General features: G+C 58.6%; 43 protein-coding genes, 1 tRNA gene and 3 pseudogenes. 18 read left to right on the forward strand and 29 right to left on the reverse strand.

Translation table 11 applies throughout. From position 1 onward, the window contains the following. The 3 genes and pseudogenes from GOB85_RS11435 to GOB85_RS19880 all read left to right on the forward strand — a co-directional run. A partial coding sequence (locus GOB85_RS11435) for a transposase (protein WP_173577661.1) occupies window positions 1-210 on the forward strand: 210 nt, incomplete at its 5' end. 49 nt (window positions 211-259) lie between these two features. Next, on the forward strand, window positions 260-550 hold the full coding sequence (locus GOB85_RS19770; RefSeq protein WP_408737068.1) for a galactose-binding domain-containing protein: 291 nt from the start codon (window positions 260-262) through the stop codon (window positions 548-550). 254 nt (window positions 551-804) lie between these two features. Next, window positions 805-1,192, forward strand: a pseudogene (locus GOB85_RS19880) (transposase); the annotation flags it as partial. Window positions 1,193-1,345: 153 nt separating this feature from the next. Here the strand turns inward: GOB85_RS19880 and GOB85_RS11445 are convergent. Genes GOB85_RS11445 through GOB85_RS11455 form a run of 3 tightly spaced genes read right to left on the reverse strand, consistent with a single transcriptional unit; the run spans window position 1,346 to window position 7,338 of the window. Further along, a complete protein-coding gene (locus tag GOB85_RS11445) occupies window positions 1,346-3,019 on the reverse strand; it encodes an efflux transporter outer membrane subunit (protein ID WP_173577659.1) in 1,674 nt (557 codons plus the stop codon). Further along, the gene (locus tag GOB85_RS11450) at window positions 3,012-6,125 is read right to left on the reverse strand and encodes an efflux RND transporter permease subunit (protein WP_173577658.1); all 3,114 of its coding nucleotides are present in this window, start codon (window positions 6,123-6,125) and stop codon (window positions 3,012-3,014) included. The genes GOB85_RS11445 and GOB85_RS11450 overlap by 8 nt, the downstream gene beginning before the upstream one ends. Continuing rightward, window positions 6,118-7,338 (reverse strand): efflux RND transporter periplasmic adaptor subunit, encoded by a 1,221-nt coding sequence (locus GOB85_RS11455; protein ID WP_338421717.1) that lies wholly within the window; start codon window positions 7,336-7,338, stop codon window positions 6,118-6,120. Before GOB85_RS11455 ends, GOB85_RS11450 begins: the two co-directional genes overlap by 8 nt. A gap of 422 nt (window positions 7,339-7,760) precedes the next feature. On the opposite strand from GOB85_RS11455, the gene GOB85_RS11460 reads away from it, so the two are divergent. From GOB85_RS11460 to GOB85_RS11470, 3 genes are all read left to right on the forward strand, one after another. Further along, complete coding sequence (locus GOB85_RS11460; protein WP_173577657.1) at window positions 7,761-8,999, forward strand: multidrug effflux MFS transporter; 1,239 nt, start codon at window positions 7,761-7,763, stop codon at window positions 8,997-8,999. Continuing rightward, entirely contained in the window at window positions 8,999-9,295 is a 297-nt protein-coding gene (locus GOB85_RS11465) for a SelT/SelW/SelH family protein (protein ID WP_173577656.1), read from the forward strand. The genes GOB85_RS11460 and GOB85_RS11465 overlap by 1 nt, the downstream gene beginning before the upstream one ends. 311 nt (window positions 9,296-9,606) lie before the next feature. Continuing rightward, entirely contained in the window at window positions 9,607-11,217 is a 1,611-nt protein-coding gene (locus GOB85_RS11470; RefSeq protein WP_173577655.1) for a GH39 family glycosyl hydrolase, read from the forward strand. A 341-nt stretch (window positions 11,218-11,558) separates the two neighbouring features. Here GOB85_RS11470 and GOB85_RS11475 read toward each other — a convergent pair whose 3' ends face one another. Then, complete coding sequence (locus GOB85_RS11475; RefSeq protein ID WP_338421716.1) at window positions 11,559-11,996, reverse strand: DUF523 domain-containing protein; 438 nt, start codon at window positions 11,994-11,996, stop codon at window positions 11,559-11,561. Window positions 11,997-12,406: 410 nt separating this feature from the next. Here GOB85_RS11475 and GOB85_RS11480 point away from each other — a divergent pair, with 410 nt between their 5' ends. Both GOB85_RS11480 and GOB85_RS19295 read left to right on the forward strand, forming a co-directional pair. Further along, entirely contained in the window at window positions 12,407-12,745 is a 339-nt protein-coding gene (locus GOB85_RS11480; protein ID WP_173577654.1) for a 4a-hydroxytetrahydrobiopterin dehydratase, read from the forward strand. 18 nt (window positions 12,746-12,763) lie between these two features. Then, window positions 12,764-13,288 carry a hypothetical protein gene (locus GOB85_RS19295; RefSeq protein ID WP_242011463.1) on the forward strand — a complete coding sequence of 175 codons (525 nt, stop codon included), beginning with the start codon at window positions 12,764-12,766 and terminating at the stop codon, window positions 13,286-13,288. A 485-nt stretch (window positions 13,289-13,773) separates the two neighbouring features. Here GOB85_RS19295 and GOB85_RS11490 read toward each other — a convergent pair whose 3' ends face one another. From GOB85_RS11490 to panS, 3 genes are all read right to left on the reverse strand, one after another. Then, complete coding sequence (locus GOB85_RS11490) at window positions 13,774-14,349, reverse strand: hypothetical protein (RefSeq protein WP_173577653.1); 576 nt, start codon at window positions 14,347-14,349, stop codon at window positions 13,774-13,776. Window positions 14,350-14,437: 88 nt separating this feature from the next. Beyond that, the gene (locus tag GOB85_RS11495) at window positions 14,438-15,697 is read right to left on the reverse strand and encodes an aminopeptidase (RefSeq protein ID WP_173577652.1); all 1,260 of its coding nucleotides are present in this window, start codon (window positions 15,695-15,697) and stop codon (window positions 14,438-14,440) included. Between the two features lie 464 nt (window positions 15,698-16,161). Continuing rightward, the gene (gene panS, locus GOB85_RS11500; protein WP_173577651.1) at window positions 16,162-17,085 is read right to left on the reverse strand and encodes a ketopantoate/pantoate/pantothenate transporter PanS; all 924 of its coding nucleotides are present in this window, start codon (window positions 17,083-17,085) and stop codon (window positions 16,162-16,164) included. A gap of 213 nt (window positions 17,086-17,298) precedes the next feature. On the opposite strand from panS, the gene GOB85_RS11505 reads away from it, so the two are divergent. After that, entirely contained in the window at window positions 17,299-18,921 is a 1,623-nt protein-coding gene (locus tag GOB85_RS11505) for an ABC-F family ATP-binding cassette domain-containing protein (protein ID WP_173577650.1), read from the forward strand. A gap of 12 nt (window positions 18,922-18,933) precedes the next feature. Here the strand turns inward: GOB85_RS11505 and GOB85_RS11510 are convergent, their stop codons facing one another. Beyond that, window positions 18,934-21,273 (reverse strand): hypothetical protein, encoded by a 2,340-nt coding sequence (locus GOB85_RS11510; protein ID WP_173577649.1) that lies wholly within the window; start codon window positions 21,271-21,273, stop codon window positions 18,934-18,936. Window positions 21,274-21,570: 297 nt separating this feature from the next. Here GOB85_RS11510 and GOB85_RS11515 point away from each other — a divergent pair, with 297 nt between their 5' ends. The 3 genes from GOB85_RS11515 to hemW all read left to right on the forward strand — a co-directional run bounded on the left by GOB85_RS11515 (window position 21,571) and on the right by hemW (window position 25,874). After that, window positions 21,571-22,245 carry a YggS family pyridoxal phosphate-dependent enzyme gene (locus GOB85_RS11515; protein WP_242011468.1) on the forward strand — a complete coding sequence of 225 codons (675 nt, stop codon included), beginning with the start codon at window positions 21,571-21,573 and terminating at the stop codon, window positions 22,243-22,245. A gap of 213 nt (window positions 22,246-22,458) precedes the next feature. Then, the gene (locus GOB85_RS11520; protein ID WP_173577647.1) at window positions 22,459-24,519 is read left to right on the forward strand and encodes a potassium transporter Kup; all 2,061 of its coding nucleotides are present in this window, start codon (window positions 22,459-22,461) and stop codon (window positions 24,517-24,519) included. 173 nt (window positions 24,520-24,692) lie between these two features. After that, window positions 24,693-25,874, forward strand: a complete 1,182-nt coding sequence (gene hemW / locus GOB85_RS11525) for a radical SAM family heme chaperone HemW (RefSeq protein WP_173577646.1) — start codon at window positions 24,693-24,695, stop codon at window positions 25,872-25,874. A gap of 98 nt (window positions 25,875-25,972) precedes the next feature. On the opposite strand, the gene GOB85_RS11530 is transcribed toward hemW, so the two are convergent. From GOB85_RS11530 to GOB85_RS11545, 4 genes are all read right to left on the reverse strand, one after another. Then, window positions 25,973-26,134 carry a hypothetical protein gene (locus GOB85_RS11530; RefSeq protein ID WP_173577645.1) on the reverse strand — a complete coding sequence of 54 codons (162 nt, stop codon included), beginning with the start codon at window positions 26,132-26,134 and terminating at the stop codon, window positions 25,973-25,975. A 110-nt stretch (window positions 26,135-26,244) separates the two neighbouring features. Beyond that, window positions 26,245-27,027 (reverse strand): TSUP family transporter, encoded by a 783-nt coding sequence (locus GOB85_RS11535; protein ID WP_173577644.1) that lies wholly within the window; start codon window positions 27,025-27,027, stop codon window positions 26,245-26,247. An 82-nt stretch (window positions 27,028-27,109) separates the two neighbouring features. Next, window positions 27,110-28,804, reverse strand: coding sequence for a bifunctional protein tyrosine phosphatase family protein/NAD(P)/FAD-dependent oxidoreductase (locus GOB85_RS11540; RefSeq protein WP_173577643.1), 1,695 nt, complete (start codon window positions 28,802-28,804; stop codon window positions 27,110-27,112). Between the two features lie 57 nt (window positions 28,805-28,861). Further along, window positions 28,862-29,836 carry an MBL fold metallo-hydrolase gene (locus GOB85_RS11545; RefSeq protein ID WP_173577642.1) on the reverse strand — a complete coding sequence of 325 codons (975 nt, stop codon included), beginning with the start codon at window positions 29,834-29,836 and terminating at the stop codon, window positions 28,862-28,864. Between the two features lie 408 nt (window positions 29,837-30,244). Between GOB85_RS11545 and GOB85_RS11550 the strand changes: the two genes are divergently transcribed. Continuing rightward, complete coding sequence (locus tag GOB85_RS11550) at window positions 30,245-30,739, forward strand: Hsp20/alpha crystallin family protein (RefSeq protein ID WP_173577641.1); 495 nt, start codon at window positions 30,245-30,247, stop codon at window positions 30,737-30,739. A gap of 346 nt (window positions 30,740-31,085) precedes the next feature. Further along, window positions 31,086-31,580 (forward strand): annotated as a pseudogene (locus GOB85_RS19300) (transposase); the annotation flags it as partial. A gap of 69 nt (window positions 31,581-31,649) precedes the next feature. Here GOB85_RS19300 and GOB85_RS11560 read toward each other — a convergent pair. From GOB85_RS11560 to GOB85_RS11610, 11 genes are all read right to left on the reverse strand, one after another. Then, window positions 31,650-32,825 (reverse strand): alpha-hydroxy acid oxidase, encoded by a 1,176-nt coding sequence (locus GOB85_RS11560; RefSeq protein WP_173577639.1) that lies wholly within the window; start codon window positions 32,823-32,825, stop codon window positions 31,650-31,652. Between the two features lie 90 nt (window positions 32,826-32,915). After that, complete coding sequence (locus tag GOB85_RS11565) at window positions 32,916-34,082, reverse strand: L-dopachrome tautomerase-related protein (protein WP_198912209.1); 1,167 nt, start codon at window positions 34,080-34,082, stop codon at window positions 32,916-32,918. 150 nt (window positions 34,083-34,232) lie between these two features. Continuing rightward, on the reverse strand, window positions 34,233-35,603 hold the full coding sequence (locus GOB85_RS11570) for an NAD-dependent succinate-semialdehyde dehydrogenase (RefSeq protein WP_173577638.1): 1,371 nt from the start codon (window positions 35,601-35,603) through the stop codon (window positions 34,233-34,235). Between the two features lie 516 nt (window positions 35,604-36,119). Beyond that, entirely contained in the window at window positions 36,120-36,893 is a 774-nt protein-coding gene (locus tag GOB85_RS11575) for a TIGR03915 family putative DNA repair protein (protein WP_242011464.1), read from the reverse strand. Further along, window positions 36,890-38,125, reverse strand: a complete 1,236-nt coding sequence (locus tag GOB85_RS11580; protein ID WP_173577637.1) for a putative DNA modification/repair radical SAM protein — start codon at window positions 38,123-38,125, stop codon at window positions 36,890-36,892. The genes GOB85_RS11575 and GOB85_RS11580 overlap by 4 nt, the downstream gene beginning before the upstream one ends. A gap of 64 nt (window positions 38,126-38,189) precedes the next feature. Beyond that, window positions 38,190-38,417, reverse strand: coding sequence for a hypothetical protein (locus GOB85_RS11585; protein WP_173577636.1), 228 nt, complete (start codon window positions 38,415-38,417; stop codon window positions 38,190-38,192). A gap of 546 nt (window positions 38,418-38,963) precedes the next feature. Next, on the reverse strand, window positions 38,964-39,170 hold the full coding sequence (locus tag GOB85_RS11590) for a cold-shock protein (RefSeq protein ID WP_173577635.1): 207 nt from the start codon (window positions 39,168-39,170) through the stop codon (window positions 38,964-38,966). A gap of 385 nt (window positions 39,171-39,555) precedes the next feature. Continuing rightward, window positions 39,556-39,646, reverse strand: a tRNA-Ser gene (locus tag GOB85_RS11595). Between the two features lie 55 nt (window positions 39,647-39,701). After that, entirely contained in the window at window positions 39,702-40,343 is a 642-nt protein-coding gene (locus GOB85_RS11600; protein WP_173577634.1) for a phosphoribosylanthranilate isomerase, read from the reverse strand. Between the two features lie 5 nt (window positions 40,344-40,348). Beyond that, window positions 40,349-41,056: an orotidine-5'-phosphate decarboxylase gene (gene pyrF / locus GOB85_RS11605; protein WP_173577633.1), complete on the reverse strand. Its 708-nt coding sequence runs from the start codon at window positions 41,054-41,056 to the stop codon at window positions 40,349-40,351. Window positions 41,057-41,066: 10 nt separating this feature from the next. Beyond that, window positions 41,067-41,399 (reverse strand): lipopolysaccharide assembly protein LapA domain-containing protein, encoded by a 333-nt coding sequence (locus tag GOB85_RS11610; protein WP_173577632.1) that lies wholly within the window; start codon window positions 41,397-41,399, stop codon window positions 41,067-41,069. Window positions 41,400-41,561: 162 nt separating this feature from the next. Between GOB85_RS11610 and GOB85_RS11615 the strand changes: the two genes are divergently transcribed. The 3 genes from GOB85_RS11615 to GOB85_RS11625 all read left to right on the forward strand — a co-directional run bounded on the left by GOB85_RS11615 (window position 41,562) and on the right by GOB85_RS11625 (window position 45,710). After that, window positions 41,562-41,705, forward strand: a complete 144-nt coding sequence (locus GOB85_RS11615; RefSeq protein ID WP_173577631.1) for a hypothetical protein — start codon at window positions 41,562-41,564, stop codon at window positions 41,703-41,705. Between the two features lie 264 nt (window positions 41,706-41,969). Further along, a complete protein-coding gene (locus tag GOB85_RS11620; protein WP_173577630.1) occupies window positions 41,970-42,521 on the forward strand; it encodes a protein-export chaperone SecB in 552 nt (183 codons plus the stop codon). Window positions 42,522-42,821: 300 nt separating this feature from the next. Further along, the gene (locus GOB85_RS11625; protein WP_242011465.1) at window positions 42,822-45,710 is read left to right on the forward strand and encodes a glycosyltransferase; all 2,889 of its coding nucleotides are present in this window, start codon (window positions 42,822-42,824) and stop codon (window positions 45,708-45,710) included. A gap of 72 nt (window positions 45,711-45,782) precedes the next feature. Here GOB85_RS11625 and GOB85_RS11630 read toward each other — a convergent pair whose 3' ends face one another. The 5 genes from GOB85_RS11630 to GOB85_RS11650 all read right to left on the reverse strand — a co-directional run bounded on the left by GOB85_RS11630 (window position 45,783) and on the right by GOB85_RS11650 (window position 51,686). Then, the gene (locus GOB85_RS11630) at window positions 45,783-46,469 is read right to left on the reverse strand and encodes a hypothetical protein (RefSeq protein ID WP_242011466.1); all 687 of its coding nucleotides are present in this window, start codon (window positions 46,467-46,469) and stop codon (window positions 45,783-45,785) included. A 255-nt stretch (window positions 46,470-46,724) separates the two neighbouring features. Further along, window positions 46,725-47,456, reverse strand: a complete 732-nt coding sequence (locus tag GOB85_RS11635; RefSeq protein ID WP_173577628.1) for a pirin family protein — start codon at window positions 47,454-47,456, stop codon at window positions 46,725-46,727. After that, a complete protein-coding gene (locus tag GOB85_RS11640; RefSeq protein ID WP_242011470.1) occupies window positions 47,453-48,970 on the reverse strand; it encodes an efflux transporter outer membrane subunit in 1,518 nt (505 codons plus the stop codon). Before GOB85_RS11640 ends, GOB85_RS11635 begins: the two co-directional genes overlap by 4 nt. Window positions 48,971-49,010: 40 nt before the next feature. Then, entirely contained in the window at window positions 49,011-50,087 is a 1,077-nt protein-coding gene (locus tag GOB85_RS11645) for an HlyD family secretion protein (protein ID WP_173577627.1), read from the reverse strand. 21 nt (window positions 50,088-50,108) lie between these two features. Continuing rightward, entirely contained in the window at window positions 50,109-51,686 is a 1,578-nt protein-coding gene (locus GOB85_RS11650) for an MFS transporter (RefSeq protein WP_173577663.1), read from the reverse strand. 224 nt (window positions 51,687-51,910) lie between these two features. Between GOB85_RS11650 and GOB85_RS11655 the strand changes: the two genes are divergently transcribed. After that, window positions 51,911-52,849, forward strand: a complete 939-nt coding sequence (locus GOB85_RS11655) for a LysR family transcriptional regulator (RefSeq protein WP_173577662.1) — start codon at window positions 51,911-51,913, stop codon at window positions 52,847-52,849. 9 nt (window positions 52,850-52,858) lie between these two features. On the opposite strand, the pseudogene GOB85_RS11660 reads toward GOB85_RS11655, so the two are convergent. Further along, window positions 52,859-52,957, reverse strand: a pseudogene (locus tag GOB85_RS11660) (IS5/IS1182 family transposase); the annotation flags it as partial.

A 52,957-nucleotide genomic window follows, 5' to 3' on the forward strand; every position in this document is an offset into this window, starting at 1 on the left:
CGATCCGCGCTCGCCTCCATGGGAAAATGGACGGTCGAAATCATCAGGCGGTTCGATACGGTGAAAGGCTTTCAGATCCTGCCGCGCCGCTGGGTGGTTGAACGGACATTCTCCTGGCTGGGACGGTGCAGGCGGCTCGCCAAAGATTGGGAACAATCCATTGCGTCCTCAACCGCATGGACATTGACAGCAAGGCATTGTCAAGCTTAAAAAACTTTCGAATCGGGCTCTTAATAAGTCTGCTTCACAAATCTCAACATTGCATAATCGATCAACAGACGAGGATGCGCGGGCCCTTCTGTCCGGAAAATTAACAGGAAGGCCTCAAAATCACACAGCACTGGAGTGTACACCCTGGTGGTCTGTCGATCTGGGTGATATTTATCAGGTTCACGAGATAAGACTATTTAATCGCATGGATGGCTGTTTTGAACGAATGTCAAATTTTGCTATATTTTCATTTGAAGATGGAAAAAATGGACACAGCAATATAAAAAAGATGACAATAAATTATTTGGTGGTGTGGATGGAAACCCTTTTATATGGGTGAATGACCAAGGGTTTTTTGCGAGGTTGTTGACAATCTGTGTTCTTTCTGAGGAAAATTATTTTCAGCTTGATCAGATTCAGATCTTTGGTGCGGAATTACAGTCTGTTTGAATTCAGTGTTCTTTTGCCACTAAAAGCCTGTCGTTTCGGGGGCTCCTTGAAATGGCGAGATGAGCCGCTTTATCCATTTTGGTCGTACACAGCCGTATCTTCTGCCGCCTGATCTGAAGTCAAGGCTTACCGCTGACGTAACTGGAGACGGTGTTCGCCGACACCGGTTACGTCAGGAGGAAAGTCGTGCGGGACCTACCGAAAAAAGGCGTTGATCCGCTGGTTGCCATTGGACGTCTCTGCACCCGCAGGCCTTACGATTTCCGTCGGCTTCCCAATCCGAAAGAGCCACTCCGGGTCACGGAGCCGCGGAGTCTTGGTGTCTCGCCATGAAGGGAAGACTGGAAACCATAAAAGCCGAGACCTCATACAGACTACGCAAACAGACCGTCGGGCCGGTCTTCGGGATCATCAAAACGTCATGGGGTTGAGACGTTTCCGCCTACGCAGCCTCACAAAAGTTACGACTGAATGGACCCTCGTCATCATGAATCTAAAATGCCAAACCCGACACGCCTTAGAACCTATTTGACGGGACGTAAAAACCCCGATCACGCCCCCAAAACCCGGGGTAATTCCAAATGGCAATGATCCGGACCATGCTGAAAAAAATTCATTCTGTGAAAAATCATGGGAGAAAAGTTCGTCTATGCACGACAAAGCAGAGCGGTAGGTTGCTGCTCATTCAGCCTTTTGTCACGAGGACGCGGGGCGATGTGGGAGAGACGGGTTGCTGGCCGGAGCCGCCAGCGGCTCTTGTATTGGCCGGGTCGTCGGTCCGGTTCCACCAGCCGCCACCGAGGGACTGAAACAGGCCGACAGTATCGGAAAGGCGTGCGGCGCGGGCTTCGACGAGGTCGAGGCGGGTCTGGAGTGAGGTCGTCTGGATGGTCAGCATGGCGATCTGGCTCAGAGCGCCGAGCCGGGTTTCAGCTTGTGAGATGGTGGCAGACCGGCTGGCCTGGGTGGCGGCTTCACTGGCCTGGGTCAGGGCATCAGCGTCATTATGGATGGCGTTGAGACTGTCGGCGACATCCTGAACAGCACCGGAGATGGTGGCACGATACTGGGCGGCGGCCTGATCGTAGCGCAGGCGGGCACCTTTTTCCTGATGCTGCAACTGGAAGCCATCGAACAGAGGCTGAGTGATCATGGCGCCCAGGGTCCACTGACCGTAACCGGGTACGGCCATCTGCGCGATGGTCGCGGCAGCGAAGCCGGGGGAGAAACCGAGCTGGACGTTGGGCAGACGGTTGGCGATGGCGACGCCGACCTGTGCGCAGGCAGCGTGGAAATATTCTTCCGCTGTGCGGATATCAGGACGCTGGTCAATGAGCTGCGCGGGAAGGCTGACGGGGAGATTTGCCGGCAGACTAAAGCGGGCGAGCTCGAACTCCGGAGTTGGCGTGTCGGGCATATCGTTGGCCAGAGCGGCGATTTCGTCGTGCAGGGTGGCGAGCGTCTGCCGGAGCGGAGGCATGGTGGCTTTTGTCTGGGCGAGCAGGGTGCGCTGCATGGCGACGTCGTTGCCAGAGACATTCCCAAGAGTCTGCTGGGCGAGAGTCGATTTCAGGATGCGTTCCTGGTCGGCGATCATCTCCTGCGTGGTGCGGATCTGCTCGCGGACCATGGCATAGGCGATGGCGGCGTTGACGACGGAACTGGTGAGGGTGAGCCAGGCGGCTTCGAGCTGGTATTTCTGCGCGTCACGCTGGGCTTTTGCGGATTCGACCTGCCGCCTGACGCCGCCCCAGAGATCGGGGGAATAGGAAATATTCAGCTGGGCCGTGTGGATTGTATAGTTCCAGTTATTGGCCATGGGCACGTTTGAATAGGCGCGCGAAGTCTTGAAGCGGGCGGGGTTGTACATGCCGCTGACTGAAGGGTAGAGCGCGCTTTCGCTGGCTTTTTTATCCTGCTGCGAAGCGAAAAGGGCCCTGGTGGCGGCTTCCAGGGTCGGGCTGCGTGCGAGGACGTGGCGGACGAGCTGGTCGAGTTCCGGGTAATGGAACAGGGTCCACCAGTCGGCAGGAATGTTGGCGCCAGACGTGAAGGTCTGGGTGTCGCCCTGGAGCCGTTCAGGAACCGTGCTGGTGGCGGATTTGATGCCGCCCTGAACATACTGGCTTTGCGGGGCAGCAGGACGGTGAAAGTTGGGACCTACAGCGCAGGCCGAAAGCAGGGTTGTGGCGAGAAGAACGGTGACGGTCTTCCTGGTGCTGTCCGGACCCGGCAGGGTCCGTGAGTTCTCTGAGCCTGCGTTGTTGATGACAAACGGGTTTCCTGAGGTCCGCGCCCTCTGACAGGTCTCAGGGGAGAGCCCTGAGGTCTTCACGACTCTCCTGCCCTTATCAGTCATCCCCGCCGTCTCCTGCTGATACTTTGTTCTGTTTACGGGTATCGCGTTTTTCGACCCAGGCTTCGAGTTCAGCGTAGTACGTGGGCAGGATGAACAGGGTGAGAACTGTGGCGATCCCGAGACCGCCGACGACGACTGTTGCGAGACCGCGCTGAACGTCGGTTCCGATTCCGGTGGCGATGGCGGCGGGGAGCATACCGACTGAGGCGACGGTGGCAGTCATGAGGACGGGGCGGAAGCGTTCTCCGGCTCCTTCGAGAACGGCGTCACGCAGGGCCATGCCACCGGAACGGAGACGGTTGATGTTGGAGACCATGATGATGCCGTTCTGAATGGCGACGCCGAACAGGGCGATGAATCCAACGGTGGTGGCGACGTTGAGAGTCTCGCCGCGAACATGCAGGGCGATGAGACCACCGAGCGTTGCGAGGGGCACGACGGCCAGCACAAGCAGGGCCTGACGAAAAAGGCGGAATTCGGCGAAGAGCAGGACAAGCATGACGGCGAACATGATGGCCAGCGCGATGGTGAGACGGGCCTGGGCGCGCTGCTCCTGCTGGAAGGTTCCAGCCCATTCGAGGCGGTATTTCGATGTGTCGAAATGGACGAAACGATCGATGTGGGCCTGGGCGTCCGGCAGATATTGCGACAGGGCGCGACTACCATTGTTCACGCGAATGGTGATCTGACGGTGGTTGTATTCATGCGAGATATTGGACTGTCCGGTTTCCAGCCCGATTTTCGCCAGGGCTTCCAGGGGGATCTGAGCTCCGGAGGTGCCGGTCAGCGGCAGATGGGCGAGCAACTGGAGGTTCTGCGTTTCATTTTTCTGGAAACGGACCGTCATGTTGTAGGTGCGGTCACCGATATAAAGCTGCGAGACGGGAGCATCGCCGATACCGTTCTGGACGACGTTCATGATGTCTGAGACGTTGACGCCGTAACGGGCCATGGCGGAACGCCTGGCGGCGATGGCCAGTTCCGGGATTTCCGGTCCCTGGAAAATGGAGGCATCCGTTGTGCCGGGAACAGTTTTGAGGATGCGGGTGATCTCTTCGCCGATGCGGCGCATTTCGCGGAAGTCATCGCCATAAACGCGCAGGACAAGTGGCGAATGCGCACCGCCGACAAGGTCGTTCATGCCATCTTCGATGGGCTGGCTGATATCAAAGCTGATGCCGGGGATTGTATGCAGACGCTCACGAAGTTTGTGTTCGAACTGCGCCTTGGTCTCGCCTTTGGGCCAGGTGTTGTACGGCTTCAGGCCGACGGGCATTTCGATATGGGACGGGGTCCAGGGATCGGTTCCGGAATCGTTGCGGCCAAGCTGGGTTATGGCATAGGAAATTTCCGGAAAAGAGCGAACGGCCTTGCGGACGTCACTGGCCATCTGACTGGCCTTGTCGAGTGAGATTCCGGAAGGAAGTTCGACCTGGAGCCAGAGGGCGCCTTCGTCGAGTTCAGGCAGGAATTCGCGGCCGACGGTCATGCCCAGGATGAGGACGACAGCGAAGGCAATGCCACCACCGGCATAGGCCAGCAGGGGACGGTCAACGAAATGACCGAGCCAGTGACGGTACTGGTTGTGAAGCCATTCCAGCGGCTTGTTATGGAACAGGCGATGCGGGTTTCGCATGGCGAGCCAGGCAAGCGATGGCGTCAGCGTTGTGGCGCTCAGCAGGGCCCCGAACAGAGCGAAGCTGACGGTATAGGCCATGGGGCGGAAGAGTTTCCCTTCCGAGCCTTCAAAAGCGAAGAGCGGGCTGTAGGCCACGATGATGATGAGCGTGGAAAAGAGGATCGAGCGGCCTATATGGTTGGTGACGCTGAGGACGTCCTTCAGCTCGATCACCTCGGTCGGGCGTTCCTCGCGAATGCGGAGGATGGCTTCGGTGATGACGATGGCGCCGTCAACGACGACGCCGAAATCGATGGCGCCGAGAGAGAACAGGTTCGCCGGCATGCCGAGGGCGTTCATGACGACGAACACGAAAGCCAGGGCCAGCGGAATGGTAACGGCGGCGACGAGAGCGCTGCGGGGGCTGCCAAGGAAAATGAGCAGGACCAGGATGACGAGACCGACCCCCTTGAATACGGTGTCCATCACCTTGTCGGTGGTGGCGTTCACAAGGGTATCGCGATCGATATAGGGAACGATTTTCACGCCCAGAGGGTCGAGCTGTTTTTGCAGGAGGGCGACCTGCTGGTGGACATTTTTCAGCACTAGCGAAGCATTCTGGCCGGTGAGCATGGTGACGATCCCCTCAATGGTATCGGGGTTGCCGTCCTTGCCGAGGATGCCTTCACGGACCTGATGTCCGAGCTGGAGCTGACCGAGGTCACGCAGCTGAACGGGGACGCCGTGGTGCTGCGTGACGGAAATGCTGGCCATGTCGTCAAGATTGCGCACCAGCCCGTTGCCACGGACGATATAAGACTGATCGCCACGTGTGATGCGTCCGCCACCGGCATTGGCGTTGTTGTTCTGAATGGCGGTCAGGACGTCATTGAGGCCGACATTGTAGCGCTGGAGAGCTCCGGGGTTGAGGACGAGCTGGTACTCTTTGGTGAAACCGCCAAAATTGTTGACGGCGGCGATGCCGGGGATCTGCAGCAGGCCGGGCATGACGATCCAGCGCTGGATTTCCGAGAGCTGCATGAGGTTGGCGCGGTCAGATTCCAGCGTATAGCGGTAGATTTCGCCGGACGGTCCGGTGACGGGACCAAGGCCAGGCGTGGCGCCATAAGGCACGGTGACCTGGGCGAGCTGTTCCGTAACGCGCTGACGGGCGAAATAGACATCCGTGCCGTCTTTGAAGATCAGCGTGATGAGGGACAGACCGAAGGTGCTGGACGAGCGGGTATCAACCAGTCCCGGAGTGCTGGCGAGCTGGCGTTCGAGCGGGACAGTGATCTGTTGTTCGATTTCCTCGGCGGCGAGGCCTGGCACCTGGGTCGTCACCTGTACAGTGACGGCGGAGAGGTCCGGATAGGCTTCGATGGCGATGCTGCGCCAGGAGAAGATACCCCAGATGGCCAGAAGGATAGCGCCGAGGAAGACGATGCGGCGCTGACGCAGGCAGCCTGCGATGATTTTATTAATCATCGTTAAGCAGAATGGCGCCTGAGGTCACGATCTGTTCGCCGGGTGTGAGGCCGGAGAGGACGCGGCAGTTATCCCCGTCATCGTAAATGATCTGCACCGCGCGTCTCTCGAAGGTGTGCGGACGGACCTGCACGAAAACTGTGACGGCATCGTTGTTCATCAGCAGGGCGGATTGCGGGACGGAAAGAGTTGCGGGTTCCGGCTCCATAATGGTCATGCTGGCGTACATGTTCGGGTGAAGCTTGCCGTCCAGATTGGGGAGAATGACTCGGACATGCAGGACCTGCGCATCGGGCTGCATGATGGGCGTGATGCCGGACACGGTGGAGTGGAAGATTTTGTCCGGGAAAGCCGGCATGGAAAGGTTGACCGGCTGACCAAGGGCGAGGCCGGCGATATCGCGTTCGGGAACATCGGCTACAGCCCAGACCTCATCAATGCTGGTGACGACGATGAGCGGCTGGGTGATGTCTGTGATGTTCATGCCAGCGGTGGCGTTGACGGCGCTGACATCTCCTTCGATGGGAGATTTGAGGGTCATAACGCCGCTGTCTGTCGTGCTGGCGGAGAGATAATCCAGTTTTGTCTGGGCGCGATCTTCCTCGGCACCGGCCTCCGTGAGCGCTGTTCTGGCTGCTTCAAGATCTCTGGTTGTGCCTCCGCCTGCCGCGAGAACGCCCTGGGTGCGATTGAACGTACGGCGGGCGAGATCGAGATCGGCGCGGGCCTTGATTTCGTCGGCGGTGGCCTGGGCGACATCGGCGGAGAGGATGTGGGCCAGTTCATCGCCAACCTGAACGTGATCGCCGATTTTCACCGTCATATCGATGATGCGGCCTGTAGCGGGCGGGAGGACTGTGACGTTTCGCGAAGGTTCCGCGACGATGGTTCCGGGTGACGTGGTGCCCCGGTTCCACTGACTGACACTGACGGCGCTGACGGTGAGGCGCTTGTCGACGGATGAGCCAGGCTGGACGACCAGCTGGCCGTTGGGCCGATGCTGCACGTCCGGAATGGTTTCGGCTGCATTGCCGGTTTTTTCAGCTGCACGCGCCGGGAACACCGCCGGAAGGATCAGAGCGCCCAGCATCGCCACAGCAAACCGGGTCACAGGCCTGAGCCCGGTGGTGGTCGCGGAGGATGTTTGCAGGCCGTAACGGATTGTGAGCAGGATTTTTCCGACAGGCGCCGGAATTCGGGAACGGTTACCCACGGGCAGGCATACACTCTGTATTATCAGAGAAGTCGTCGGATTCGGGATCAGGCAATATGCACCGTCATCATGAAGAGAATGTGGCAACCCGCCTGTTTCCTTTGGTGGGCGCGGAAAGGTGCGACAGGCCGGACTGGCCTTTCGCCGCGCGTGAAAGCCTCTGCACGTAAAACACCAGGCCACTCTCTGCAACGGGCGCAGGGCGGGTTTTCGGACAATCCAGGCACTCCTTATTTGAAATTTTCATGTCTTTCCTGTCTGCGGCGTCTTCCCGCATCGTTCGCCCTCTTTCTGCTCTGGCGCAGTTGTGACCTGCCATGACAGAGATCGGAACCGGCTGCGCGTCCGCAGACCGTGGACAGAGCGACAAAAACAGGTGAATGACCGCCTTTCCTTTTCCGCCTTTTATGACAGGTCGAGACATGTCGCCCGCGCTTGCGCTTCAGACGATTCAGGCCACGGGTCGTCTGCCGTTTTATCTGATTGTGCTGCTTGGGCTGATCACGGCGATCGGACCGGTTTCGACCGATATGTATCTGCCGGCGTTTCCCCGGCTGGATCATGATCTGGGAGGAGGGCCCGGATCGGCGCAGTTTACGCTGGCCACATGGTTCGCCGGCCTGGCGGTGGGGCAGTTTTCCTGCGGGCCGCTTTCGGACAGGTTTGGGCGTCGCGCACCGCTGCTGGCCGGGATGGCGATTTATACGCTGGCATCCGTGGGCTGTGCGATGACGGCGGATTACCGGGCGTTCTGTCTGTTTCGTTTTCTGGCGGCACTCGGCGGCTCGGCGGGCAGTGTGGTGCCGCGGGCATTTATTCGCGATATTGCAACCGGTCGCGAAGGCGCGAAGATCATGACGCAGCTGACGCTGATCTTTGGCGTGGCGCCGATCCTGGCACCATCGCTGGGCGGACTGGTTCTGGCTGTCGGGTCCTGGCGCTGGATTTTCTGGATTGCGGTGCTTTACGGCATCCTGGCGATTACGACGATCTGGTTTCTGTTGCCGGACACATTGCCGGTGTCCCGGCGTCTGCGACTGCCTCCGGTGGCAATTCTGGCACGCTATGTGACGATCATGCGGGAGCCGCACTTTGTTCTGAACGCGATGATCGCGAGTGCCGGCACGTTCGTGATGTTTGCCTATCTGGGTGGGTCGCCGGTTGTTTTTGAGCATCTGATCGGTTTCACGCCTCAGCAATATGCGCTGTTCTTCGGAGCAAACGCAGCGGTGTTCATTGCCTCGAACCAGGTGAGCGGGCGCCTGGTGCATCGGGTGCGGCTGGAAACCCTGATGCAGTGGGGCATCGTGGGCACGGCGCTGACGGCGGGGCTGTTCGTGCTGCTGACTGCGACGGGTGTGGCGACACCGGCGCATCCGGTGCTGATCGGGGTGCTGATTATGGGCGTGAACGCGGCACTTGGCTTTGTTGGAGCAAATGCGACGGTTCTGGCGTTTCATCATCATGGCGCTCATGCCGGGAGTGCGTCGGCGCTGCTGGGGACAATGCAGTTCAGTATCGGGGCGGTGAGTGGCATTCTGATGGGGTTCATGCCGACGAACTCCGTGGTTCCGATGGCGTGCGTGATGGCGCTGGGGCCGGTGATGATGCTTATGGCGAATACGTTGCGGCGTCGGTGGTGTGCGGAGGTTACGGAGTGATGACCGAAAGCGTGCAGGAGGACAGCGGGCCACGGGTGTCGATCCGGTACTGCACGCAGTGCAACTGGCTGCTGCGATCCGGCTGGATGGCACAGGAACTGCTTTCGACGTTCGGCCAGGCGCTGGGTGAGGTGGCGCTGATTCCCGGTGTGGGCGGGGTTTTTGAGATCCGGGTCGGGGATGTTCTGGTCTGGGAGAGGAAGCGGGATGGTGGATTTCCGGGACCGAAGGAACTGAAGCAGCGGGTCAGGGATGTGATTGAGCCCGGGCGCGATCTGGGGCATGTCGACCGGTAGAAGGTTTCCAGACAGGCGCGCCTTCACAGCGGGAGCGTTTCAGGACACGGCTCTCAGTAATCCCGTTTTCGATATGCCTTCAGATATGTTTTTACAGGCCCCGTCGCGCATTCTGTGACGTTATGGCCGGATTGTTTCGTGATGCCTGATAATCTGTTTTTGCCACATGGGCTTATTTGTGGTTTGAACAGGGCTGTGTCGATTTCAGCGTTTTTATGAACCGGCATTGAAACGACGAGGTCGGGGGTCTGCTTTCCGGTTGCTCCCGACGATCAGTGCCGGCTTCCACTGCAAGGGATCTGCGGATCATCATGACCGGAAAATATCTTTCATGCCTGCTGCTGCTGTCTTCCGCCGTGGCACTGGTGCCTTCGGCACGGGCACAGACGGATGAGATTGTGATCGACTCTCTGCAGGAGGGAAAACCGTTTCCGCATTTCTGGGAAACGATGTTCGGTTCCGGACGGGCCGTTCTGGGGCTGCGGGAGAATTATCTGAAGAATATGTCACTGGTGAAAAGTGCTGCGAATTTTAATTACGTTCGCTTTCATGGAATTTTCGGTGACGAGATGGGAATTGTTTCGCTCGGTGATGACGGGCGTCCTGTCTATAATTTTCGGTATGTCGATCAGGTTTATGATGCGCTTCTGGCGCGTGGTGTACGACCGTTTGTAGAACTGGGTTATATGCCTGGCCTGCTTGGGGCGGATGCATTTCGGCGCCGGGGCGGATTGCAGCCGATGCAGCCGCAGGCTCCGAAACTTCATCGTGTAACGGATTACAGCAGCGGGACATTCTGGTACCGCGCCAATGTGTCACCGCCGGAGAATTATGCGCAGTGGGATGATCTGATCCGGACATTTACGCGGCATGTTGAGGATCGCTATGGGAAAGATGAGGTCCGTCACTGGTATTTCGAGGTCTGGAATGAGCCGAATCAGGCATCATGGACCGGAAATCCGCAGATGGAGACTTACTTCACCCTGTACGACCATACGGCCCGGGCGATTAAGGATGTTGATCCGCAACTGAAGGTTGGTGGCCCTGCCACGGCGACGACAAGCTGGGTGCCGGAGTTTCTGGCCCATATCGCGACGGCGCATAGTCCGATCGATTTTCTGTCCACGCATGTTTACGCCAATGATCCGCCGGAGCGGGTTCCTGTTGCGGATGCGCTGAAGACCCCGGCGCATATGGTGTGTGCGGCTACAGCACACGTGAAGGATATGGAAAAGGATGCGAAGCAGGCGCGTCTTCCTCTGATTATTTCTGAATTCGGGGCAGACTGGAATTCAGCGAATGGTCTTTCGGCCAGCACATATATCGGTCCGTGGCTGGCACAGACTGCGCATGATTGTGACGGTCTGACAGAAATGATGAGTTACTGGACGTTTTCGGATAATTTTGAAGAGCAGGGGATTCCGGGTGCGGAACTTCCCGGCATATTCGGGATTGTCTCCGAGCAGGGAATTCCGAAGCCGGCATTGAATGCGTTTCGCCTGCTGCACAGGCTGGGAAACCGGCGTTTGCCGGAGAGTAATGATGCTGCTCTGGTCACGCGGGATGCGGACGGGCATATCGATGTTGCATTCTGGAATTATCATACGCCCGATCTTTCGGAAGCGCAGCTGGCTTCAGATGGGATGAAGAAGATTTTTCATGTGCGGGTCAGGTCATCTTCCGTGCGGACGCCTGTGAAGGCACGGTTGTGGCGGGTGGATCAGGCGCATGGGAATGTGATGCCTGCCTACCGGCGTCTTGGGATGCCTGTCGTGCCGACCCCGGCGCAGCAGAAGGTTCTGGTGCAGGCAGCAGCGCCGGATACGGGGCAGGAGGTGGTGATTCCGGCTGAGGGGATTGATATTGCAGTGCCAGCTCAGGGACTGGCGTTGCTGGAAGTGGCCCGGGGAAGTGTGGACTGAGAGCCTGCTTCCGAAGTTTCTCCGCTGAGCGGGAGCGCTCCGCGAGGGGCGCGGCCAGCATGTGTTTTTGGGCACGAAAGCAGAGCGGCCATGGGCGTCGGAATCCAGAAGGAAGCGTCACGCGAAGGCGTGCCGCATGTCGGCCCCTTCATCTTGATATATTGATAAATAATACCGACCAGCATTGAGGTTGATATACGGCAAGAGAGCCCTGTGGCTCTGCCCCGTGCCCCGCCAAAGGTCGCAGATCTTTGGAATCCGTATTATTAGTCAACAGATCAGGGTGAAGGGGCATGCGGTCCTTTCCGGGTACGGGCAGAGCCCGGACTTCTTTATGACAGTCAATCTTTATGCTGGCTGATATAATAACGGGCTTTACCCGATGTGTTCGCGTCTTCAGTTATTCTCTCTTGCAGCCGGTCAATTTCATCGTGGCTGAAAACTTCAATACCGTTCTGACGCAGGAGCGCGGCTGTCGCTCCGGTTCCCGGATGGGTTTTTCCTGAAAAACTGCCGTCATAAATCATCGTGCTGCCGCAGGACGGGCTTCCGTCTGTCAGAATGGCGTAGGCGCAGCCATGGTCGCGCGCGAGGTCAAGAGCTGCTCTGGCGCCGATGATAAAGAGAGCGGTCACATCCTCCCGGGCATCGGTGACGATGCGGGCAGAACCATCCAGCACAGCATCGCCAGACCGGCCATCCGCGATTTCAGCCGGGAGACGCGGCACGCTGAAACCGGCGGCAAGTTCCGGACAGATCCGGATCAGTCTGCCTGCCACTGACGGAGTGACGGATGAGACACTGTTTTAGCGGTTCCGTTATAGCGGACAGGCTGACCGGCCAGGCAGGAGCTGATAAGAATTTTCTTTGTCATGACAGTTAATTTTTAATATTAACCCCGATTTTTATGCCTGCAATGGAGGCGATCCGGACGGCTTTCAGAACGGAGGTTATCTGCACGCAGACGGAAGTAGCGTTTGTCGCACAAGGGACAGGCGCAAGCAAGAAATCAGGCCTTGTCATTCCCAAAGCACTTCCGAACGGTACACGCTGTCTGGAAGGGCTGCGTGCGGCTGGATGATTATGTGGTTGTGGCACCGGCCAGGATCGTGGAACCCGGACCGGTTGGTGGTCGTTAGCTGTCAGAGAAGACGTCGATTCTGTTCGCCCGCCCGGAGGAAGATTCCGAATGTCTGAACTTTCAAAGAAAAACTGTGTTCCCTGCAGCGGTGGTGTTTCGTCTTTGAGCCGCGAAGAAGCGGAGGCGCTGCTTGTACAGACGAAAGGCTGGTCGTTGTCCGATGATGCGACGCGGATCGAACGGCATTTTAAATTTCCGGATTTTGCGACATCGCTTGCCTTTGTCGACAAAGTCGGTGCTCTGGCAGAGGCTGAGCAGCATCACCCTGACATGACATTTGGCTGGGGCTATGCCTCTGTTTCGTTCTCTACTCATAAAATCAAAGGGTTGCATGAGAATGACTTCATTATGGCTGCCAGGGTAAACGGGTTGCCGGACGCCACCTGACATTATGGACCACAGGCGATGAATCGCCATGACTTTCCGCTGAATATCCGGCATAACAGGACGATCACCATGCCCGCTCCCCATTTTGTTACGCGTGTTCTGACCTCGGGACTGACAGGGACTGTGATGTCTTCTGCCGCGGTTCTGCTGCTTTCGGCCCGACGGGATGGTCATCCCTGGCGCGGACTCAACTGCACGGCGCACTGGCTGCATGGAGATGAGGCAGCCGACTTCGGGAGATGCGACCTCGCTCACACCGCCACTGGTTTCGCAACCAATCTGGGAGCCACGTTTTTCTGGGCGGTCTTTTATGAAGCCGCCCTTGGTGCGAACCCGTCCTGGCTTCGTTTTGCAGGTGTGACAGCGGCTCTGGGGCCGGTATCAGCCATCGTGGATTACAGGGCGACACCGAAGCGTCTGACGCCCGGATGGGAGTTGATTTTCGGAAAACGCGAGATGACCACGATCTATGGTGCGCTGGTGCTGGGCATGGCAGCCGGGAGCGGGCTTGTCCGCTGTTGCGGGCGGAAGAACTGCGGCTGAGTTCCCGATAGCCTGCTCAACACTCAGAAATTTTATGTTCTGCACACGATCTGTGGCATGCAGGATCTGATTGCTGAAATTAGCGCGGGTAGTGGCACGTGATTTCGGCCGGGTTGTTCGGTGTTACTGTCAATACAAAAAAGCCAGCCCCGTTGCAGCCGGCACGGGCCTTTTTTGTATTGTGGACGACTGTGATCAGGTCGTGATTGTAATCGTCTGCTGTTGCCGGCTTTTGCGACAGAGATCGTGGTTGCCACTCTGCCTGCTGAGACCAGTCATGTCGCCCTCAGGAGCTGAACATGGTCAGATGGAGAGAAACGGGAAGACTCCTTGCCCACCGGAAACCGCATCAGGTTCTGAAAGCAAAAAATCGCGAATTTATCGCGCCAGACAGAGAAAAATAAACCGGAAAATTATTGCTTTCTCCATTATATAATCAGTCATAACACGATATTCGCCATTGAAATACCGTTTTCAGACGCCGCTTACTGTGGCTGTGTGCTCATTTCCTGCATAAGAGCCTGCACATTTTCGGGACTGGAGTTGATCAGGGCGATATTGGCCGGATTGAGCTTCGGTGCCTGAGCTGAATTCTGACCCTGAGGCTGGCGGGTCAGGGCAACGGTCATGCCGAAACAGGTGAGACCGAGGACAAAATCACGCGCGGTAAAGCCATGGGCTTTCAGGAGCGGGGCGAGGCCCTGCACGGCATTGACGCGCTGGATCGTGGCATCGAGCGAGAGGTGTTCACCAGGAGGTGGTGGCTGGAGACCGGAGGCGCGGAGAGCCTGGAGGGTAGTCGTCATGCGGGGCATGAAGTCGGGAGGCAGGCGCCAGGATGCCGCGGTCTGCACGTCTTTTCGCATCTGAGCCATTTCCGCGGCGGAAGGCTGGCTCTGAGGCTGTGGCGCGGCCTGCTGACCCTGCTGCATGGGCATATCCATCTGCATCTGCTGATCCTGCGCCATGGCGGCGGCGGATGTGCTTAGCAGGGCCGCGAGGGTAAGCGCGGATGTGATACGACCGGAAGTGCGGCGCGAAAGGTGACGCTGTGTGGACATGATGATGATCTTCTCCTGATCGGCAACCTGTTGTTTTTATTAACTTCGTTCGCGGCGGTTCGTCACGAAACGGGGTCCGGGACTGTCTTCAGACCGCAGTAACCCATTCACCGGCGCGCATCAGTGGCACGGAACCGCCGGCTGCATCGAGGCCGGTGACGCTGACATCACCCGAACCAATCATCCAGTCGATATGGATAAGGCTGCTGTTGGCACCCCGTGCAGCGAGGGACTCCGGAGTTTTGCCGCCGCCTTCTGTCATGCATTCGGAGTAGGCCTGACCGAGAGCGATGTGGCTGGATGCGTTTTCGTCAAAGAGGGTATTCTGAAAGAGGAGACCGCTTTGCGAGATCGGCGAAGAATGGGGCACGAGAGCGACTTCGCCGAGGCGGCGGGAGCCTTCATCGGTATCGAGGACACGCTGGAGCACGCTTTCGCCTTTTGTGGCGTGGGCTTCAATGATGCGCCCCTGCCCGAAGCGAACTTCGATGCCTTCGATGAGGGTACCCTGATAGGAAAGCGGCTTGGTGCTGCGGACGTAGCCTTCGACCTGAAGGCGGTGCGGGGTCGTGAAGACTTCTTCCGTGGGAATGTTGGGATTACAGATGACGCCATTTTTCGCCTTGCTGGAACCTCCCGCCCAGAGGTGGCCATCGGCGAGACCGATGGTGAGGTCCGTTCCGGGGCCGGTGAAATGGAGTGCGTCGAAGCGGCGGTCGTTGAGATAATTCGCTCTGCGGTGAAGCTGGTCGTTATGTTTGGCCCAGTCGGCTACCGGGTCCTCACCGTTGATGCGTGAGGCGTCGAAGATCGCGTTCCACAGTTTGGGAACAGCGAGGACTTCGGGCATGCCGGGGAAGACGAGCGCCGCCCAGGCGGGGGTTGCCGCAGCCACGATGTTCCAGTTCACGGCGAAGCTGGTAATGAGTTCAAGGGCCGGGCGGTTGGCGATGGATGCGGCGCGGCTGGCGCGGGAGACGAGATCCGGGTTCTGACCGCTCAGGAGCGCGGGGTTTCCGCCGGTGATGGCGAGACGGGCGGCGCCTTCGCGGAAGCCTGTGGCCATGCCGTCCGCGAGCCAGTCGGCGGCCGTGTCGAAGGTGTCTTCGGTGGCATTGCCGAAGCGGGCGAGAGCGGCTTCGTCATCGGCATAGAATGTCGTGACGAGGGATGCGCCAGCTTTGTAGGCGTGTTTTGTGATCTGCCGCACCAGAGGGACGGCTTCCAGCGGTGCCGTCACGATAACCTGCTGTCCATGCCGGACGTTCAGGCCAACATTGACAGCGGCCCGGGCGAGCCTGTCTGTTCCGGCCTGGATGCTTTTCTCGACGGGACAGAGTGTGACCATGGATGAGGGCTCCCGTTATAACTCGTTTTGCAGGACAGGCATCTGACGGCCATCCTGCTATGCTATTTTTGGGAAGGTGAGCACCCGGACGGGAAAAGAGCAACCCGGGCAGACCGGGTGCTGGTTTGCGGGGGGCAGGGACCGCATGCCCCTGCACCCCGGTTTGCTGATCATAAAACGGTTTGCAAAGGCGAGCCTCTGCCGCCGGGTGGCAGGTCTGGCCAGAGGGCAATCTGTTCCCGGTTGCTCCCCCGATGCCAGAAGATTTTATTCGACCGCTCTCCGCGAGGAAATCTTCAGATCTGGCTGGTGTGCATAGCGTAACTTAAGAAGGCGGCAGGCACGAACTCTGTTTCATCAGTATATGACATAATCAGGAACTTCCTGCCCCTGTCGCGCAGGTATTGCGTGGATATGACGTTCGTTAAGGTAAGGATGTGCTCTGCCGACACTCTAACCTGTGGTCAGCGTTGCGCTTCCGGTTTCTGTTCCACCGGCTTTGCGGCCCAGATAGCGGAAAGAGCGGAACCGGAGATGTTGTGCCAGATGGAGAAGATGGCGCCGGGAAGAGCGGCAAGGGGGGAGAAATAGATCCGGCCCAGGGTCGCTGCGAGGCCGGAATTCTGCATGCCGACTTCAAGAGCGAGGGTGCGGCAGACGCTTTCATCGAAGCCCATGAGGCGACCGCCCCAGTAACCGCCAAGAAGGCCGGTGGCGTTGTGGAGGATGACGCCGAGCAGAACGACGGGGCCTGCGCTGCTGATAGCGGGGCCGACGCCGGCGACGATACAGCCAATGATCGTCAGGATGGAAATCATGGCGACAGGCGGGAGTGCAGGTTCGATCTTCTGAATCGTCCGGTGGAAGAAAGTGTTGACGAGGACGCCACCGAAGACCGGGAGGGCAACCATAGTGATGATACTGCGGAAGAGGCCCTGGCTGTCCACGGCGACACCGGCTGAGACGTAAAGATGTGTCAGAACGGGTGTGGCGATGATTCCGACGAGAGTGGAAAGGGTGCTGATACTGATGGAGAGGGCAACGTCACCCCGGGAGAGGTAGATCATCACGTTGGAAGCAGTGCCGCTGGAAACACATCCGACGAGAATCATGCCCGTGGCGAGAGCAGGCGGCATGGCGAGCGCGCGAGCGATGGCCCAGGCGGCGAAAGGCATGACGAGATAGTGCAGGACGACCCCGGCGAGAACAGGGAGCGGACGACGCATGATACGGGCGAAGTCGCCGGGAGTGAGCGTGACGCCCATGGTGAACATGATGAAGGCAAGCAGCAGGGTCACGGCCGGCGTCAGGGCGAGGAACGGTGCCGGGAAGACGATGGCACAGGCTGAGATCAGAATGGCCCAGACGGGGAGAAGGCGTGTCAGCATCGCCGGGTTTCGCAGGCTTCGTGCTGTTCGGGCCGGGGCATGCTGGTCTCCGTGGGCATCTTTTTGGTGGGGGGAGTCTTTCAAGCGGTTTGAAGGCGGTCTGACAAGACGGGCAGGGCGCGGTTTACGGGGTGAGCGGGCTGGGCAATAAGGGCGCGGTCGCTTTCCCCCCCTTCCGCTTTCAGTGCTCTTCCTTCAGACTTTTGAGGCCCCATGATCCGTCTCGACAATATCAGCAAGCACAATGGCCATCGTGTGATCTTTATCGAGGCGTCGGCGGCGCTTCAGAAGGGCGAAAAGATCGGTCTTGTGGGGCCAAACGGCGCGGGAAAAACGACGCTCTTCCGGCTGATTACGGGGCAGGAAGAGCCAGATGAGGGGCAGGTTCTGACGGATCGTGGCATGACAGTCGGGTTCTTCAACCAGGATGTCGGGGAAATGGCGGGCCGGAGTGCGGCCGCTGAGGTGATGAACGGGGCCGGACCGGTGGCTGAGATCGGAACGGAGCTGGCTCAGCTTGAAGCCGCGATGGCCGATCCGGAGCGGTTTGACGAGCTGGACGTCATTCTTGAGCGGTTTGGCGAAGTTCAGGCGCGGTTTGAAGAACTGGGAGGGTATGCACTGGAGGGACGTGCGCGGGAGGTTTTGCACGGGCTTGGGTTCAGTCAGGAGATGATGGACGGCGATGTCGCGCTCCTGTCCGGCGGATGGAAGATGCGCGTAGCGCTGGGACGTATCCTGCTGATGAAACCGGATGTGATGTTGCTTGATGAACCAAGCAACCATCTTGATCTTGAGAGTCTGATCTGGCTGGAGCAGTTTCTGGCAGGGTTTGACGGTGCACTGCTGATGACCTCGCATGACCGGGCTTTCATGAATCGGGTCATCAACAAGGTGATTGAGATTGATGGCGGTGTGCTGACGAGTTTTTCGGGTGACTATGAATTTTATGAGCAGCAGCGGGCACTGAACGAGAAGCAGCAGCAGGCGCAGTTTGACCGGCAGCAGGCGATGCTGGCGAAAGAGGTTGCCTTTATTGAGCGGTTCAAGGCGCGTGCATCGCATGCGGCTCAGGTTCAGAGCCGGGTAAAGAAGCTGGACAAAATTGATCGGGTGGAGCCGCCGAAGCGTCGTCAGACCCTGTCGTTTACGTTTCCGCAGGCACCACGATCGGGTGATGCAGTTGTCAATCTGCGTGGCGTGGACAAACGCTATGGAAACCGGGTGATTTATGAGGGTCTGGATCTGCTGATCCGACGGCAGGAGCGGTGTTGTGTTCTCGGAGTGAACGGCGCAGGAAAATCGACGCTGCTGAAGCTGGTGACGGGGACGACGGAGCCCGATGCGGGAACTGTGACGCTCGGGGGGAGCGTTAAAATGGGGTATTTTGCCCAGCATGCAATGGATTTGCTTGATGGAGACCGGACGGTATTTGAGACGCTGAATGATGCGTTTCCGCTCGCGGGTCAGGGATCGTTGCGGGCGCTGGCAGGTGGTTTCGGGTTTTCGGGCGACGATGTGGAGAAGAGTTGCCGGGTGTTGTCGGGTGGCGAGAAGGCGCGACTTGTCATGGCGCTGATGCTGTATGATCCGCCGAATTTTCTGGTGCTTGATGAGCCGACCAACCATCTCGACATTGCGACGAAGGAAATGCTGATTGCAGCGCTCGCGGATTATGAGGGGACGATGCTGTTTGTCTCGCATGACCGGCATTTTCTGGCGGCGTTGTCGAACCGGGTGCTGGAGCTGACGCCGGAGGGGATTCACCGGTATGATGGCGGGTATACGGAATATGTGGCGCGGACCGGACGCGAGGCGCCAGGGCTGCATGAGTGAGCGACACTGGTGTTAATTCTGCGCTGGAAGGCCGTTCGCATACCATTTGCCGGTGGTTGTGCAGTAAGACAGAGCACCGGTGCCGGCACCGGGTGCTTCGCCGGAATTGCGGGCGTCGGCCACGAAGATAAACTGGCCAGCGGTGCAGGCCTTTGGCAACTGTGCCATTTTCAGGGACGCGGCCAGCGTAATCGGGTGCGCTGTCGGCGTGTTTCCTAAAACCGCTTTCAGGTGCGCAGGGGTATAGATGATACCGGTCCAGGTATTGTTTGAGAAAGAGGTTTTCACCAGAATATCTGGCGGAACGGCATCATTATAACCGGTGCCACTTTCGGTTATCCGAATGGACTGAATGCCGTAAAGCGGTTCAATAACAGGTAAGGTTGAAGGAGTGCCGGTCCCGCCGGACAGATATGACAGCGTCAGCTGTGTTCTTTTCATGCCGGCGGGGGTCGTCGCTGTCGGGATGGTTGAACATGATCCTGACTGGCTCACGATAAATTCCGTTCCGTCGTATATGACCTGTGGTTGTGTCATGCAGCGCCCGCCTGGCAGCGAAAAGACCATGCCTGCTGTAACACCATCCGGTGCGTTACTGTGATGTGTCGCATTGATGGCAACCGCACCCTGAACCGCACGCAGCCTGTAGGTCGCCACGCTGGCGGTGGCCTGCCTGCCCCCTTGCGGGGGCGTTCCGATTGCAAGCGAGACCGGGGCATTGAAGCGGCCACCATCCTCGATGATGATTGATTTCAGACCGGATGTGCGGTTGTCGATGACCGGCGTGTTGAGAGATTTTGCGCCAATGGTGCCGTCATTGTTTACTTCGGCTGTTCTGGCTGCGGCGGCGACAACACCTGTTGCGGCGGCAGTGCCGGATGCCGTATCGGGTGCTGTCTGCATGGCAATGAACTGACTCCCAAACACACGGCCTTTGCTGTCTGTTCCGCTATCCTGCATCGGCTGCTGGTTTGAAAACAGGCCGTTCGTGTGGGAGAGGCACCAGTCAAGAATGCTACTCTCGCACTGAGCCATTGTGTGCCAGCTTCCGGCGGGATCGAGTGCATAGGCATTTGCCACGGATGTTGTTCCTGGCGCGATATTGTCGATATGAAGTCCGATACCATTCCCGTTTAATGAATTGCCTGCGAAAGCGCCCCACCAGCCTGAATTGTTGACGATCTCGGCTTCGAGGCCTGCCCAGGACAGATGCTGGCCGGGATCAAGCACGTCCGTTCCGTGATATTCCCACATCGCACCGCGACGGACGTAGCGATTCATGGACTGTTTGACTTCGGTACCGACCATGCCGCAACCCCAGCCGCTGCCATCGTTCACGCAGTCACTGTTGTTCTGAGCGACAAGAAGGGCCTGTCCCTGAATGTCCGGAACATTTCTCTGATACAGCACCTGAGAGATATTTACTGTCGTGGGCGCCTGGTTGTAGCCGCTTCCCAGAAACGAAACCTGTGAATACCGGGTAAACGATCCGTCGGCTGCGTCTATTGGTGCTGATCCGTCAATAAAACGCACGCCGGGAGCAAGCTCAAAAGATGTGTCATTTCGTGTATAAACAACTTTCGACAGGTAATAGACGCCGCCCGGGACATAAATTTTTGCGCCGGCACCGCCGTTGGCGGGATCGTTCCACCAGGCGGCATTCGCGAAGGCCAGGTAATCATCCTGCGTGTAAAACCCGATCTCGCGCCCGGAACGGGGCGCGGCAGTCCAGTTCGCAGAAAAATAAACCGGTTCAGTCGGGAATGTGAAATGGATTGCTGTGCCGGCCGGAATCTCCCGTGAGACGGCATGGCTGATATAGATGGTATTTCCCTTGCCTGCGACGACGGTGGTGCCCTGCGCTATGCCGGTTCCGGACACGGAGGCGCCGACGGGAATCACCAGGAGTTCATCGAATTTCAGAGCGGTTGACATGCCTTGCGAATTTGTCAGCAAAGACTGGCTGGTATCTGGCAATGTTGCGGAGGCCATCACGGCGTTCACAGTCTCGGAGGTCGGAACGCCGATCCCGCTCACGACTGCGCTGGCGGGCAATCCGTCGGCCAGAACATGCATGCCGACCTGGACTGTACCATTGGCAAAGAGAGTTGCTGCATTGGGCGCAGGGGTGGCCAGGATCACCGTGCTGTAAGCATTGCCAACGATGCCGGCCGGCGCATAGTCCCGTATGGTGGGTCGATCTGCGTTACGCAGCGAGGGCGAGACACCGTATATGGGACCCGGCAGAGCAGATTTCACCAGAGGCAGACTATCTGGCGCCTGCGCGCTGACAACCGACGGAGCAAGGGCTGAAAAAATGATGAAACACGCCGGAAAACCGTAAATTTTCACTCTTTACTCTCTGTGTTGGGTGTTCTGAGCCTCAAAGTCATTATGTCAGAGGCTGTGCAGACTGAACTGTGGAGGGGAGCGTCCGGGCCCGGCACGGAACCCGGCAGGGACCACGGGCCCCTGCGCCCTGGTTTGTTTATAATAAAACGGTTTGCAAAGGCGAGCCGTTGCCGGGTTCCGGGGCAGAGACCTGTTCACATCGGCAAATGGTGCCGTTTTTCAGGCATCCTCTTGACCTGGGGGAGGAGTAAGGCATCCTTACGAATCATGAATGAAATTCCTGCGACCACTGTGAATATGGGCAATACTGTTGCTGTGGCACTGGCAGATGTCCGGGCCCGGATTGAGGCGGCCGCTATTGCTGCCAGACGGGAAGTGGCCTCGGTGCAGCTTGTCGCGGTTTCCAAGTTTCATCCCGCAGAAAGTGTCGAGGCGGCGCTTGTGGCTGGCCAGCTTGTGTTCGGAGAGAACCGGGTTCAGGAGGCGGCGGGAAAGTTTCCGGAGCTTCGGACACGGTACCCTGATTTGCGGCTGCATCTGATTGGCGGGTTGCAGACGAACAAGGCACGTGAAGCGGTTCGTCTGGCCGATGTGATTGAGAGTCTGGATCGTTCTGCCCTTTCGGACGCGCTCGCAAAGGCCGGGGATCAGGAGGGGCGGCTGCCGGAGTTGCTGATTGAGGTCAACACGGGGGACGAGCCACAGAAATTCGGAGTGCCGCGTGAGAAAGCTGACGAGTTTATCCGGGAAAGCCGCGCACGGTTCGGGGAGCGGGTGCGGGGACTGATGTGCATTCCGCCGGCGGGCGAGGATCCGGTACCGCATTTCCGGTTTTTGCGCTCTCTGGCGGATGAGCATGGGTTGCCGGCGCGGTCGATGGGGATGTCGGCAGATTTTCCGGTCGCCATTGCTGAGGGTGCAACGCTGGTGCGCGTAGGGACAGCGATTTTCGGGGCGCGTCCGCCTGGGTGAGTCCAGGGGTGCTTATCGGCTATGGTCAGCAACCCCGAACGGACATGTGATTATGTTGTCGAGGGTCACAGCCGGTGGGGATGCGTGGCAGTTCTGTCGGCGATGCCGGGGTTGCCGTCGTGGGACCGTCGCCGTAAGTCGAGCGTGGCGCAATTTACCGCGAGCGTGGGCCGGATGCGCCATCTGGCCGCGCGAGGGAGTCTGAACTGAACCATGACTGGAACCGCGACACCGCCTGGAGACCACAATGCCTCGCCCGCTTCGGGCGCAGCAGGTGGTCAGGGCAGCAGCGCTACGGGTGCCGGGGTGCACGATGTCGGGAATGCGGGACCCGCTTCACCGCCGCCTCATGGTGCGGCGAAGCGGGTCCCGCATATTACTGAGTTCGATGCGGATGCACCTCAGCATGCGGCAGCGCCGGTCGGGTTTGCCGCGCTGCTGAGTGTTCTGGGTGTCGTCTATGGTGATATCGGCACGAGCCCGCTCTATGCGCTGCGTTCCACTATTGAGGTGGTGACGGGGCATCACACAATTCAGGATTCAGAGGTGATGGGCATTTGCAGCCTGATCTTCTGGACGCTGATCGTCGTGGTGACAGTCAAATACGTCATGCTGGTCATGCGGGCCGACCATAACGGCGAGGGCGGCATTCTGGCTCTGACGTCGCTGGCGCAGCGCGTGGTGGCGAACCCGAAAGCGCGCCTCGCGCTGGGGCTGACCGGCATTGCCGGAGCCTGTCTCTTCTTTGGCGATGGTGTGATTACGCCGGCGATTTCGGTGCTTTCGGCGATTGAGGGTGTTGAGGTCAGTCTGCCCGGAGCACGTGATTTCGTGATCCCCATGGCGATTGCGGTGATTATCGGGCTGTTCAGTGTTCAGTGGCTGGGCACGGGCAAGGTGGGAACGATTTTCGGCCCGGTCATGCTGTTGTGGTTCGGGTCACTTGGCTTGATGGGGTTGCTGGAGATCCTGCATCATCCAGGGGTTCTGTTCGCGCTGCTGCCCACTTATGCGCTGATGTTCATCATTCATCACGGCATGCTGTCCTTTATGGCCCTGGGTTCCGTGGTGCTGTGTGTGACGGGTGCTGAGGCGCTTTATGCAGATATGGGCCATTTTGGCGCGCAACCGATCCGTTATGCGTGGAATTTCTTTGTGCTGCCGATGCTGGTGCTGAACTATTTCGGCCAGGGTGCGCTGATTATGTCGGACCCTTCGGCGCTGGCCAATCCGTTCTTCATGCTGGCACCGCATTCGATGCAGGTTCCGCTGGTGATTCTGGCGACGTTTGCGACGGTGATTGCCAGTCAGGCAGGGATTTCGGGCGGTTTTCAGGTTTGTCGTCAGCTGATTCAGCTTGGCTATCTGCCGCGGATGCGGATTGTTCACACGAACGCGGAGGAAGAGGGGCAGATTTATCTGCCTGACTTCAATCGTTTCCTGGCGGTGGGTGCTATTCTGCTGGTGATTGCGTTCCGCAGTTCGGATGCCCTTGCAGCGGCTTACGGCATTGCGGTGACGGGGACGTTCATCTGCACAACCTGTCTGTGTTTTGTGGTGTTTCGACGGCATTTCCACTGGTCGCAGCAAGCTGTTCTGGCAACGTTCATTCCGTTTCTGATCATTGACACGACGTTTTTTTCCGCCAATGCGCTGAAGATTCCGGATGGCGGCTGGGTGCCGCTGATGCTGGGCTGTGTTCTGACGCTGATGATGACGACCTGGAAGCGCGGCAGGAGCCTGATCATTGCGCGGCAAGGGCAGGACAGTCTGCCGATGGGGTCGTTCATTGCCCGTCTGCCGCAATCCCGGACTATTCGCGTGCCGGGTATGGCGGTGTTTCTGACGGCGACGCCTGAGTTTGTGCCGCCGTGTCTGCTGCATAATCTGAAGCACAACAAAGTTCTGCATGATCATGTTCTGTTCGTGACGATTGAGAACCTGGATCAGCCGGAGGCGGATCGCGGTCATCGTGTAGCTGTGGAGGAACTGGCGCACGACATGTATCGCGTGATCCTGCGTTATGGCTTCATGGAGACGCCGAATATTCCGCGCGCGCTGATGGAACTGAAGGCGAATGGTGTGGACTTTGATCCGCTGCAGGCGTCCTACTTCATCTCGCGCGAGCTGGTAACGCGGTCTTCAATTCCGAAGATGGCACGGTGGCGGTTGTCGCTGTTTCTGTTTATGGCCCGGAACGCTACGCCGGCGACGGAGTTCTTCCGGATTCCGATGGATCGTGTGGTGGAACTTGGCGTCAAGGTGGCGATCTGAAAATCGCTTCCGTGGTATTTCAGAGTTCTGCGCCGGAAGACACCAGGGCTGGCAGCCTCGGGAAACCGTTTTAGTTAAATAATTTCAGGGTGCAGGGAGCTGTGGTCCCTGCCGGGTTCGGGCAGAGCCCGATCATGGCGCTGCCCCCGTCCGTTCTCTGACAGGTTCATGTGATGACAGCGATTTCGCCTTCGGTAGCGCAGGCTGATGAGCCGCTGGCGCTGTATATTCACTGGCCGTTTTGTCTCTCCAAATGTCCGTATTGTGACTTCAACAGCCATGTCCGGGAGCGGATTCCGGCGGAGAGGTTTATTGCGGCTCTGCGGAAGGAACTGGCGCATGAGGCGGGCCTGACCGGACGGCGTCGGCTGGGGTCGATCTTCTTTGGAGGCGGGACACCATCGCTGATGCCGCCGGATGGCGTGGCGGCGCTGATCGAAGATGCCCTCACGCTGTTTGAGGCGGATCCGGAGATTGAGATTACGCTGGAGGCCAACCCGACAAGTGTGGAGGCGGCGAGGTTGCGGGGGTTCCGCGAGGCGGGAGTGAACCGGGTTTCACTGGGGATTCAGTCGCTGCGGGATGAGGCGCTGGCGCTGCTGGGCCGGGAGCATTCTGCGGTTCAGGCGGTGGCGGCTCTGGAAATGGCGCGAGAGCTGTTTCCCAGGGTGACGTTCGATCTGATTTATGCGCGACCGGGACAGTCACTGGCGGACTGGCGGGCTGAGCTGGATCAGGCGCTGACCCTGGTGGCGGACCATGTGTCGATTTATCAGCTGACAATTGAGCCGGGGACACGATTTGAGGGGCTGCACCGGCAGGGAAAACTTGTGTTGCCTGATGAGGATCTGGCGGCGGCGCTTTATATGGAAACGGGTGAGATTGCGGCACGACATGGGCTTGGCGCATATGAAGTGTCGAACTATGCGGCGCCGGGGGCGGAGAGCCGGCATAATCTGACGTACTGGCATTACGGCGATTATATCGGGATTGGGCCCGGAGCGCATGGACGGGTCACACGGAAGGGCGAATTGCTGGCCACGCGACGGCATCGGGCGCCGGAACCCTGGGCGGAACGGGTGGAGCGGACAGGCTCCGGGATGACCGAACCGGAGCCACTTGAAGCGCGGGAGCGGGCGCGGGAAATGTTGCTGATGGGACTGCGGCTGGCGACAGGCGTGGACGGAGCGCGGTTTCTGACACGAACAGGGATGGCGCTGGAGCAGGCAGTGGATACTGATGTGCTGGGAATGTGTCTGGAAGAAGGGTATCTGAAACAGACAGAGAGCGGGTTGCTGGCGACGGCGGAAGGCCGGTTGCGGCTGGAGGCTATTTTGCCACGGCTTGTCCTGTAAAGACGGAACGCGGGTTCTGCCGTTCTTCAGGCAGACATAGGAAGCGCGAATGCAGGCTGACACAGGCAAGGCCTGCCTTTTGCGAAGATGAACCCGCGTCAGACCCTTGCTTTTGCCCGCGCGACCGGCAGGGTTGCCAAAACAGACCGGGCCGAAGCGATCATGCCGGCCTGGTTCGGTGCGCGCCATGCGCCCGAAACCCCACCGGCCGCCAGCGAAAACAGCCTGACCTTACGGGTAATCCGCCCTGGACCCGCCAAAGGTCGCAGACCTTTGGAAACAGGCTTATTTATCAACAGATTGGGGTGAAGGGGTCCGCGACCCCTTCCGGGTGCGGGCAGAGCCCGGGTTGTCTGTATGCGGGCTGGCATCAGACCACGCTGATACTTTTCCAGATCATATAAGCCGCCACGATGAAGATGACGCCAGCGAAAATGGTTGTCAGGGCACCGCGTGAGCTTGCCATTCTGCAGGCGGCACGCATGCCGGCATAGCTGCCGAGGATGCCGCCAGCGATAAACAGGGCGGCGAGGCTCCAGTCGATATAGCCGGACAGCATATAACTGAAGGCGGTGCTGATGCCGAAAGCCGCGACGGCGACGAGCGACGTTCCGACGGCGTTGAGAATGGGCATGCCTGTTGCGGCGATAAGGGCCGGCACAATGAGAAAGCCGCCACCGATGCCAAAGAAACCCGAGAGCGCGCCTGTGCCGACACCGGCGCCGGCGACCTTCAGCACATTGTCACGGTTGCAGCTGGCGCCTTCACAGCCCTGGCTGCGTCGACATCGCAGCATCAGGAAACCGACAACGATCATCAGCAGAGCAAAAAAGAAAAGAAGCTTGTGTCCATCGACGGCTTTACCGAAACGCGCACCGATGAGGGCGCCAGCGACACCGGCGGAGGCGAAGATGGCGGCACAGCGCCATTTGACGTTGCCGGACCTTGCATGTTGCGCGAGGCCCGCGAGGGCATTGACGGCAACGCTGAGGGCGCTGGTGCCGATGGCAACATGCGGGTCCGGGACGCCGACGACGTACACCATCAGGGGAACGGCCATGATTGAGCCACCACCACCGATCAGGCCCAGGGTAAACCCGACAATGACCCCGGAGAAAAGTTCCAGCGCGATATGGGCGATGTCGGGACTCACGCAGCCGCAGTCCGGGACGAAAGAAAGCGGGCACGGGCAGAACAACCCGTGCCATCAGAGGCTTCCTGGCACACGGACTTTCTCAGGACGCTATCTTTTCCGGCTTCACCATGAATTCGTGCCCTTTGAGCATTTCCCAGTAGAGCCGGGGCATGACGTCTTTCTTGAGGAACCAGGCGAGGCGTGTTGGTTTCGTGCCATCGAGAATCCATCCTGGCAGGGTGGGCATCAGTTTGCCACCGTAACCGAATTCCGCCAGGACGATCTTCCCACGTTCCACAGTGAGCGGGCAGCCGCCATAACCATCATAGGCATAGACGGGTGCTTTGCCATCGAGCGTAGCCAGGGCATTGAGGGCGACGACGGGGGCCTGCTTGCGGGCAGCAGCGGCGGTCTTGGCATTGCCTGTGCCGGCGACATCACCGAGGGCGTAAATATTTTTGTAAGTGATGTGCTGCAGGGTTGCGGGATTGACGGCGACGAAACCAGACGGGTCGGCGATGCCGCTGTCGCGCACGAAAGCCGGGGCGATCTGTGGGGGGACGACGTGCAGCATGTCAAACCCGCGTTCGATCTGCATCGGGCCATTGTCGCCTTTGCGCTCGAAGGTGGCGACCTTGCGGGTGCCGTCAACGGAAACGAGGCGGGAGCTGAGCTCAAGATCGACGCCATAATCACGGATGTAGTTCATCAGCGCCGGGACGAAGGCGGGAACGCCAAACAGGGCAGGTGTGCAGGTATCGAATTCGACAGTGATGGAATCCAGCACACCCCGGCGGCGCCATTCGTCACATGAAAGATAGAGTGCCTTCTGCGGCGCGCCGGCGCATTTGATCGGCATGGGTGGCTGGGTGAAGAGCGCGGTGCCGCGCGAGAGGGTCTGCACGAGCTGCCAGGTGTAGGGCGCAAGATCGTAGCGGTAATTGGATGTGACGCCATTGCGGCCGAGCGTTTCTTCCAGGCCGGAGATGCCCCCCCAGTTGAGAACGATGCCGGCAGCGACGATGAGCACGGAGTAAGACAGGGGGGCGCCATCGGCGACAATGACCCGGCCCTCCCCGGGAAGGATCTGCTCCACCCTGCTGCGGATCCATTCAGCCCCTTTGGGAATCAGGGAGGCTTCGGAGCGGCGGGTCTGTTTCGCAGTGAAAACGCCTCCTCCGACAAGGGTCCAGCCCGGCTGATAGAAATGATCGGCGGAGGGTTCAACGATGGCGACCGACAGGTTCGGGCGACGGCGCAGAAGACCGGCGGCAGCGGACAGTCCTCCTGCCCCGCCACCGATGACGACGACATCGAAACGGCGCCCCGGAGCGGAGCCAGGTGCGGCACCCGGGGCTTTGTCGGTGACGGGCGCGGCATTTCGTTTCAGAGCGCCGGAGATCGGGGACAGGTCGATGCCGATTTTCTGACCAGCGGTAATGATGTCATTTTCGGGCAGAGTTCCGGCTTCAGCAAAAGCCCAGAGCATGGCAGCGCGATTACCGGAACGGCAATACCCCAGAACAGGCCCGTCAACGCCCCTGATGACAACTTTCATCCGCTCGATATCAGTCTCGGAAGGCAGCATTCCGGACTGAAAGGGAATGGATTCAAACGTCATCCCGGCGGCAATGGTGGCTTTTCCGATTTCAGCGGCTGCAGGCTGACCTTTCTGCTCACCGTCCGGGCGGATGCAGACGATGGCGCGAAAGCCTTGACGGGCGGCTTCGGCGACATCGTCCATGCTGAGCTGCGGAGCGACAGAGTAGCGGTCAGTAAGGGAGCGGAAAGCCATGATGGGGACCTGTTGCTGTGGGATCTGCGGAGGCGCCGGGACAGACGGATCGGGAGCTCAGAGGGTGTTGACGGGCACCTTGATGTAGCTGACGCCGTTTTCCTCGGCTTCCGGCATGTGGCCGGCGCGCATGTTCACCTGCACGGAGGGCATGATGAGAGTAGGCAGTGAGAGCGTTTTGTCGCGGGCACTGCGCATGGCGACGAAATCGTCCTCGGCGATGCCGTTATGCACATGGACGTTTCCTTCCCGCTCAGCCCCGACAGTGGTTTCCCAGGCGAAGGTGTCGCGACCAGGAGCCTTATAGTCATGGCACAGATAAAGGCGGGTTAAGGCGGGTAGCGACAGGAGGCGGCGGATCGAGTGAAACAGGGCGCGGGCATCGCCGCCAGGGAAGTCGGCGCGAGCGGTACCATAATCCGGCATGAACAGGGTATCGCCGATGAAGGCGGCGTCACCGATCACGAAGGCCATGTCGGCGGGTGTATGACCGGGAACGTGGAGCGCGATGGCGGGAATGGTGCCTACGCTGAAGGTATCCCCATCATGAAACAGGTGATCGAACTGCGAGCCGTCCCGGGCGAATTCGGTGCCGGCATTGAAAATTTTCCCAAAAACATCCTGCACGCGGGTGATGCCGGCCCCGATCGCAAGCTTACCGCCGAGCTGCTGCTGAAGCCAGGGGGCAGCTGAGAGGTGATCGGCGTGGGCATGGGTTTCGAGCTGCCACTCCACTTCGAGACCAGTCTTGCGAATGTAGTCCACAACCATCTGTGCCGAGCCGTGTTTTGTCCGGCCCGAGGAGGCTTCGTAGTTCAGCACGCTGTCGATAATGGCGGCTTTTTTTGTCTCCGGATCGTGGACGACGTGAGTGGCGGTGAAGGTGTCTTCGTCGAAAAAGGTACGGATAACGGGGCACAGGGCCGGACTGGCCAGAGCTGTTTCGACCTGTTCCGTGGCTGCGGCCAGAACGGCATCAGGCGTGGAAACGGGCGTCCGGGGAGTGCCGGGGGACGGGGGCAGATCGGACATGGGCTGCGTCCTTAATTTCATAATTTATTTAACTATGTATGTTATGTCTGAATTAAATTATTAAGTGTCATAAAGTCAAGTGAATCCGGTCTTCGCTGACGGGATGCTGACAGACGCTCCATGTAACGTGTGTCTGTATAACGCCGGGACAAACAGCAGGATCACCTGCCTGTTTTGTTTCGAAAGTTTACTGACACTATAAGCCATGTTTCCAGAGACCACGTGGTATTCCCTGCAAAAATTGATGCAGGTCAAAGAGTGGTCTCCGGGCGGATGATACCAGAAATGCAGGGCGTTTTTCGTCAGTTTTGATATGACGGCAGATCGCCTGATGTCCGCGCGATATCGTTCTGGCCCGGAGAGCGGTGATGAAGTGCGCTTTGACCCGGGCAAAGGGAGAAGAACATTATGGTCAGTCAGGGAAATGGTGGTCGTCCGCAGGTGGTGCGCGTGCCGGCAGGCATGGTGCGCGTGGCCGATCCGTTTACGGCTCTGGAACGGCAGATGGTTCGCCTGTTTGATGATTTCAAAGATCCGTCCACGTCTGGCGGAACGCAGAAGGCAGCCGGTCGGATTGGCGCGACGGATGTGACCGAAGATGCGAAGGGTTATACGGTCAGCATTGAGGTTCCGGGCTGTTCTGAAAGCGATGTGAAGCTTTCCGCGACAAACGGATTGCTGACGGTCAGCGGTGAAAAGAAGCGTCCGGACGTGGCGGAGGGAACGAAGCAGCATCTGGCGGGTCGCTGGTTTGCTTCTTTTGAGGATTCCTTTGCGATTCCTGAAGACGCCGATGCCGACAAGATCGCTGCCAGTATGAAAAACGGTGTTCTGACGGTAACGCTGCCGCGCAAGGCGGAAGTAAAACCTGCGGAGCGGACGATTGCGATTCATGCAGGCTGATGTCTGATCTCAACCAGTGTTGAGGATGACACATGGAAAGAGAGTGTCGGGGTCTCCGCCCCGCACTCCGCCAAAAATCGCAGACCTTTGGAAAGGCTCTGTTGTCGTTAAGTGTTGATCTGTGATTTTTCAAAGGGTTAGAAAAAGATCGGGCTCTGCCCGAACCCGGAAAGGGTCGCGGACCCCTTCACCCCAATCTGTTGATAAATAAGCATATTTCCAAAGGTCTGTGACCTTTGGTCAGTTCCAGGGCAAAGCCCTGGGAAGGGGCCAGTATTTAATGACAACAGAGCCTCTGGAAACCTGCTTATTGATCAGCGGGTCGGGGTAAAGAAGCCGTTATGCACGGCGTCGCGTGGCGCCCGTGCAGAGCCCGACGGCCGCCGTCGTTGACAGCCAGTCCATCAAGGCACCAGCAGCGGAAAAACGCTTTGATGCAGGCAGGTCATCGGCCGTAAACGACACATTCCCGTCGAGACAGATGGCCGATTGCTCATGGTCAGTCTGACCACTGCCGAAGTGCTGGCGCTCAGGCGATCGTCGCGGCCATTCGCAAACGACGGCCCTGGCTCAGGCCTCTGTTCGCTGACGGTGCCGACGATCGCACCCGCCTTATGGATACCGCGACCTGTCAGGATTTCGTCCTCAGGATCATCCGCCGCTCCGACAAGGAGCCGGCTTCAGGGTGTTGCCCCGGCGCCAGGTCGTCGAGCGCACTTTCGGGTGGATAACGCGCTGGAAGCGGCTCGTTTGGGGTGACAAGCAGAGGATCGACGTCCCGGAGACGATGATTCATGTCGCTCCCGGTAACCTCATGCTCCGTAGAATTGTCCATCCATGACCATTCTCAAACAGACTCTGCGCAGACTGACTCCCGGTCGGAGCTGGCGCCTGACCGGGAGTTTTTCTGTTACGGTATGTGCCGCGCATGACGAAAGCGCACGTGATCCAGGGTGATGTCGTCGCAGGTAATGACGCCGAGCATGGCCATATCTCTGTCCACTTCGGCTTTCACGAGAGTGATGGCGTGGGCCACACCGGCTCTTCCGGCAACGACGGCTGCGTAGTTGAACGGACGACCTATAAACACAAAATCCGCGCCGAGAGCGAGAGCTTTCAGGATATGACTCCCTCGTCGAAAACCACTGTCAATCATGACAGGCAGGGTTGTGGAAGCGACAATTTCAGGGAGAATGCGCAGTGGAGCGATGGCACCATCAAGCTGACGGCCCCCGTGGTTGGAGACGATGATGGCATCAACGCCGGTATTCTGCGCGATAGTGGCATCTTCAGGATGAAGAATTCCTTTGATAATCAGAGGATTTTTCCAGCGCTGGCGGATATGTCTGATGTGGTCCCAGTTGAAATGGTCACGGGCCGTGAAGTCACGGAGGACGTTCGATGAAAGGATCGGGGCACCACGCTCAGCAAATGAATTTTCAAAATGGGGCATGCCGTATTTCGCCAGTGTCCGGGCGAACGTATCGACGAGCCAGCGCGGATGGGTAAGTCCTTGCAGCGCAAGACCAATGCCGGGGCGCAGCGGGGTTGAAAAGCCGTTCCGGGTGTTGTTCTCGCGATTTCCGGCGACGGGGATATCGATGGTGACGACAAGCGTTTCAAACCCGGCTGCCGTCACGCGGTCCAGCAAAGCGTCGATGCGGCTGGTGTTTCCGGGAAGATAGGCCTGAAACCATGTGTCGGGCGCAGCGGAGATGACATCTTCCATGCGGATGAGAGAGGTGCCGCTGAGGATCATCGGGATTTCGGCAGCTGCGGCGGCCTGCGCCTGCACGATATCGCCGCGATAGGCGCTGAGAGCGGACAGGCCCATCGGGGCGATACCGAAAGGGGCGGCATATTCCCGGCCGAACAGAGTGGTGCGCTGAGAGCGTTTTGATACGTCCATCAGCACGCGCGGAACAAGATCGAGATCCGCAAAGGCGGCGGTATTGGCATTGAACGAGTCGTTGTCTTCGGCGGCGCCGGCGACGTAGCCATAGACAGGACGTGGCAGAAGCCGCCGCGCCACCCGTTCAAAATCCTTCAGGGCCAGGAAGGATTCCAGCCGGCGGGACGGTCTCATGAACGATGCTCCGTGAAAAACACGGGCAGCATGGCGCGGCAGGGCGTCACGCCGGAAGTGACATTGCCGCGATGGGTTGCGCTGGCAGACTCAGGCGTGATCCAGCGGTGCCGGTCCGGCATCGATCTTCGCGACATACAGCCATACCGGGTAGATCACGGATTGCGTGCCGCCCTGGAAGCCATGTGTCCTGTTCTGCTGCGTTGCCGGAATCCAGAGGCGGTGATCGTGATCGATCCACATCGCATCGGACCAGATCAGCCTTGGATCAGCAATAAAAACCGAGACATGCCGGTCCGGGGTAATGCGCAGAATACGGCGGTGATTGACATCCGACATGTAGAGCACGCCGTTTGCGTCGATTGCGGTACCGCCAGTGGTTCCGGTGTCGAGCCAGGGGATCAGGCCCAGGGAGAGCGTGATGGCGCTGGTGGCTTCGTTGTCGAGCAGGGCGGTTTCGATGCGGGCTAGCGAGCCTGAACAGGGCTGGACATAGAGATAGCGCCCGTCCGGAGTGACTTCGAGCTGATCGGCATGAACGCGGAGTGGTTTGCCGGCATCGTTCCGCAACAGCCGCCCATCAGCAAGCATGGGCTTGTGATCGGTGAGCAGCCTGTGGCCGTCAAGAACACGGCGGACGAGACCGGACACAATGTTGACGACGAGGAGGCCGGGAGCGCCGGCATCGGTGGCATAAAGGATCGGCCCGTTGAAGCGGATGTCATCGATATAGCTGTCGGGACGGAGCCCGGCTGCGAGATCAAAGGTGCGGATCAGGGCGCCGCTCTTCGGGTCGAATACGAACAGGCGAGCGGCACCGGAAACGGCGGGAAGCCCGATCCCGGGGGCGCCTGCGTCGATCACCCACAGATTGCCATCTGGTCCGATGCGGATGGCATTGACGAGAAAGAAGCCGTCCGCAGGTGTCCATGAAGGGCCGCGCAGAGCATTCCAGCGGGTATCGGGGAAAGGCTGGAGGACATTTCCAGGCAGCAGGCGGGCGACCTGAAGACCTGGCCTGTCACAGGAGGGGAAACTGACGAAGACCTGTCCGTCCGGCGTTGTCGTCACGCAGTTCCAGATACGGTCTGCCTGGGCGACGGGAACCAGTTCAGGGTCCGGCACATCCGGAGAACCTGGCGGAGAAGGAATGGTCGGGTCGATGACGAGGGACCGGGGCCGGACGCCGGCTCTGGCCGGGAGAACGCCGAGTGCGGTCGCGCCGGCCATCGCTGTGAGAATCTGACGTCGGTACATACACGGCTCCCTGATGTCGCGTGTTACGCTACAGGAACAGTGTTATGCCGCAAAAGTTCAGGAGCGCCAGATGCGGCCTGCCATGCGGCGATTGCGGGAGAGGCATGACCGGTTCCGGGCCTGTTGTCCCGAACCGGTCTGCCGCCCGGATCAGGCAATCCGGATCAGCTTTTTGTTGAGAAATTCCTCGATACCGAGAGACGAGAGCTCGCGACCGTATCCTGAATTCTTCACGCCGCCGAAGGGAAGTTCGGGGGCTGCGGCAGTGGCGGTGTTGACGAACATCATGCCGGTTTCGATTTTTTCAGCAACGCGGTAGCCCCGTGCCTCATCTTTCGTAAAGACAGCTCCGCCCAGGCCGTAGGGTGAATCGTTGGCCAGGTCGATCGCTTCCTGCTCGCTGCCGACACGATGAACAACCGCCACTGGTCCGAAGATCTCCTGATAGTAAACAGGATTATCCTTAGTGACATTGGTCAGGATCGCAGCTTTCATGAAGAAGCCATCACGCCTGATGCGTTCACCTCCGGTGATGAGCCGGGCACCGCCTTTGACGGCCTGATCGATCTGCGACAGCGTTGTGCTGAGCTGTTTTTCGCTGCTCATCGGGCCGTGGGTGCTTTCCGGATCCATCGGGTCACCGGGGCGGAAGGATTCGACCTTTTCCTTCAGACGGCTGATGAATGTATCAGCAAGAGATTCATGCACGATCATGCGTTTGGCGGCGGTGCAGACCTGACCATTATTGGCCATGCGTCCCCACGCGGCCCAGTGGACGGCAAGATCGAGGTCGGCGTCTTCAAGAACGATGAAAGGATCGCTCCCGCCGAGTTCCATCGTGTCTTTCTTCAGAGCAGCGCCGGCCTGGGCGGCGACCGCTTTTCCGGCGCGTTCGCTGCCGGTGAGAGCGACACCTCGGATTTTGTCCTGCGCGATGAGGTCCGCGGACTGGTCATTACTCAGGAAAACGTTGGTGTAGATGCCTTCCGGCGCTCCGGCTTCGCTGAACAGCGCAGCGAAAGCCTCACCACATTGCGGGACATTCGGGGCATGTTTGGCGATAACAACGTTACCGGCCACAAGATTGGGCGCGGCAACGCGGGCAAGCTGGTAGTAAGGGAAATTCCAGGGCTCAACACAATAGATCACGCCGATGGACTGGCTGATGACGGTTGCCGAGCCTGAGTCGATGTTGATTTTCTGCGGAGCGAGGAATTTCCCGGCGCCGTTTGCATAGAATTCAAGAATACCAGCAGTCACATCAATTTCTGCACGGGCTTCAGAAAAGGGTTTACCCATCTCGGTGGTGATCAGGCGGGCATGTTTGTCGCGGTCGCGGCGCAGAAGCGCTGCGGCTTTGCTGACGATGGCACAGCGGTCAGCCAGACTGCGATGCCGCCAGTCCGATCGGTATGTCTCGTCGGCCGTATCAAGAAAACGGGCCATTTCGGCATCCGAATTCATGGCAAAAGTTTTTTCGACTTTGCCTGTCGTCGGGTTGAGAGTTTGATAAGCAGTCATAATTTCTCTTTCCTGTCGTGCAGGCCACGGGGACCGCTCTTGTGGATTGAGGGGAATGAAGATCAGGAGACTATTGTCTGCGCTTCTGCCCGAACCTGGCCGCGACCGGAGCCCGATACCCCGATCTGTCGATCAGAAGCCGGTTTCCAAAGGTCTGAGACCTTCGGTGGTCATCACGGGCAAAGCCCTGAGAAAGTGTCAGCAGTGTCTCCGGGGCGTGATCCGACTGGCGTTGGTGAGAGCGAGACAGACAAGCCCGGCATCCTCCAGGACAATAAATAATGGTGATCCCGGTTCCGGTCGGGTTACTTTCCGGCAGACCGGGACCAGTGCGAGGCTCGTGTGTCGTGGCGAACAGGAGAAGGAAACGCGCACTCCCGTTCAGAACCCATGACAGCCCCGACCGCCTTCCCGAAAAGAACGCAGGCAGTCCGGGCCGGGTTCCATCAGTTCCATCATATGTGCCAGTTCGGAAATTTCCTGCTTCCGGGAGAGAGCCGGGACCGTCCCTTTCTTTCACTGAACTTTCCAGCGCTGCGCGGATACGAGCATTTCCGGAATAAGCTCTGTTTCGGGCAGGTTTTTCCAGAATTTACGGGGCATCTGTGACCGCATGGTTTTCAGCTTGATGCGGGCCGGATTGAAGATCGACCGGTAATATGTGTACCAGAGTTGTTCGGTCTCATCTTCAATGGTTTCGCGGGCGCAGGGTTCGCGGGTGATGATGCAGTCTGTGCCATTCCGGGCGATGGAGCCTTTCGGTGTCAGGATCAGCCAGTTCATATCCGTAAAGCGCCCGGCAAAGAATGGCGCGACGATTTCAAGGATGTGATGATCCGGCTCAAACCATGATACGAAATGCCGCTCATTTCTGTCGGGGATCTTTTTCTCTCTGAACCGGACATAGGATTTCATGTCATGGACGTCGCGCCTGATCTGATGCGCCATATGATTTGCGGCAGCGATGTCAGGGTCCGTGGCGGCACGGATCAGCCCGGCTTGATGCATCGTTCTCCACAACACTCTGTAAGCCAGAGCAAAGCGGTCGGGCGATGTGTGGCAGAGAATACGTTGCAGCAACCTGACACAGCCGCGCTGAACGGTTTTGTGGCTGGTCGGTGTGGCTTCGGGAAGCGGATCGCTTTCAGCGAACAGATCATCCTGGGCGGACCTGATGCGCCATTCGACACACTCGGGCGGGCTGTTGCTCTGCAACAGAGCTCTCGCGTGATCACGCCACATCCCAAACGAGGCGTCAGCCGGGAGCGTGATGGCATGGGGCAACATCATAACAGGGAGAGCTGCGCGGGCGCGGGTTTGAATAGTGTGCGCAGATCGGTTCGATCAGCGAGACGGGTCGGGCGCCAGTCCGGGGTGGTGATGAAAGGACGGATTTTGCGAATACTGATTTTGAGTCGTTCAAGGTCCTCAAGGCGGATCGTGCGATGTTTGCGGGCGGCCAGAAGAGCGATGACGCTGCGTGGACCGATGCCAGGGATACGAAAGAGTGTTTCGCGATCGGCACGATTGATGTCGACAGGGAAAATATCGCGATGATCCAGGGCCCATGAGAGCTTCGGGTCCATCTCCAGATCCAGCATTCCGTCGGGACGGTTTTCTGTCAGCTCCTGAAAATTAAAGCCGTAGAAACGAAAGAGCCAGTCGGCCTGATAGAGGCGATGTTCGCGCAGCAGAGGCGGGCGGATGAGCGGGAGTTTCACCGAAGCGTCGGGGATCGGGCTGAAAGCGGAGTAATAGACGCGACGAAGCTGGTAGCCGGTATAAAGGCTTGCGCTGCTGGAGAGAATGTCCTGATCGGTGGCAGCGTCCGCCCCGACGATCATCTGCGTGCTTTGTCCGCCGGGTGCGAAACGTGGTGGTCTGCGGCCCGAGGGCGCTTTTTCACGTGCGGCGTCCATGCGGTATCGAATGTGGCCCATGGCGCTGCGGATGCCGGCGGCGTTCTTTTCCGGTGCATAGCTGGCGAGACCCTGTTCGGTGGGCATTTCGACATTGATTGAGAGCCTGTCGGCGTAAAGTCCTGCTTCCGCAAGCAGTTCCGGCGAGGCGTCCGGAATGGTTTTGAGGTGAATATAGCCGCGAAAATTATGATCGAGGCGCAGGGTACGGGCGACGCGGACGAGTTCTTCCATCGTGTAATCCGACGAGCGGATGATGCCGGAAGAGAGGAACAGGCCTTCGATGTAGTTGCGGCGATAGAACTCCAGAGTCAGCCAGACAATATCCTCGGCGGAGAACCGGGCACGTTCGACGCCGGAGAAGATCCGGTTGATGCAGTAGGCGCAGTCGTAGATACAGAAATTGGTCATCAGGATCTTGAGCAGCGAGACGCAGCGCCCGTCCGGTGTGAAGGCGTGACAGATGCCGCTGCTCTCGGTGGAACCCAGCCCCTTACCGCCGCTCTTTGACGTGCGCTTTTCCGTGCCGCTGGACGCGCAGGAAGCGTCGTATTTCGCCGCGTCGGACAGGATGGCCAAGCGTTGAGAAAAAGTGCGCTTCATGGTTGTTCATGTTATGTTCTTATTTCGAGCCGGTCAATGATTCTGTCCTGACCGGAGGCACCGATCAGGCAGCCGGTCCCCGGTTAAGCCGCCAGGCGGCTTCCAGCGCCTCAACGGGTCCCGGGGTCGCTTCGCCCCATTCACCGGTCTGGTCAGGAGCGTGCGTTATGGCACGCCATGTGTCGGAGGAAGCGCCACGTTCGATTGAAATGGCCCAGTCAGCGGGAATGCGGGACAGGACGCGGGCGAGGCGCTGCTCGGATGTTGCCGGTCTGGCATAATTGTGTCCCATCGGGATTTTCTCCGTCGCTGCGATGCTGATCGACGGAACAATACCAGACTCTGGCCGGGCGGGGACAAGCAGTTCTGTTGCACAACTGAGAGTTGATTGTGAAGCTTTCTTTGTTTTCTGTCTGATTCACTGAATGGCGTGTGTAAGTGGGATTCCGGGTGTGTTTAGTTCCGGCATTTGATGGTGCGTTATCCCGTAAGAAATGGGGAGATGCGCTATGGGACAGATTTTGCACAGGAACACCCGTACGACAGGGAGGGCATCGAGTGATACACCATAGCCAGGAGAGCCAGAGGGGGGACAAAAAGCGGACTCAGGCTCATGCAGGCGATGCCCGCCAGAAAACTCCCTCACGCTCTCTTCGTTCAATCGATCGGCACCGGACGCCCGGAAGATACGCAACAGATGAGTCCTGCTGTCCGCAGATTACGCTCAGCAGGCAGGTGGAGGAGGGAAAATACGGCTAGCCGGTCTTTGTCGTCAGGACAAAGAAAAAGCCGCCCCGGAGGGCGGCTTCTTTCACATCAGAACTGTGATTTCAAAGCGTTAGATAGCTTTGAGACTTACAGCAGATGCCTTACCATTCCGGCCAGCTTCAAGCTCATAAGAGACTTTCTGACCTTCGGTAAGCGTATGCATGCCAGCGCGCTCAAGTTCAGAAATATGAACGAACGCATCCTGATCGCCGTTATCGGGCTGAATGAAACCAAAACCCTTGGTAGGGTTGAACCATTTTACGGTGCCTGTCGTCATAACGAGGCTCCTTCTTTACAACAGCGGTCGCGTACAAAACACACACGAAATCATAACTTTTAAAGAGAAAAACTGACGCAACATGCGTCGACGACTCATATAAAAGCATCCACTTTTGACATAAATGCACTGAATGAAAGGGGAATGCAAGAAAAAACAAACCCCATACAGCAAGCTAAATGATAACGCAGAATCGGGAGTTTCGGTGGCAGGCTGCATATCGGGTCGCTGCCCTTCTCCGCTCGCCGATCTTCAGGAATGTGGAGCCGGACGGAATAGCTCTGAGCGCGCTTCAGCAAATTGCTTGTATGATGTAACGCACAGCCACAGCACTAATGACGCTAAATTTCATTAATCTGCTGTTTTCATTGGATTTATGAGCCTGTGGCGGAGAGAGTGGGATTCGAACCCACGGTACGCTATTAACGCACACACGCTTTCCAAGCGTGCGCCTTAAGCCGCTCGGCCATCTCTCCGACGCTGGGAAGCGTTCATACCAGTATCCGCCGGAGACTCAAGAGGAAAACCGCATCACGCTCCGACAGTCCCTCGGGCGGCTGCGACGAAGCGCACGATAGCCTCAGGATCTTTGATCCCGGGCGCACTTTCAACGCCCGATGCGACGTCGACAGCTGCCGCGCCGCTTTCAGCGATTGCATGCGCCACATTCTCCGGACGCAGCCCTCCGGCCAGCAGCCAGGGAACGGGTGCTTTCCACTCTCGCGTCAGCCCCCAGGGGAAAGCGATGCCGTTACCACCCGGACGGCCGGAGGTCTGTGGCGGGCGTGACTCAACAATCAGCCGATCGACATCGGTGGTTACTGGTAAATCAGTTTCGGAGGAGACAGGGCAGGACAACCAGACTTTACATTCGAAGGTGGCTCTGATCTCGCGTGCCCGTTCTGCCGAGGTGTAGAGTTGCAGCACATCAAGTGAAGTGACGGACAAGACGTCTGCAATGTCTGCGTCAGAGGGCTCGACAAATAACCCCACGCATCCCGGTCCGGCCGGTGCCTTGTCGAACAGACTGGCCAGCTGTGCGGCACGCGCTGGCGTCACATATCTTGGCGACCGCGCAAAAAAGTTGAAACCGATCCAGTCAACGCGCTGATCCAGGCAGGTTTCCAGCCCCACTTCCTCGGTGAGACCGCAAATTTTGACCTGGACTGACATACTATTTATCCCGCGAGCTCGGCTGCGATTGCCGCTGCCGCTGCCTGCGGATCGGACGCTTCGGTGATGGGTCGCCCGACGACGATCCAGTCTGCTCCGGCCTCGCGTGCTTCTCCTGGGGTCATCACTCGCTTCTGGTCACCGGCTGCAGCACCACGGGGCCGGATACCGGGTGTGATCAGCACCGGCGCGTCGCCAAACTCCGCCCGCAAAGCGGCCAGTTCGTGCGCTGAGCAGATGAGGCCATTCGCGCCGTTGCGCAGTGCCAGTTCCGCCAGCCTCAGGACCTGCGTTCTCACGCCGTCCTGCACGCCGGTTTCCGCCAGCCCTGCATCATCAAGACTGGTCAGCACCGTGACTGCCAGCAGAAGGGGCCTGCGTTCAGCGGAAAAATTTTCATCACAGGCCTTACGGGCGGCGGTCACCATTGCGGCACCTCCGCTGGCATGGATGGTCAGCATTGCCGGACTGATCCGGCTCAGGCTGCCGATTGCCGCGCCGACTGTGTTGGGAATATCGTGAAGCTTGAGATCAAGGAAAAGCTCCCGACCGGCTGCAATATCTGAGACGGCCTCAAAGCCTGCGGCATAGGCGAATTCCAGCCCCAGCTTAATCGCGGCGGCATGCGGCGACACAGCATTCGCCCAACGCATCGCTTGCTGCGGATCACGGGTATCGAGGGCGGCAATCAGGCGCGTCCGGCGATCAGACATGAACCAGTCCTTACAGCGGGGGAGGCGTCGTTGGCACAACGACGGGAGCCGCAGGTTCAGAGCGTGGCTGCATCCGCGATTGCGCGTCATGCGTGGCCAGCGTGGCTTCCAGGTCGCGGACGCGGGCCTCGGCGCGGCGCGCGCGGCGGCGTTGCCCGAGTTCGACGATCCAGACGGAAAACGCGCCAAGCAAAAACGAGACTGCGGCGACGAGGAGCGCAAGAACACCGATGGAGCAGGACCAGCCATAGGCCAGCAGCCACATTTGCGTAGGTTCCTGGTTGCTCGCAGCAAAGAAAACCAGTGCAAGAAGGAACGGGACGATGAGGATAAGCCGGATCATGTCAGGTTCGTAGCCCTACGACGAACCGAGGGCAAGAAAATGCACAGTCAGCTCTGCTTCTGTTTCTGGCGGAAACACGGCGGCCTGCGCCGGGACAGTCACACCCAAAGCAGTCCGACAGGGTGTCGTAACAGAGCATTCTGTCCGGTCGGGACAGCTGGCATGACACATGAGGCATCTGAGTTGATGGCAACAATTCTTCCATTTGATCTTTCCGACGGGCGAGGCAATTCTGTCAGGTCAGAACAGGGGATCGCCATTATCGGACGCACAGGAGAGTACGTCGCGAATATTTATCCGGCATGAGAGACCATGCTGACAGGCTGTGCCTGGCGATGTGAGAAGGTGAAGGCCCGTGAACAGTTCCTGCCTCTGTCTGGTGAGGCAGCGCCCGTTTGTCACGTCACACCGTCCCGGATGACCGGAAAACCGGAGGCCAGCGCGTGCGCCTGGTCTGGTGCAGGCTTGCTTCATGTGATGGAAAGAGTTTCGCTGATACACTCGTCGGCGTAGTGCGGATTTGCTAGGGGTTCGCGCAGAGCAGGTATTGAACGGAAAGACTTTTTGAGCATGGTCGATGTGAAAACGATGGAAACGGTAACAGGCGCCGCCGCGCATTCCGGCGGAACAGGGGCAGACTCTCTCTCCGGAACCGGACAACAGCCGGCCAGACCCACCGTTATCATGGGAGCGCAATATGTACGTTCCGTCACATTCCGGGTGGTGGATTCGGTCATGCTTCACACCCGGCCTCCCATGCGCCCCAACACGTCACTGACACTTGACGTCAACGCCCGGCAGGTTGGCGAAAATCAGCCGGACTTTGAGGTCGATCTCGGGATGCGGTGTCATGGCATGGCTGATGCTCCCGCTGATGGCGGCCAGCCGTCGACTCTGTTTGAGGCCGATATTATCTACTCGGGCCTGTTTACGCTCAGAAATGTGACGGCTGAGGCTTTTGAGCCCCTGTTGCTGGTTGAAGCGCCCCGCATGATCTTCCCTGCCGCGCGAAACTATCTCGCCGATCTCACCCGTGAGGCGGGCTTCCTGCCAGTCATTCTGCAGCAATTCGATTTCGAGGCGCTCTGGCTGTCACGGCGAACCCAGAAAAACGGCGTCTGAACAGCATAGCAAACCCTGTCCGGGTTTGCTTTTTGCAATAATCACCCAGGTAGATAATAAGTCATTAATGAGAAATGGGAGCTAAAATGCTCTCGCGACATGGCGGTTCTCCGCGATGTCGCAACCATAGCGTCATTCCTGCGAGGGATGTACGCCAGATTATTGTGAGGTAGGGTGTCGTCGGAGTCAGTAAGAGGGCCATCCTGGGCGCAATTTGATGCCGAATGGTATCGCAGCCGGTATTCAGGTCAGTCTGAAGAGTTCGCAGGGGCGGACACAGACGCCCTTGAAACGCACTACATGACGGAAGGAAAGGCGCTCGGCTTTTCGCCCAACCGCTTCTTTGACGAAAAATGGTATCTTACCGCCAATCCGGACGTCGCTTCAGCAGTCAGGCACGGAGGATTTGCCTCGGGTTTCGATCATTACCGGCTGAATGGCCATAGTGATCGTTCGCCGCACTGGCTGTTTTCAGAAGCATACTATCTGTCGCGTTACCCGGATCTGACGCGCTCGACCCTTGATCGTCTGGGCCTGATCAACGGCTATGATCATTACCTGACTTACGGTGATCGTGAATTCCGGTCTGGCCATCTGTTCTTCGATCCCCGGCTTTTTTATTCCAACGCGCTTCTTACCCCCTCCGACACCGGCGACACGGACGCTGCCCGTCCGGCAACCGCCATTCCTGAGCTTGGCCCTTTCGCTACGTTTCTGGGTCAACCTGCGTTCGGCAGTACAGTACGCGTCACCTGGTATTTCGATCCGCAATGGTATCAGTCGACATATCCTGAAGTCATCATGGCGGTTCAGGATGGAGATTTCGAAAATGCACTCCACCATTTCCTGACCAGCATAACGCCGCAGGCTTTCTGTGCCCTGGAATGGTTCAGCGAAGACTATTACCTCGAACTGTATCCTGATATCGGAAACGCAATATCAGGAGGGCATGTCAGGTCGGCGTACGATCATTTTGTCCGTTATGGTGCGCTTGAACGGCGCAAACCCCATCCGGATATCGATCTGCTCGAATATTTTTTCACAGGCACAGTACGCGCCGATATTGAGAACGGTCTGGTCCGGGATGCTTTCGTTCACTGGCTTTCCCGGCGGCATATCCGTGCGCGGGACGCAGACGCCAGTCGCCCGGAACTGAAAAAATATGAAGGACTGGCGGCGCGAAAAGCGGAATCGCTCATTCCGCTTCTGGTCCGCCATCCTCTCAGTTTCACGTCGAAGGAAGCGCCTTCACTCAGCGTCGTCCTTTATGTTCACAACCGCCTGCCGCTAACGCTCTCGACGCTCGCTGCCCTGCGAACCACAGTGCGCGGATCAATTGAAGTCATCGTCGTTGACGCCGGATCACGAGACGATACCCGTTATCTGGAACAGTTTGCCGGTGGCGTTCATATTGTACGTCTTGCGCAAACGACAACACGGCCAGAGGCGCTGAAGGCTGCTCTGCCGTATATTACGACGGACACAGTTCTCTGGCTCGGCCAGGGTGTTCGTCTGGAACATGGCGCGATCACAGCGGCTCTCAGCCAGCTTTCAGCTCAGGCTTCCCGACGGTCAGGAAAGCCACGGGCCGGAATCGTAACCGGCAGAATATTGCGCGCCGACGACCGGATTCAGGAAGCCGGCACGATCATATGGCGCGACGGCTCACTGGGGCATTACATGGAAGGAGCAGCCCTTGAAGTCCCGGAAGCCTCTTTTCGGCGGCTTACAGCCTGCGGAACGGTTCCCTGCCTCCTGATCAGCCGTGCGCTGATAGAAACGCTCGACGGTTTCAGCCCTGAATTCGCATCTGAAGCCGGAGCTCTGGCAGATTTTTCGCTTCGGGCGGCGGAAAAAGGGTTCGCGACCCTTTACGAACCCGCGATGATCGCAACGCTTGATGTCCGCGATGCGGATGCGCCGTCTTACGACACTGCCGACATGCGCACGCTACGTCGTCGCCATGCCGCCGCCCTTCTCGATGCCGAGCCGCCCTCACCAACTCTTCTGATGCGGGCACGGACTGCCGGAAAGAAGACACGTCGCATTCTCTTTATTGAAGACCGGATTCCGACGCGACGTCTCGGATCGGGTTTTGTCCGGTCGAATGACATTGTGCGCACGATGGCCGCGCTGGGCCACGAGGTCACAGTCGCTCCGATCTATTCTTCAACTGCCCCCCTTCCGGCGATCTATGCGGACTTCCCGCCCGAAGTCGAACTCCTTCATGACCGTAATTATGAAGTTGAACTCGACAGGCTTCTCCAGGAGCGAAGCGGAGCCTATGACTGTGTCTGGATTGGTCGCACTCACAATCTCGGTCGTCTGCTGCCGATCCTGATGGGACATGCCTCCTGCCTGCCGACCGGTGGCATCGTGCTCGATACTGAAGCTGTGACGGCCCCACGCACGGCTTTGCGGGCAGAACTCCTCCATCTTCCGCAAACCGGAACAGTGAGTGAGGCGCTTGAGGAAGAACTCTCCTGTGCCTGGCTTTGTGAAACCATCGTTGCCGTCAATGCCGTCGATGCCGCAGTGCTGCGTGACGCCGGCTATGACAACGTGGCGGAGCTTGGTCATCTGTGTCCGGTCAGACCAACGCCGGCTACCTGGTCTGATCGACGGGATCTGCTCTTTCTCGGGGCCATTCATGAACCTGACTCTCCCAACCATGACAGCCTGATCTGGTTTATCCGTGAGGTTCTGCCGCTGCTGAAAGACCGACTGCCGGACGATGTCCGCTTTACGGTTGCAGGTTTCCTTGGTCCGGCTGTCGATCTCAGTGCTCTGGGCCGTGACCCGCGCGTTGAACTTATCGGTCCTGTTGCCGATACATCCGAACTCTACAAAACGCATCGCGTCTTTGTTGCGCCCACGCGTTTTGCCGGAGGCATTCCGTTCAAGGTGCATGAAGCCGCGTCTTACGGTCTGCCTGTGGTGGCATCCGACCTGCTCTGCCGGCAACTCGGATGGCGGGATGGTCTGGAAATCGTTTCGGGCGGAACGAATGATCCGCAGCGTTTTGCCGCCCGTCTTGCCGACCTGTATTCCGATGAAGAACTCTGGACTGCGGTGCGGGCCGGATCTCTTCAGGTTCTTGCTGATGAGAACAGCGAGAAATCCTATATGGCGCGTCTCAGTCAGATTCTGCAGAATGTTTTTGCAAATTCTGATCGTTCGTCCCGGTAAAAGCGTTCTTCCGGACCATCCGGTTCCTGCTGCGCGCTGAAAATCCGTGTTTTGTAAAGGCACTCCTCTCGTTCAGTGCTGATGCCCCGACGGCATCTCTTCATCCATGCTACCATCAGAGGAACTGCCACCCATTCCACCGCCAATGCCGTCGTCACCGGCGCCGCCATTGCCTTTTCCGCCCCCGTCTTTTTCATTCCTGTCGCGGCTGCCTCCGCCGGAACTGGCCGGTCGTGCCGGACCTTGTCCGGGAAGCAGGAGATTAGACGGTACGGGATCAAGACTCAGCGCAGTTCGGACGAAATTCCGCAGTGCGACGACCAGTTCATTCGTATGAACCAGTTGTCCTCCAGCCAGTTCACCAGCCGCGCGCGCCGCAAGCCGGACATGTTCTTCGGTGCCGAGCAGAATGACATCCGATAACGCCGACTCCACCGCATCCCTGATACGTCGCGCGCGGTCAGACCCGCCTGTAAGATCCAGTGACACCCGCTCTCCGGCTTCGCTATTGCGCTGCTTAAGATCGCGCAAATGAGTGGGATCCACACTCAGATTACCGGTAAAAGATCCGCCCAGCGTCTTATAAGCTGCGATCAGCACCCGGAGCCGCTCATTGATCTGGCGGTTGAGCCGGTCCCGCCGTTGCTGAATTGTCAGCATCATCACCAGACGGACCCCGACGCCGATCAGCGTGAACAGCGCCAGCCCGATAACTGTTGCAAGTACGTTATGCCATGAACTGAAATCGATATTGTGCAATCTGGCCTCCCTGCGACACTGGCAGAACATCAGTAACGCAATATGGCAGAGAGGCTGACACACAGGAAGAAAAGCCCTGGTTCGGGCAGAGCCCGGGCTCTCTTCATCACGGCCAGTCTTTATGCAGGCGGGTATGAGTTAAACCGCTTTGACGTGGAAGAATAAAGCGGGATCTCTGCTCCGAACCACAGCAAAAGGATCTGAGACCCTCTTTCAGGTGCAGGCGTATGTGGACCCGGGAATATTTGCTTTAGATTAACTCGCCGTATCGACCAGCAATACCACCGTATTCTCTGTGGCCAGCACCGTGATGCTACTCTTTCCGGTCACGGCGACAGCATCTCCCGCCGCAAGCATGGCGTCTCCAACCGAGGCTCCCCCCGACACCACAGTCAGATATAATGCGCGTCCCGGGGTCGTGTCGTAGCGCGCACCTTCTCTGGCCAGGATATGCGCATCCAGAAGTCTTGACCGAGACCGGATCGTCACAGGAGATCCGTCCGTAATCTCTGCCAGTTCTTCCGGGTCATCCTCGGGAAATCCGGAAGCCAGAATCCGGAAACTACCTTTCTCGAGCGCAGGAAACTCCGAACGCACTTCCTGCGATGGTTCACCGCCGCCGTCATCAGGAAGAAGCCAGAACTGCAGAAAAAATGCCTCGCCTGTGCCGGCAACCCATTCGAGACGGGAGACGCCATCGCCCGTACTCACGGCATGCAGGCCACCTGCTGAAAGCGTATCACCCGGAAACCCCGCAACAGAGGTCGACAGAGATCCGTCCCGCAGCCAGGTGAGAATCTCCATGCCGGATTCAGGGCCGACAGCGTATGTCATGCCTGCGGTGAGTGTGCCCGTATTGAGAACGCGCAGGCGTCCGCAGCAGCCATGCATCGGATCGACATAAGACCGGAACGGAAAATGGCAGCGCAGCGTCACGCCCTGATCCTGGACTTCGCCAAGTGAACTTTGCCGACGCACGGCGATCATCGCACGAGCCTCGTAGTGTGAACGGACGCCACCGGATAGCTCGTCTCCCAGCCGCCGCCGAGCGCCCGATAGAGATGTGTCACCGACCGGGAGACCTGAGTTGTCGCATCCACGAGCGCGCTCTGTGAGGACAACAACGCATTTTGCAGGGTCAGCACGTTCAGGAAGTCCGATGAGCCCTGCACGTATTGCATCTGCGCCATATCAACGGCGACCTGATTTTCATGCACAGCCTCAGCCAGATGGTCGCGTTCTGTTTGTGATGCGGAAAAATCCGCCAGTGCGTCGTCGATTTCCTGCCAGGCTTTCAGGACCGTGCGTTGCAGCATCACCGCCGCTTCCCGCTGCTGGGCCTTTCGCAGATGCAACTGTCCGGTCAGACGTCCTCCTTCAAAAAGCGGCAGCGTCGCTGTTGGGCCGAATCCGTATTGCCGGGAAGCCCAGGACCCCAGTCCGCTGAACTGCAGGGCCTGAATATCAAGGCTGCCCGACAGGGTCACACGCGGAAAGAAGTCGGCAATCGCCACACCGATACTCGCCGTCGCCGCATGAAGCTGTTCTTCAGCCATGCGGATATCCGGCCTGCGATCAGCCAGTTCCGATGGCAGGCCGGCCGGCACCGCGGCGGGAACGGGCGGGATTGCTCCGGTATGGCCGAGTTGCGCGGTCAGTGCTCCAGGTTCACGGGCGACAAGAAAACTCAGTGCGTTGATCAGGTGAATTTCCTGACTCTTCAGCGGTGGCATCCTCGCCTCAAACGTATGAAGCTGGCCGGTTGATTCCGCAACATCCAGACGTGTCGCGGCACCTTGCTGAAAACGCAGCGTCGTCAGTTCCACACTATGCTGCGTGATCCCGATGTTATGCTGAAGAATGCCGATCTGCGCCTGCACGCCACGAAGATCAATGTAATCCTGTGCCGTTTCCGCCATCAGCGAGACCATGACATCGCGGCGCATTTCTTCCGTGCCGTGCATCGCCGCTGTTGCGGCCTCAACCTGACGTCGCACGTGACCCCAGAAATCCACCTCCCAGGAGGCGCTCATTCCGTATTGAGGCAGATTGAAAGACGGATTGCCGACACTTCCCGGAAGGGCGGTCGGGCCGAAGCCCTGTGCTCCGTTTGCGATCGTTCCGGCACCAGCCTGTTCCATCGTGCCCAGCAGCCCCAGAATACCGTTCGTGCTCGCACGCTCCCGCGCATAGGACGCAGCCGCCTCCGCGTGCGGAAACCGCGCCGCGCTGGCGATACGCCGCTCGGCCACGCTTTCGGCCAGACGGTAAGCCGCGGCCCTCAGATCAAGATTGTTCGCTGCGACCTGCTTCTCCAGCGCCGTCAGAACCGGATCATCAAACAGTCGCCACCAGTCAGGATCGATCTTCGCACCGACAGGATGACTTTCGGCCGGTGCCATGGTCTCGCGCCAGGCCGCCGGCGCGTGCAGATCGGGTTTATGATAATCCGGCCCGACGGTGCATCCGGCCAGCACCGCCATTGCCAGAGACGGCAGCATCGCCCGGCGCCTCCGACCTCCACATCCCGCGCTCATGTCGTTACCGCCAGACATAGCGCGCATCGTTCGCATGAGGTCCGCCAGGCTGCGAGGCCGTGTCGATGCTCACTTCCACTGACAGACCGACGCGCACTTTCGAGGCGAGGGCCTGTCCCGGATCAAAGGTCAGTTTTACCGGAACACGCTGAACCACTTTGGTGAAATTTCCCGTTGCATTGTCCGGCTGGATCGGTGCGAAGGCGACGCCTGTCGCGGGCGCCAGGGAATCCACGTGCGCTTTCAGCGTATGGTTCGGAAACGTATCCACCTGGATTGTCGCTGTCTGTCCGGTCTGAACATGTGTCAGTTGCGTTTCCTGAAAGTTGGCGAGTACGTAAGCTCCCTGGATCGGGACGACGGCGAGAATTCCCGTGCCGGGGTGTACGTAAGCACCGACCCGCACGCCACGTTCGCCGACGACGCCGTCCACAGGTGCCGGGATAGTGCAGTAAGACAGGTTCAGGGCAGCCTGCTTCTCATCACCCTGTGCCCGCAGCAGCACGCCCCGGGCTCGCTGCAACTGTGCTTTCAGCACTGCGATCTGACCGACCGACGCATCGACTGCGGCCTGATCGCGCGCCACTGTCGCACCGGCTTCTTTCTGCTGTGATTCAGAAGACTGTTTCTGCTCTGTCGTTCCTGCGCCCCCCGAGGAAAGATTACGATAACGCAGAGCATTTTCGCGTGCGAACATCAGGGCCGCCTGATCGGACAACACGGTGGCTTTCGCACCGGAAATCAGCGAATCCTGCCGCGCCAGCCCGGCCTCAAGATTTGCAACGTCTCCCTGCGCTGCAAGAACATTGCCTTTCGCCACATCAAGCGCCGCACGATAGTCATCATCCTCGATATGGGCGAGCTCCTCTCCGGCGCGGACCTGTTCGTTGTCCTGCGCAATGACCCGGTCGATCCGTCCGGACACTTTCGGAGCGACTATGGTGAAATCCGCTGTCACGTAAGCATCGTTCGTGTACTGATCGACACCGTTACCCAGAACCAGACGGCTGCCGCTCCAGGCGGCCAGTGTAAGAACAACCGCGGCACAGCCGGAATAAAGAAGAGGTTTTCTGTAGATCATTATTTTGTCTTTTTCAGAATATCAGCGGACGGGCATGGCTGGTGAAGGAGCGCGGGGTGGAAAAACCCTTTTGGGCAGAACAAGATTCAGAACAGCGTATCCGAGGCAGACCCATATCAGCACGTAGTAGATGTCGTTCAGAGCCAGAACGAGCGCCTGCTCATGAACGTAAGTATGGAAAACCTGGAGAGAGTTTCGTGCCACATGTGCCGGATCGGGTGAGATTCCGGAGAGTTGCCCGGAAATGGGATCTCCGAGCCCCTGCAATGCCAGACCGTGTGTGCCGTGGTGATCCAGAAGCATCGTGGAATGATACTGCTCGCGTCGCCGCGTCAGTGCGGAGAACAGAGCGAAGGCCACCGCATTCGCAAGCCCTTTGAGCATGTTCACCATGCCGGAAATGAACGGCCCGTCTGCCGGCCCCATCGCCAGAGTGGCGAGCATCAGGGTCGGGATCACAGTCATGGGCTGTCCGAAAACCTGCAGGATCTGCAACGGATAGAAATTATCCCTGACCCAGTCCGGCGTCAGCCAGGTGCCGAGCCAGGCAGCGGCGGCCAGGCACAGCATCCCACCTGCCAGCACATAGCGGCAATCCACTTTTCGGCTGTTACAGATTGCCGCGATCAGCGGCAGCATGATGAGTTGTGGCAACGCCACGACAAGAGATATCGGTGCTGCCTGTATCGGGCGATATCCCCGTACACCCTCCAGATAGGTCGCCGGAATATCGCCCATCAGCGCGCAGATCGCCAGAATCCCGACCAGCGACAACAGCGAAGCCTGGATGTTGCGACTCTTCCAGTACTGAATCCGGAAATATGGACTGGGATGAAAGGCCTCGTTAATGGCAAAAACAATGAAGGCTGCACCGCCCCAGAATGTCAGATGCGTGATCACCGGTGAGCGGAACCAGTCCAGCCGGTCTCCCTGATAGAGCACGATCACCAGAGAACAGATTGCCGGAAGCCCGACCAGAATTCCCAGCCAGTTAAATTTCTTAAACCGCTCAGGATGCATGGGATCACGCGGCAGTCCGTACGCCATCATTGCGATCGAGGCGACTGCCAGCGGAATGATTTCCCAGTACAGCCAGTGCCAGCCCACATGCTCGAACCAGAACGCTTCCAGCGGGAGTCCGAGATTTGGTCCGAATGTGGCGCTCATCGCGTATCCGCCAATGCCGAAAACACGAATTTCCGGCGGCAGATATTTGAGCATGACTGTCATCAGAACCGGCGGCAGGCAGCCTGCGGTCAGTCCCTGAAAGCCTCGCAGAATGCACAGGGCTGTGACGTCGGACATAAAGGGGGCCGGGATTGCCAGCAACGCCATGGCTGCTGTCATGAAAATCGAGAAGCGATAAATCGAAAACGTCATGTAAAACCAGGGCGTGAACGCCATGGCCGCAATGTTGAATGCCTCATAAATTGCAATCAACCATGTTCCTTCGTCGTGCCCGATATGCATCGCGCCACGAATGTCGGAGAGCCCGATTTCGGTCACATGCTCATTGAAGCCTGCGATATGCACGGCCAGCAGCATCCCGAGACACCCGATGACCGTGCGGAGGCCAAAGGGAGGGATATAGGATGGCATGGGCGGAGACGCATGGATCACCGGCGCAGCCGGGGTCTGTGCGACTTCTGCCAGACCTGCGGCACCGGGTGCCACTACGGTCGAAGAAGGGAGGGCAGTCTGCATATCTCGTATGAGCATCGGAAACAGGAGCAGGAATACCCCCGTTTCCGGCAATCATCGATTCCACTTTTCGGATTGAAAAATCGTGGCACCTTCGTTCAGCGAAGTCTAAAAGTGGAATGATGCGTGGATATGATCTCGATCTGCTTCGTTATCTCCAGGTTCTGATTGAGGAGGAAAGCGTCTCAGCGTCCGCCCGACGCCTGAAGGTGAGCGAGCCCGCCATGAGCCGTCACCTTGCCAAGCTGCGGGCTGTCTTCAGAGATCCGATCCTCGTGCAGTCAGGTCGCAGGATGATGGCCTCTTCCTTTGCCCTCGGTATTATGGATCGGGTGCAGGAGGTCGTCCGCGCGGCTGACAGTCTCATCGAAACCCGGGCTCTCGCCAATCTGCGTAATCTGACGCCGACGTTCACCATCCGCGCCAATGATCTCATCGTTGCCGCCCTCGGCCTGCCGCTGCTTCGCGCGCTGAGGCAGGACTGTCCGCATTGCGAACTCGTGTTCGCCCCGGAAGTCGATGATCCTGCCAGCGATCCTCTGCGCCATGGCAGTATTGATCTCTATATTGGCGCCACGGATGCCATGAAGTCCGAGATCCGTCGCCAGACGATCTTCCGTGACACCATGTGTGCTCTGGTGAGAAAGGATCATCCGATCTTTTCTGCGGGCATCACGCCGGAAACCATGACCCGCTATGAGTATATCAGCGTATCGCGCCGGGGTCGGGCACAGGGCCCGATTGATGCTGCCCTGCGCGATCATCATGGTCTCACACGCCGCATCGCCATGGTCGTGCCGAATTACCACGCCATGATTGAAAGCATGAAGGACACGGACCTCATCCTGCCACTCCCTGGAATCGTGCTGGACCATATCTCCGTCAAAGCACTCGGCCTGGCGACTTTTGAATTCCCGCTTTCCCTGCCCTGCATTGAAGCCTTCCAGGCCTGGCATCCGAGACGCGACACCGACCCGGTCCACCGCTGGCTTCGCGAAACCCTGTTTCGGGTTTCACACACTGTATTTCGTAACTGCGGCGTGCCGTCATCCGGACTGTAAGAGCCTGAATCAGAAAGCGGTTTGATTGATTTTTCGCAGAACTCTGCGGATATGGGCAATCATCAACCATGCGCAGGATGACGAGATTGTTGTCTCGACATCCTTCGT

It is taken from the genome of Acetobacter fallax (assembly GCF_011516735.1).
Lineage (GTDB): Bacteria > Pseudomonadota > Alphaproteobacteria > Acetobacterales > Acetobacteraceae > Acetobacter > Acetobacter fallax.

What these genes read in the sequence shown, in the direction of transcription:
- GOB85_RS11575 (WP_242011464.1), bottom strand. Translation starts at nt 36,893, where the DNA reads ATGATGTTGCCCCATGCCATCACGCTCCCGGCTGACGCCTCGTTTGGG.
- GOB85_RS11550 (WP_173577641.1), top strand. Translation starts at nt 30,245, where the DNA reads ATGGTCAGTCAGGGAAATGGTGGTCGTCCGCAGGTGGTGCGCGTGCCG.
- GOB85_RS11505 (WP_173577650.1), top strand. Translation starts at nt 17,299, where the DNA reads ATGATCCGTCTCGACAATATCAGCAAGCACAATGGCCATCGTGTGATC.
- GOB85_RS11450 (WP_173577658.1), bottom strand. Translation starts at nt 6,125, where the DNA reads ATGATTAATAAAATCATCGCAGGCTGCCTGCGTCAGCGCCGCATCGTC.
- GOB85_RS11640 (WP_242011470.1), bottom strand. Translation starts at nt 48,970, where the DNA reads ATGCTGCCGTCTCTGGCAATGGCGGTGCTGGCCGGATGCACCGTCGGG.
- GOB85_RS11650 (WP_173577663.1), bottom strand. Translation starts at nt 51,686, where the DNA reads ATGCCATCCTATATCCCTCCCTTTGGCCTCCGCACGGTCATCGGGTGT.
- GOB85_RS11540 (WP_173577643.1), bottom strand. Translation starts at nt 28,804, where the DNA reads ATGGCTTTCCGCTCCCTTACTGACCGCTACTCTGTCGCTCCGCAGCTC.
- GOB85_RS11610 (WP_173577632.1), bottom strand. Translation starts at nt 41,399, where the DNA reads ATGATCCGGCTTATCCTCATCGTCCCGTTCCTTCTTGCACTGGTTTTC.
- GOB85_RS11580 (WP_173577637.1), bottom strand. Translation starts at nt 38,125, where the DNA reads ATGAAGCGCACTTTTTCTCAACGCTTGGCCATCCTGTCCGACGCGGCG.
- GOB85_RS11570 (WP_173577638.1), bottom strand. Translation starts at nt 35,603, where the DNA reads ATGACTGCTTATCAAACTCTCAACCCGACGACAGGCAAAGTCGAAAAA.
- GOB85_RS11590 (WP_173577635.1), bottom strand. Translation starts at nt 39,170, where the DNA reads ATGACGACAGGCACCGTAAAATGGTTCAACCCTACCAAGGGTTTTGGT.
- GOB85_RS11655 (WP_173577662.1), top strand. Translation starts at nt 51,911, where the DNA reads ATGCGTGGATATGATCTCGATCTGCTTCGTTATCTCCAGGTTCTGATT.
- GOB85_RS11470 (WP_173577655.1), top strand. Translation starts at nt 9,607, where the DNA reads ATGACCGGAAAATATCTTTCATGCCTGCTGCTGCTGTCTTCCGCCGTG.
- GOB85_RS11635 (WP_173577628.1), bottom strand. Translation starts at nt 47,456, where the DNA reads ATGATCGCCGTGCGTCGGCAAAGTTCACTTGGCGAAGTCCAGGATCAG.
- GOB85_RS11495 (WP_173577652.1), bottom strand. Translation starts at nt 15,697, where the DNA reads ATGGTCACACTCTGTCCCGTCGAGAAAAGCATCCAGGCCGGAACAGAC.
- GOB85_RS11480 (WP_173577654.1), top strand. Translation starts at nt 12,407, where the DNA reads ATGTCTGAACTTTCAAAGAAAAACTGTGTTCCCTGCAGCGGTGGTGTT.
- GOB85_RS11620 (WP_173577630.1), top strand. Translation starts at nt 41,970, where the DNA reads ATGGTCGATGTGAAAACGATGGAAACGGTAACAGGCGCCGCCGCGCAT.
- hemW (WP_173577646.1), top strand. Translation starts at nt 24,693, where the DNA reads ATGACAGCGATTTCGCCTTCGGTAGCGCAGGCTGATGAGCCGCTGGCG.
- GOB85_RS11460 (WP_173577657.1), top strand. Translation starts at nt 7,761, where the DNA reads ATGTCGCCCGCGCTTGCGCTTCAGACGATTCAGGCCACGGGTCGTCTG.
- GOB85_RS11565 (WP_198912209.1), bottom strand. Translation starts at nt 34,082, where the DNA reads ATGTACCGACGTCAGATTCTCACAGCGATGGCCGGCGCGACCGCACTC.
- GOB85_RS11600 (WP_173577634.1), bottom strand. Translation starts at nt 40,343, where the DNA reads ATGTCAGTCCAGGTCAAAATTTGCGGTCTCACCGAGGAAGTGGGGCTG.
- pyrF (WP_173577633.1), bottom strand. Translation starts at nt 41,056, where the DNA reads ATGTCTGATCGCCGGACGCGCCTGATTGCCGCCCTCGATACCCGTGAT.
- GOB85_RS19295 (WP_242011463.1), top strand. Translation starts at nt 12,764, where the DNA reads ATGAATCGCCATGACTTTCCGCTGAATATCCGGCATAACAGGACGATC.
- GOB85_RS11645 (WP_173577627.1), bottom strand. Translation starts at nt 50,087, where the DNA reads ATGATCTACAGAAAACCTCTTCTTTATTCCGGCTGTGCCGCGGTTGTT.
- GOB85_RS11560 (WP_173577639.1), bottom strand. Translation starts at nt 32,825, where the DNA reads ATGAGACCGTCCCGCCGGCTGGAATCCTTCCTGGCCCTGAAGGATTTT.
- GOB85_RS11625 (WP_242011465.1), top strand. Translation starts at nt 42,822, where the DNA reads ATGACGGAAGGAAAGGCGCTCGGCTTTTCGCCCAACCGCTTCTTTGAC.
- GOB85_RS11545 (WP_173577642.1), bottom strand. Translation starts at nt 29,836, where the DNA reads ATGTCCGATCTGCCCCCGTCCCCCGGCACTCCCCGGACGCCCGTTTCC.
- GOB85_RS11465 (WP_173577656.1), top strand. Translation starts at nt 8,999, where the DNA reads ATGACCGAAAGCGTGCAGGAGGACAGCGGGCCACGGGTGTCGATCCGG.
- GOB85_RS11520 (WP_173577647.1), top strand. Translation starts at nt 22,459, where the DNA reads ATGACTGGAACCGCGACACCGCCTGGAGACCACAATGCCTCGCCCGCT.
- GOB85_RS11515 (WP_242011468.1), top strand. Translation starts at nt 21,571, where the DNA reads ATGGGCAATACTGTTGCTGTGGCACTGGCAGATGTCCGGGCCCGGATT.
- GOB85_RS11490 (WP_173577653.1), bottom strand. Translation starts at nt 14,349, where the DNA reads ATGTCCACACAGCGTCACCTTTCGCGCCGCACTTCCGGTCGTATCACA.
- panS (WP_173577651.1), bottom strand. Translation starts at nt 17,085, where the DNA reads ATGCTGACACGCCTTCTCCCCGTCTGGGCCATTCTGATCTCAGCCTGT.
- GOB85_RS11585 (WP_173577636.1), bottom strand. Translation starts at nt 38,417, where the DNA reads ATGGGACACAATTATGCCAGACCGGCAACATCCGAGCAGCGCCTCGCC.
- GOB85_RS11615 (WP_173577631.1), top strand. Translation starts at nt 41,562, where the DNA reads ATGACACATGAGGCATCTGAGTTGATGGCAACAATTCTTCCATTTGAT.
- GOB85_RS11445 (WP_173577659.1), bottom strand. Translation starts at nt 3,019, where the DNA reads ATGACTGATAAGGGCAGGAGAGTCGTGAAGACCTCAGGGCTCTCCCCT.